Origin of the sequence: Streptomyces sp. KPB2, assembly GCF_003950055.1 — a bacterium.
Classification (GTDB): domain Bacteria; phylum Actinomycetota; class Actinomycetes; order Streptomycetales; family Streptomycetaceae; genus Streptomyces; species Streptomyces salinarius.
Genome location: NZ_CP034353.1, coordinates 2639085 through 2694976, shown reverse-complemented (window position 1 = coordinate 2694976; position 55892 = coordinate 2639085). Strand labels below are relative to the sequence as shown.

Sequence of the window (55892 nt, the reverse complement as noted above, 5' to 3'; positions counted from 1 at the left end):
GCAGCCCCAGCTTCCCCAGCAGCCGGCTGACATGCGTCTTCACCGTCGCCTCGGCCATCTCCAGCCGCTCGGCGATCGCGGCGTTGGACAGGCCCTCGCCGAGGCAGGACAGCACCTCGCGCTCACGCCGGGTCAGATCCCGCAGCACCGCCGGGTCGGCGGCCGGCTCCCGCACCGGCTTCGCGGCGAACTCGGCGATCAGCCGCCGGGTGACGGCCGGCGCCACGATGCCCTCGCCGCCCGCCACCGTGCGCACGGCCGCGATCAGGTCGTTCGCCTCGGTGTTCTTCAGCAGGAACCCGGCGGCCCCCGCCCGCAGCGCCCCGAAGACGTACTCGTCCAGGTCGAAGGTGGTCAGCACCAGCACGTCGGCGAGCTGCTCCCCGACCACGATCCGGGTCGCCGACACCCCGTCCAGGCGCGGCATCTGCACGTCCATCAGCACCAGGTCCGGACGGAGCCGGCGGGCCAGCTCCACCGCCCGCTCCCCGTCCGCGGCCTCCCCGACCACCTCGATGTCCGGTGCGCTGCCCAGGATCAGCACCAGCCCCGCGCGCACGGCGGACTGGTCCTCGGCGACGAGGACGCGGATCATGCGAGGTCTCCTTCGGTCAGGGGGAGGCAGGCGCGTACGGCCCAGATCCTGTCGCCCGGCGAGGCGGGGCCCGCCACCACCCCCGCCTCGAACGTGCCGTGCAGCAGCGCGGCCCGCTCCCGCATCCCGACGAGACCGGCGCCGGAACCGGGGGCGCGCGGGGTGTCCCGCTCGCCGTACGGGCTGGTCACCTCGACCCGCAGGGCGCCCTCGTGCCGGTCGAGGCGGACCCGGACGGCGCCCTTCGAGCCGTGCTTCAGCGCGTTGGTGAGCGACTCCTGCACGATCCGGTACGCGGCCAGCTCGACCGGGGCGGGCAGGTTCTCGCCGGGGCACGCGTCCAGGGTGACGTCCAGCCCGTTGGCGCGGGCGCCGTCGACCAGTGCGCCGAGCCCGTCGAGGGTGGGGGCGGCGGCCGGCTCGGTGTCCCCGCCGTCGTCCCGCAGGATGCCGATCAGGCGTCGCATCTCGGCCAGCCCCTCGACGCTGTTCTCGCGGATCACGCCGAGCGCCTGCCGGGTGGTCGCCGCGTCGTCCAGGGAGAGCGCGGCCGTGGAGTGGATGGCGATCGCGGAGAGGTGATTGGCGACCATGTCGTGCAGCTCGCGGGCCATCCGGGCGCGCTCGGCGGTCACCGCCTGCGTCCGGTCCATCTCCGCGAGCAGCGCGGTCTGTTCGGCCCGCAGCAGGGCGGCGTCGGCGGCCTCGCGGTGGTTGCGCACGATGAGGCCGGTGGAGGCGGGCGTGAACGTCACGGCGCCCGTGACGACCCCGATCAGCAGCGCCTCCGGAACCCGCAGCACCGCGAAGGGCACCAGCGTCGCCGCGATCGACAGCATCCCGGTGATCCACGGCAGCCGGCGTGCCGTGGCGGGCGGTCCGTACAGGACGGCGGCGTACATCAGGTCGGTGTACATCACGATCGTGGCGATGCTGCCCTGGGTCATGAGGTCCGCGGCCAGCGCGAGCGTGCCGGTCAGCAGGGCGGTGCGCGGTGCGGTGCGGCGCAGCAGTTCGCAGCCGGACATCAGGGCGAGCGGCACCAGGAGCGGTCCGCCGCCGTCGAAGAGGACCTGGGGATCGCCCGACTCCCGCAGGCCCAGCCCGGAACCCCACAGCAGCAGTCCGCCGAGGAGTCCGGCGAGCGCGGCCCACACGTCGAAGCGGGGCGGGCGGGGGAGTCGTGCGGCCATGCCACCATCCAACACGGCCCGCGCCCCGCCCGCCTGATCCCGGGGAAGGGTCCCGCACTGCATCTTTCGATGTACCGGAGGTTCGTCACCGCCGACGACGAACCCGGCGGATTCCGACGGGAGCCTGGAAGGGTGAACGAAGGGAGTGCGTCGTGGTCGTCGCGTTGATCATCGCCTGCGAGGTCGGCTTCTGGGTGCTGCTGGCCCTCGGCCTGGGCGCCCGCTACCTGCTGAAGTGGCGGCGAACCAGTGTCGTCCTGCTGCTGTGCGAGCCCGTCCTCGAACTGGTGCTGTTCGCCGTGACGGCCTACGACCTGAAGAACGGCGCCGAGCCCGGCTGGGAGCACGGCCTGGCGGCGCTGTACATCGGCTACACCGTCGCCTACGGCCACTACACGATCCGCTGGCTCGACGGCCACGCCGCCCACCGCCTGGCCGGCGGCCCGCCCCCGGCCAAGCCGCCGCGCTACGGCATGGCACGGGCCGCCCACGAGGGCCGGCTGTGGCTGCGCACCCTGCTGGGCGCGGCCGTGGCCTGCGCGCTGCTCCAAAGCGCGGTCTGGTACGTGGGCGCCGACGGCGACGTCTCGTCGCTGCGCTCCTTCCAGTGGACGGCCCTGCGCGTGGTCGGCATCCACGGCCTGATCGCCCTGACGTACCTGATCCGGCCGAAGCGGGGTCCGGCGGGCAGCGCACCGGTGGGCAGCGCCCCGAAGGGGCGCGGGGAACTGCGCGAGCAGCCACGACGATGTGATTAGGCGACCGACGGCCGGGCCGTCACGCCCCTGCCCGCGGAGCGCTCAGCGTTCCCCGCCCGGCACCCACAGCACGTCGCCGACCTCCTTGTTGGCCACCCGGGCCAGGATGAAGAGCAGGTCGGACAGCCGGTTCAGGTACGTGGCGGTGAGCGGGTTCATCGACTCGCCGTGGGCCTCCAGCGCCGCCCACGTCGAGCGCTCGGCCCGGCGGACCACCGTGCACGCCTGGTGCAGCAGGGCCGCGCCGGGGGTGCCGCCGGGGAGGATGAAGGAGCGGAGCTTCTCCACCTCCGCGAGGTACCGGTCGCAGTCCGCCTCCAGCTTGTCGACGTAGAACTGCTCGACCCGCAGCGGCGGGTACTCCGGGTTCTCCACCACCGGCGTGGACAGGTCCGCGCCCACGTCGAACAGGTCGTTCTGGACGCGGACGAGGACCTTGACGACGTCCTCGGACAGGCCGCCGAGGGCGATCGCGGTGCCGATCACCGCGTTCGCCTCGTTGGCGTCGGCGTACGCGGAGATCCTCAGGTCGGTCTTGGGCACCCGGCTCATGTCGCCGAGGGCGGTGGTGCCCTTGTCGCCGGTGCGGGTGTAGATGCGCGTCAGGTTGACCATGGGGCCAGCGTAGTTACGCTCCGGCGGTCCGGAAGACGCGTGTGCCCACCGTCACGGCCAGCGCGGTGAAGCCGAGGGCGACGAGGACGCCGTAGAGCATGTGCGCCGTGGCGTACGAGCCGACGTAGGCGTCCCGCACCGCGTCCACCAGATAGCGGAACGGCATCAGGTGCGAGAGCACGTCCAGCCACGCCGGACCCAGCGTCATCGGGAGCATCAGGCCGGACAGCAGCATCGACGGCATCGTCAGCGCGTTGATCGTGGGCCCGAACTCCTGCGGGGTACGCACCTTCATCGCCAGCGCGTACGACAGCGAGGCCAGCGAGACCGTGAGCAGCGCGACGAACGCGAAGCCGATCAGCACCCCGGGCAGCGGTGCGCGCAGGCCCATCACCAGCGCCGCCAGGACCAGCAGCACCGCCTGGAAGGCGAAGACGGTGGCATCCCGCAGGACCCGCCCGAGCAGCAGCGCCAGGCGGCTGACGGGCGTGACGCGCATCCGCTCCACCACGCCCTGGCTGTTCTCGATGATGATCGAGAACCCGGCGAAGGACGCGCCGAAGAGGCCCAGTTGCAGCAGCAGGCCGGGGACCAGCACCTGCCAGGAGCTGCCCCGCCCGCCGAGCGGCAGGTCGGTCAGGAGCGGGCCGAAGAAGAGCAGGTACAGCAGCGGCATCAGCACCCCGAACAGCAGCGCGAAGCGGGAGCGCAGGGACTGGCGCAGATAGCGGCCGTAGATCAGGCCGGTGTCGTGGAGCAGCATCGGGAATCCTCGCAGGGTCAGACGGCGACGGGGGCGGCGTCGGCCGGCGCCGCGCTGCGGCCGGTGACGGCCAGGAAGGTGTCCTGGAGGGAGGCGTCGGGCGAGCCGCCGTACTCCCGCTTCAGGGCGTCGGGAGTGCCCTCGGCGACCACCGTGCCGCCGTCCACGACCACCAGGCGGTCGGAGAGGGCGTCGGCCTCGTCCAGGTAGTGGGTGGTCAGGAAGACCGTGGTGCCGTGCTCGTCGCGCAGGCGGCGGACCAGGTTCCACAGGTCGGCGCGGCTGCCCGGGTCCAGGCCGGTCGTCGGCTCGTCCAGGAAGAGCACCTTCGGGCGGTGGGCGAGCGCCATCGCGATGTCCAGCCGGCGCCGCTGCCCGCCGGACAACGCGCCGCACTTCCGGTCGAGCAGCCCGGTCAGGTCCAGGTCGCGGGCCAGCTCCCCGGCGCGTTCGGCCGCCCGCGCCCTGGACAGCCGGTACAGGCGGCCCTGGGTGACCAGCTCCTCCCGGACCGTGATCTGCGTGTCCACCCCGCCCGACTGCGCCACGTACCCGCACGCCGCGCGCACCCCGGCCGGGTCCGTCGCCAGGTCGTGCCCGGCGACGGTGGCCGCGCCGCCGGTGGGGGCGAGCAGGGTCGTGAGCATCCGCAGGGTGGTGGTCTTGCCGGCGCCGTTGGGGCCGAGGAAGCCGAGGATCTCGCCCTCGCGGACGGTGAGGTCGATGCCGCGCACCGCCTCGACCGGACCGCGCTTCGTGGCGAAGGTGCGGGCCAGTCCGGCCGTACTGATGATTGCCATGCGTCCCAGAAAAACAGAGACGCTGAAATTTTGCAATGACACCAAATTTTCAGCGACACCAGTCAGTGCGTCGGCGCGGCTAGGATGCGCAGATGGCCGAGGGACTCAGGGAACGGAAGAAGCGGCAGACCCGGCAGTACATCTCGGATGTCGCCACGGGGCTGTTCCTGGAGCGCGGCTTCGAGGCCGTGACGGTGGCGGAGGTCGCGGACGCCGCGGACGTCTCCGTCAACACCGTGTACAACTACTTTCCGGCCAAGGAGGACCTGTTCCTCGACCGCTCCAAAGGGGTCGTCGACCGGCTGTCGCGCTGGGTGCGCGGGCGGCGCGACGGGGAGTCGGCGGCGTACGCCGTCCTGCGGGAGCTGCGCGAGGAGGTCGAGTCGGTGTCGCCCCGGATCGGCCTCATGGACGGATACGCGCGCTTCATGGGGGTCATCCACTCCTCGCCCGCGCTGCGTTCCCGGCTCTGGGCGATCGGCCAGGAGGTGCAGGACAACCTCGAACACACCCTGCGCGAGGAGACCGGCGCCCCGGACGACGACCCCGTCCCCTCGCTGATGGCCGGCCAGATCAGCTGGCTGCACGGCACGGTGATGGCGACCATCGGGCGCCGCCTGATGGCCGGCGGGAAACCCGCCGAAGTGTCCCGCGACATCCTCGTGCTGCTGGACGAGATGGAGGGCCTGTTGAGCGAGAAGGTGCTCAACTACGCCGTACGAGGCGCCGAGTGACACCCGAATGGCACCCCTCGGTGTGACGTCCGTCATTTGAGACGTGACGCGCGTTACTAACCGGTCACACAGCGCCTCACGCCCGCTAATCTCCGGCCGAGAGACGAGAATCAGCGCGTATCAGGGGAGTCGCACAGTGGCACGGAAGCTCGCCGTCATCGGAGCCGGTCTCATGGGATCGGGCATCGCCCAGGTCTCCGCCCAGGCGGGCTGGGACGTCGTCCTGCGCGACGTCACCGACGAGGCGCTGCGGCGCGGCACCGACGGCATCAAGGCGTCGTACGACAAGTTCGTCGCCAAGGGGAAGCTCACCGCCGAGGACGCCGATGCCGCGCTCGGGCGCATCACCGCGACCACCGACCTGGACGCCGCCGCCGACGCGGACGTCGTCGTCGAGGCCGTCTTCGAGAAGCTGGAAGTCAAGCACGAGATCTTCCGTACCCTGGACAAGCTGGTGAAGGACGGGGCGATCCTCGCGTCCAACACCTCCGCGATCCCGATCACCAAGATCGCGGCCGTGACGGAGCGCCCCGAGCGGGTCGTGGGCACCCACTTCTTCTCGCCGGTCCCGATGATGCAGCTGTGCGAGCTGGTGCGCGGCTACAAGACCAGTGACGAAACGCTCGCCACCGCGCGGGAGTTCGCCGAGTCCACCGGCAAGACCTGCATCGTCGTCAACCGCGACGTCGCGGGCTTCGTGACCACCCGTCTCATCTCCGCCCTCGTCGTCGAGGCCGCGAAGCTGTACGAGTCGGGCGTCGCCACGGCCGAGGACATCGACCTCGCCTGCAAGCTGGGCTTCGGCCACGCCATGGGGCCGCTGGCCACCGCCGACCTCACGGGCGTCGACATCCTGCTGCACGCCACGGGCAACATCTACACCGAGTCCCAGGACGAGAAGTTCGCCCCGCCGGAGCTGATGCGCCGGATGGTGGACGCCGGTGACATCGGCCGCAAGAGCGGGCAGGGCTTCTACAAGCACTGAGGTCACCTCAGCCCCGGCAGACATCACACGCCGGGGTGAATTCGGTATCGGTTCGCTTACAGGCGGCAACCTCCGGTCGTTTCGGCCAGTCAGAGGGTGCAACACCTGATATCGCCGAGAGATCACCACGCACGGACGACGAAGAGAAGACGCACGCCGGGGAGCGCATATGCACATCAGGGGCGACCACGTCGAGCTGGTCGTCGGGGGCCGCCTCGACGTCCGCAGCGCGGCGGACGCCCGTACGGTCCTGCACTCGGCCGTCGACGACGGAGTCGGCGACCTGGTGCTCGACCTGTCCGAACTGGACTCCTGGGACGCCACCGGACTCGGCGTGATCATGGGAGCCCACCGGCGGGCCGGCCGCTGCGGCCGGCGCCTGGTGCTGCGCGGCGTGCCGCCGCAGATGCAGCGCCTGCTGGTGGCCACCCGGCTGCACCGGATCCTGGCCATCGAGGGCGGGATCGGTGTGGAGACCCTGCCCCGGGTGTGAGTGAGGGTTCACACCTCCGACACACGCAATCCTCACGAGACCGTGACCTCTCGGACGGTCCGGCACCCCGGACTGTCGGAGATACTGAGCGAAGGTTTAGGGTCTGGCTGCCCGCTGCCTTTGCAAACCCGCCGGCGGGCCCGGACCAGAAGCGACAGCGCGGTGTGCGGCACAAGGCCGGGAGGGTGGTCCCTGCCGGGGCCCTGCACACGACGCTTTTGGGGGGCTTGAACCAATGGACCCGAACAACCGGGGCCCTGAGGAGTACGGCCAGGACGGCGACCACCAGGCGCCGCGCCCGCGCCCGCACAGGGACCCCATCACCTCCGACTTCGGACAGCACGCGCCCGCGCTCGCCCGCACGGTGCAACTGGTGTCCGGCGACTTCCTGCTCACCGTCAACCCCGTCGACGGCAGCGAGATCGAGGTGTGCCCGCCCGCGGAACGGCCCGCCCGGCCCGAGAAACTCACCGCGGCCGAACGCGCCGAGGCGGAGCGCGCCGCACGGCCGCCCGTCCCCCCGGGACCGGTCCGCACCGTGCTGGGCCTGCTGGCCCGCGAGGACGAACGCGAACGCCTGGTCCGGCTGCTCGCCCGCGGCCGCTCCGTCCGCCTCACCGGCCCCGCCGGCTCCGGCCGCACCAGCCTCCTCGACGTCGTCGCCGAGGACTGCGCGGGCCTCGCACCCGACGGCGTCGTCCGCCTGAGCGGCCACCACCGCACCGCCGACGACCTGCTCCACGACCTGTTCCACGCCGTCCACCGCGCACCCCTGCACCGCCCGGACCGGACGGAACTCCTCGCCCACCTCCGCGAGGTGGGCGCGGTCGTCGTCCTGGACGACGTCGAGTTCGGCGGCAGCGCCCTCGACGAACTCCTCGACGCCACCCCCGAGTGCGCCTTCCTCCTCGGCGCCACCCCGGACGTGCCCGCGCCCTCCGCCGACTCCGCCGTCGAGGAGGTCTTCCTCGCCGGCCTGGAGCGCGCGGACGGCGTGGAGCTCCTGGAGCGCGCCGCCGGCCGGACCCTCACCGAGGAAGAGGCCAACTGGGCCGGCGACCTCTGGTTCGAGTCCGAGGGCCTGCCGCTGCGCTTCGTCCAGGCCGGCGCCCTGCTGCGCCGCCGGGACCGGGAGCGGGCCGGCGCCGACGCCGTCGACGAGTTCGGCGTCTTCGCCGACGCCCGCCCGGACGACGACACCCCCTACGACGCCACCGACGCCGACGACGTGCCGCTGCCGTCCCTCGGCGAGGCCGCCGCGCCGGCACCGCTGCTCGCCTCCCGGCTCAGCGCCTCCGCCCGCGCCACCCTGGAGTTCGCCGTCGCGCTCGGCGGCGAGGTGCCGCACCAGGCCCACCTGCCCGCCCTGGTCGGCGACACCCACGCGGACGCCGCCCTCGGCGAGCTGGCCGACTGCGGACTGGTCTCCCCGGTCGGCTCCCGCTACCGGCTGGCCGCCGGGGTGCTCACCCAGCTGGAGAGCGCCGGGTACACCGACGGCATGCGGGAGCGGGCGCGGTCCGCCGCCCAGCACTACGCCTGGTGGGCCGGGCACCCCTCGGTCACCCCGGAGCGGGTCTGCGCGGAGGCCGACGCCGTATTGGCCGCCCTCGCCGTCCTGGTGCCCGCGACGACCCCGACCGCCGAGGACGAGGACAGCCCGGCCGTCCAGCTGGCCCGCACCGCGGCGCCCGCGTTCGCCGCCGGACTGCACTGGAGCGCCTGGCAGCGGGCGCTGCGCTCCGGCACCGAGGCCTCCCGGCTCGCCGGCGACGTCGCCGAACAGGCCTACTTCCACCACGAACTCGGTGTCCTCGCGCTGTGCGAGGACCAGCTGGACCGGGCCCGCGCCGAACTCGAGGCCTCCATCGGGCTGCGCGGCGCGCTCTCCGACAAGCGCGGCGCCGTCGCGGGCCGCCGCGCCCTCGCACTGGTCGCCGACCGCACCGGGGACACCCCGGGGCTGGGCAGCGGCGGTGCGGGCGTCGCCGGTGCCGTCGCCGGGTTCGGCGTCGTCGGCGCCGGGCTCGGGCCGACGGTGGGGGAGGAGGTGCCCGACGCCCGCAACGAGGAGTCGGTGTCGCCGTCCGCGGGCGTTCCCGCGCCCTTCCCGCCGCTCCAGCCGCCTCCCCAGTCCCCGACGCTCGTCACCCGCCGGGAGCCCGACGACGAGCCCTCCCGCACGGTCGCGGGCGGCATCAAGGGCTTCGCCCGGCGCAACCTGGTGGCCGCCGGAGCGGGCGCGTTGCTCGTCGCCGTGCTGGGCACGGTGGTGACCCTGGGGGCCACCTCCGAGAACGACGCGGGCGACCCCTCCAACGAGGTCGGCGGCACCCCCTCGGCGAGCCAGGGCATCGACGACGGCAGCCTCAACGCGGACCGGCCCTCCGACGACGGCAAGGACCGGGAGACGCCCGGCGCTCCGACCGACTCCGGCCCGGACGGCACCCCCGGCACGTCCGACGACCCGACGCCGACGGAGTCGGGGGAGCCTTCGGACGGGCCGAGCGACTCCGAGCAGCCCGGTGACCCGGGATCGGGCGACCCGAGCACCCCGAGCGATCCGACGACGTCGTCGAAGCCTCCCACGTCGCCCAGCCCGACGAAGTCGACGCCGACCGACCCGCCGTCGTCGCCGTCGCCGTCGCCGGACGAGTCCGAGACCGAGCCGCCGGAGTCCTCGCCCCCCGAGACCACCCCGGAGCCGCCCTCGAACAGCGCCAGTGACACCAACACCCCCACCGCCGCCAGCTCCCCGGTGGGCACCCCCACCGCCTCCCAGAGCAGCACCGGCACCGCAACGGGCACGTCCTCCGGCTCGGACGACCCGGAGGCCGGTCAGATCATCTGACCCCGCCGAGGGGGCGCAGACGCACGAAGGAGGGCCGGGTCCACCCGACGGACCCGGCCCTCCTCGCGTCGTAGGACGTGACGCCGCCTCAGAACAGCCGCAGCTTGTCGTCCTCGATGCCCCGCAGGGCGTCGTAGTCCAGCACCTGGCAGCCGATGCCGCGGTCGGTGGCGAGCACGCGGGCCTGCGGCTTGATCTCCTGGGCGGCGAACACGCCCCGCACCGGCGCGAGATGCGGGTCGCGGTTCAGCAGCTCCAGGTAGCGCGTGAGCTGTTCCACGCCGTCGATCTCGCCGCGCCGCTTGATCTCGACCGCGACGGTCCCGCCCTGGGCGTCCCGGCACAGGATGTCGACGGGGCCGATGGCGGTCATGTACTCGCGGCGGATGAGGGTGTAGCCCTCGCCCAGGGTTTCGATGCGGTCGGCGAGCAGCTCCTGGAGGTGTGCTTCCACGCCGTCCTTGATCAGGCCGGGATCGACGCCCAGTTCGTGCGAGGAGTCGTGCAGGATCTCCTCCATCGTGATGATGAGCTTCTCGCCCGCCTTGTTGACGACGGTCCAGACGCCCTCCTCGTCGCCCGTGCCCTCCTTCAGGGTGCAGGGCGGCGACATCCAGTTGAGGGGCTTGTAGGCCCGGTCGTCGGCGTGGATCGAGACGCTGCCGTCCGCCTTGACCAGGATCAGCCGGGGGGCCGAGGGCAGGTGGGCGGTGAGCCGTCCGGCGTAGTCGACGGAACAGCGGGCAATGACGAGACGCATGGTCGGCAACGCTACTCGACGCGCCCGGCCCGACGCGATTCGCCCGTGCCCGAGCGCCCCGCGGCGCACCCGTGCGCTGTCCCACTTCTCCCAATGGCCCCGTTGTGCGCACTGGCCGATTGTGGGCCTACCGGATGGTGTCCATCTGGGCATTCTCCTGGTGCCGTCACGATCGGTTGCTTACGGTATTGAACGGGAGGTCGCGAACTGTGTACGCAGCGTGTTCGGAATCGCGTACTCCCTTAACTGTCCGGCAACCCCTGCTGTTCGGGGGTGCGAGAGGAGAACCCATGTCGCTCGACGTCTCACCGGCCCTACTCGAACAGGCCGAGCGAGGCGAGGTCGACGAAGCAGACTTCGTCGACTGCGTCCGGACCTCCCTGCCCTACGCATGGGAGATGGTCAGCTCCCTGGTGGCACAGCTGAAGGTCGACGGCGGAGCCTTCGCCGACAACCAGACGCCCCCGCCGGACGAGCAGGCGCGCGGTCAGCTCCTGCGTGCGCTCGCGAGTGACGCCATACGCGGTGCACTGCAGCGGCACTTCGGGGTGCGGCTGGCCTTCCAGAACTGCCACCGGGTGGCGGTGTTCCCGTTGGACTCCTCCGTCGACGAGACGCTGACCAAGTTCACCTCGGTGCGCAGCCAGTTGCTGAACCAGTCGCCCGAACTGCGCGACTGCTGAGGCACCCAGAACGCCCGCTTGCCGCTCCGTACGTGGGAGGTGCAGTCGTCGTACCGGAGCGGCAAGCTCCGCGCCCGCCGGTTCAGCCGAGCTGGGGGAGCACCTCGGCCCCGAGCCGCCGTACGTTCTCCTCGGTCGCCGCGAGGTCTCCCGAGCCCTCGACGAGCAGGGCGAAGCGGGAGACGCCGGTGCGCTCGGCGGTCGCCGCGAGCCGGTCCGCGCACAGCCGGGGCGTGCCCACCGGGTGCAGCCCGCAGAGCAGTTCGGTGTAGGCGTGCGGGTCGCGCATCCGCCGCTCCCGGCCGTCCACCGTGACATGGGCGCCGAGCCCTTGCCGCAGCCAGCCCGGCATCGCCTTGAGCAGGGTCTCCGCCGCGTCCGCGCGCCGGTCCGCGATCTGGCAGACGCCGGCCGACACATGGGCGGCGCCGTGGATCTCCGCGGCCGTCCGCCCGGCCTCGCGGGCGTGGCGCCGCCACAGGGCGACCATCTCCGCCTTCTCCTCGTCGCCGACGTGCATCCCGAGGAGCATCGGCAGCCCCCGCTCGGCCGCCATCCGCACGCTCGACGGCGACGTGCAGGCCACGACGACCTCCGGGCCCGGTTCCTCGGACAGGGCCTCCGACGGCCGCGGCACGACCGGCACTTCGCGGAAGCGGTAGCGGTCCCCCGAGGCGCCGACGGCCGGCTCGCGCAGCCAGCGCAGCAGCAGGTCGAGCGAGTCCGGAAAACCCTTCTCGTACGCCTCCAGGCCCGCGCCGAACACCTCCAGGTCCACCCACGGACCGCCGCGGCCCACGCCCAGCGAGAAGCGGCCGCCGCTCGTGACGTGCAGCAGCGCCGCCTGCTCGCCGAGCGCCACGGGGTGGACGGTGGGCAGCACACTGACCGCGGTGCCCACCCGCAGGCGCCGGGTGCGGCCCAGCAGCAGTGCGGCCAGGGTCACGGCCGACGGACACGTGCCGTACGGCACGAAGTGGTGTTCGGCCAGCCAGACCGAGTCGAGCCCGGCCTCCTCGGCGACCTCGGCCGAGCGGACGGCGCGGTGCAGCGCCTCGCCCTGGCCCTGGCCCGGGAACTGGGCCCCCAACACGAAACTTCCTACGCGCATTGCCTTTTCCTGCTTCCTCGGCCCCGACGCGGAGCTCCCCCACAGGGCATAACCGCCTGACACGTGCCGAGGACACGGCCGGACGAAGGACTTTGCGGATTGTCTGCAGAATCGGCCGTTGTGGGACGGTGCCCCGGCCACGGACGGAACCCCGCGCGGGGGAGTTGCGGTGTTCGACGGCGTATGCGTACCCGTGTCCGTGCCGCGTAGGCTGGATGCCGCCCTGCTTCCTGTATAGCTCCGTGAGGTGTCCTGTGTCCCCGCGTCGCAACCGACCCAAGGGAGCCGGTTCCTCCGGCCGGAGCGCCGAGGAGGACGGCTCCGGCCGCTACGGCGGCTGGCAGTCCTCGGAGAGCTGGCAGGGCGAGGAGTGGAGCGTACGGCACGTGGCGGGCGCGAGCGCGCAGGGGAAGTCGTACCGCTGCCCGGGGTGCGACCAGCTCATTCCGGACGGAGTCCCGCACGTGGTGGCCTGGCCCGCCCACGCGGGCGTCGACGACCGCCGGCACTGGCACAAGGCGTGCTGGAACGCGAAGGACCGCCGCACCACGCGGGTGCAGCGGTCCCGTAACGCGCCGAGGTTCTGAGGGCCGGTCCGGCCGCCCTACACGTCCCGCTTCTCCAGCAGGGTGAAGGCGGCGGCGAACACGACCGCCGTCACGCCGAGCACGATCCACAGCGGGTCCCAGCCCGAGGGCCCGGACTCGGAGAGCGAGTTGGCGTAGAAGATGCTCATCTGGTTCGGGATCGAGTACTCGAACAGGGCCTGCTGCACGTCCTTGAGCGATTCCGAGAACATGAACAGCGCGATCACCAGCGGCGCGAGCAGGACGCCGATCATGATGGTGATGGCGCCCGCCGAGTGCCGGATGATCGAACCGACGGCCAGCGAGAGCAGCCCGAGCAGCGCGACGTAGAGCGAGACGCCGACGGTGCCCTTCAGCCACTCCTCGCCGGTGGGGTCGCCGGCGCCGTGGCCCTCCAGCATGGACACGTGGACGAGGCCGATCAGCGTCGCTGACACCAGGGTCACCACGAAGGCGACCAGGAAGAACACGATGCCCTTGGCCGCCAGCACCCGGCCGCGGCTGGGGCACGCGGTCATCGTCGTGCGGATCATGCCCGTGCCGTACTCGGACGCCGTGGTCAGCACGCCGAGGGTGATCACGCAGATGCTGCCGAGCAGCAGTCCGAAGAAGCCGAGGCTCAGCGCGCTCTCGCCGGCCAGGTCGGAGTCCGAACTCGCCACCACCGCGCCGGTCAGCAGCCCGATGCCGAGGACCAGCAGGACGAACACGCCCAGCGTCCACATCGTCGAGCGCACCGACTTGATCTTCGTCCACTCGGACGCCAGGGCGTGCAGGAGGGTCGTGCGCACCACCGGGATCGGCGAGGTGTAGGTCGGGTACGGCGAGCCGGGCGCCGCGTGCCAGTCGGGCGCGGCCTGCTGCGTCGGGGGCTGGGGGGTGCTCATCGGGCGTCCTCGGGCTTGGTCGGGTCGGTGACGGGCGCGGAGGCGGGCGCCGGGGCGGCAGCGGGGGGTGCGGGGGCCGCGGCGGGCGGCTGGGGCAGCTGCGGGGCGGGCTGGGCCTGCGGCGCCGACTGCGCCGCGTAGGGGTTGGCCGACTGACCGCCCGGCACCGCGTCGGGCGCCTGCGGGGCGCCGTACGGGCCCGCCGGGGCCTGGCCCGGGGCGCCCTGCGGCGCGGCGAAGGGCTGACCGCCCTGCTGGGGCGGCGGCGGGGCGTACCACCCCGGCTGGCCCTGCCCGGGCACCGGCATCGGCGGCTGCGCGCCGGGCGGCAGGGGCTGCTGGAGCCCGGCCTTCTGGTCGGCGGTCGACCGGTAGTCCACGGCGCCCTGCGTCATCCGCATGTACGCCTCCTCCAGCGAGGCCTGGTGCGGCGACAGCTCCCACAGCCGTACGTCGGTGTCGTGCGCGATGTCACTGATCCGGGGGAGGGCGAGGCCGGTCACCCGCAGCGCGCCGTCCTGCTCGGGCAGCACGTGGCCGCCCGCCTCGGTCAGCGCCGAGGTCAGCTTCTCGCGCAGCTGGGGCTCGGTGTCCGGCGTGCGCACGCGCGCGAAGTCCGCGGAGTTGGCCGAGATGAAGTCCGTCACGCTCATGTCGGCGAGCATCTGGCCGCGCCCGATGACGATCAGGTGGTCGGCGGTCAGCGCCATCTCGCTCATCAGGTGCGAGGAGACGAAGACGGTGCGTCCCTCCGCCGCGAGCGCCTTCATCAGGTTGCGCACCCAGTGGATGCCCTCCGGGTCGAGGCCGTTGACCGGCTCGTCGAAGAGCAGCACCTGGGGGTCGCCGAGCAGCGCGGCGGCGATGCCCAGCCGCTGGCCCATGCCGAGCGAGAAGCCCTTGGAACGCCGCTTGGCCACGTCCTGGAGGCCCACCACGCCGAGCACCTCGTCCACCCGGCGGGCGGGGATGCCGGAGAGCTGGGCGAGGCTCAGCAGGTGGTTGCGGGCGGCCCGGCCGCCGTGCACCGCCTTGGCGTCGAGCAGCGCGCCGACGTGCCGCGCGGCGTTCGGCAGCCTGCGGTACGGGTGGCCGCCGATCGTCACGTGCCCCGAGGTGGGGTTGTCCAGGCCCAGGATCATCCGCATCGTCGTCGACTTGCCCGAGCCGTTGGGCCCGAGGAAGCCGGTGACGGCACCGGGCCGCACCTGGAAGGAAAGGTTGTACACAGCGGTCTTGTCGCCGTAGCGCTTGGTCAGGCCGACTGCCTCGATCATGCTCCGCACCCATCGGAAGGTTCAGGGACAGCAGGGCACACGCCCCCGTAAGGGTTAGGAGGATATCCACGCGCTGACGGTTCCGTTCAAGCCCGGGCAAAATCCGACCCGCCGAGGAGCCTCCGCTAGGCGTCCCTGTGCTTCAGCACCGCGTACCCGCCCACGAGCGCCGCGATCACCCACAGTGCCATGATCCCGAGGCCGCCCCACGGCCCGTACGGCACGTCGTCGTCGATCGGCGTGACCACCTGCATGATCTTGCTGCCGGCCTGGTCGGGCAGGAACCGGCCGACCTTCTCCGTCGCGGGGACGTTGCCCAGGATGTTGGAGATCAGAAAGAAGAACGGCATCAGGATGCCCAGCGACAGCATGGGGGAGCGCAGCATCGCGGCGACGCCCATCGAGAACATCGCGATGAGGGTCATGTAGAGGCCGCCGCCGAACACCGCGCGGAGCACGCCCGGGTCGCCGATCGACGCCTTCAGGTCGCCGAGCATCGCCTGACCGAGGAAGAACGTGGCGAAGCTGGTGACCATGCCCACGACCAGGGCCAGGGCGGTCGCCACCGCGATCTTGCTGAACAGGAAGGTGCCGCGTCTCGGCACGGCGGCGAGCGAGGTGCGGATCATGCCGGTGCTGTACTCGTTGCCCACCACCAGCACCCCGAACACGATCATCGCCAGCTGGCCGAGGCTCGTGCCGGCGAAGCTGATGAAGGTCGGGTCGAAGGAGAGCTGGTCCCGCCGGCTCATGTCGCCGAACTCGTTCTTCGACAGCGCCGAGATCAGCATGCCGAGGGCGATGGTGACGACCACGGCGAGGCCCAGCGTCCACACCGTGGACGCGACCGACCTGATCTTGGTCCACTCGGACCGGAGGACCTGTGTCGCCGCCATGCTCAACCCCTCTTCCAGTCGCTGCCCCACTGCTGCCGCGGCGGCTGCCCGGGCGGCTGTTGCTGCTGCGGCACCGCGCCGGGCGGCTGCCCGTCGTGGGCGTGGTACTCCACCGACTCCGCGGTGAGCTGCATGAACGCCTCCTCCAGCGAGGCGCGCTGCGGGCTCAGCTCGTGCAGCACGATCTGCTGCCGCGCCGCCAGCTCGCCGACGGCCTCCGACTTGTCGCCGTCCACCTCCAGCACCCCGTCGCCCGCCTCGACGACCGGGACCCCGGCGTCGTGCAGCGCGTCGAGCAGCTGCTCGCGCTGCGGGGTGCGGATCCGGACGTAGCTGCGGGAGTTCTCCGCGATGAACTCGGCCATCGAGGTGTCCGCGAGGAGCCGGCCCTGGCCGATGACCACCAGGTGGTCGGCGGTCAGCGCCATCTCGCTCATCAGATGGGAGGAGACGAAGACCGTACGGCCCTGGGAGGCCAGGGTCTTCATCAGGTTGCGGATCCAGTGGATGCCCTCGGGGTCGAGCCCGTTGACCGGCTCGTCGAACATCAGGATCCGCGGGTCGCCCAGAAGCGCGCCGGCGATGCCGAGCCGCTGCCCCATGCCGAGGGAGAAGCCCTTGGTCTTCTTCCGGGCGACCGCCGACAGCCCGACCGTGTCCAGGACCTCGCGCACCCGCTTCTCCGGAATGCCGTTGCTCTGCGCGAGGCACAGCAGGTGGTTGTAGGCGCTGCGCCCGCCGTGCCACGCCTTGGCCTCGAGGAGCGCGCCGATGTACGTCAGCGGGTCCGCGAGCTCGTCGTAGTGCTTGCCGTCGATCCGCACGTCCCCGGCGGTGGGCCGGTCCAGGCCCAGCACCATCCGCATGGTGGTCGACTTGCCCGCGCCGTTGGGGCCGAGGAAGCCCGTGATGATGCCGGGTCTGACGGTGAAGGAGAGGTTGTTGACCGCCACCTTCTCGCCGTACCGCTTGGTCAGCCCCTCGAGCTCGATCATGGCGCCCACGCTAGAACGGGACGAGGCCCGCTGCCACCCCAGTGACAGAAGGCCTCGTCCTTCTTCGTACGTATGCGGCAGGCGCGCGCCCCGCGTGGGCCGGGCCGCCTCAGCGGGACTGCTGGGCCGGCACCCCGCGGGAGACGGACTCGTCCTCGACCGCCGGAGCGGCGGCCACCGCGGCGCCCGTGAGGGACGCCAGCATCTCGCGCACGTTGGTCAGCTGCGCGTTGATGGAGTCGCGGCGGTTGGTGAGGGCGGCCAGCTCGCGCTCGGACTCCGAACGGATCCGGTCGGCCTTGGCGTTGGCGTCGGCCACGATGTCCTCGGACTGGCGCTGTGCCGTCTCCACGGTCTGGCGGGCCCGGCGCTCGGCGTCCGTGCGCAGCTTCTCCGCCTCCAGGCGCAGCTGCTCCGCGCGGTGCTCGATCTCCGCGAGCCGCTTCTCGGCCTTGGCCTGACGGGAGGCCAGGTCCCGCTCGGACTGCTCGCGGCGCTTGGCGAGGTTCGTCTCGAAGTCGGCGGCGGCCTGCGCGGCCTTGGCCCGGGTCTCCTCGAAGAGCGCGTCGGCCTCGTCGCGCTTGGACTGCGCGTCCTTCTGCGCCTCGGAACGCAGCTGGGAGGCGTCGCCCTTGGCCTTCTCGACGATCCGGACGCCCTCGTCCTCGGCCTTGGCCTTGCGCTCGGCGGCGTACGACTCCGCGTCGTTGCGCACCTGCTGGGCGGCCGACTCGGCCAGCTCGCGGTGCTGCTCGGCCGCGCGCCGGGCCTCCTCGCGCAGGTCCTTCGCCTCTTCCTCGGCGAGCCGCAGGATCTTCTCGACCCGGGCACCGAGACCGGCGTACGACGGCTCGGCGTCGTTGACCTGGGCCTGGGCGTTCTGAGTCTCGAGGTGGAGCTCCTCGATGCGCTTTTCCAGAGCGGTGATGCGGGTGAGAGCGCTGTCACGGTCGGAGACGAGCTTGGAGATACGTTCGTCCACCTGAGCGCGGTCGTACCCACGCCGCACAAGCTCGAAGCCGTAGGGGGAAGTGTCGCTCATGGGGTTCCTGTCGAAAGAGACCGGGTGAGGTGATAGAGGGAATCCTAGGCGCCAATGCGGTGTGTCATCGAGCGGATGCACGTTTGATACGGAGAATGACACCTCTTTTGAGTGGCTGACCCTCGGATGGCTTGCCAAAGCTCTGGGCAACGGTCCCGTCGGGACTCGGCCAAAGATCTCCAGCAGACACCCAAATCACCCCGAATGCTAGCCGTCTGACGACTTGCCACCCGAACGTGGGGCGCCCACCGTGGCTCCGGCCTTCACGCCGTTGTCCTTCGCGCCCCCGGGCGCCTCGAACGACTCCAGTGCCTCCAGCACGTCCTGCACCCGGGAGATCTCCGCGTTGATGTCCTCGCGGCGCCGGACCAGGACCTCCAGCTCGCGCTTGCCCTCGTCGACCGTGGCCCGGGCCTCGCGGATGGCCTCCGCCTTCAGCTCCTCGGCCTCGCGGACCAGGGTGGCCTTCTTCTGCTCGGCCTCCTTGAGCAGCCCCTCGGCCTTCTTGACGGCGGCGATGCGCACCTTGCCGGCCTCGGAGTTGGCCTCCGACACCAGCTCCTTGGCTTTCGCCTCGGCCTTGGCCAACTGCTCCTCGGCCGCCTTGATGAGCGCGTCGCAGCGGTCGCCGGCCGACTTCATCGTCTCGGCGGCCTCGCGGCGGGCCCGCTCGTGCAGCTCCTCGATCTCGGAGGTGAGCCGCTCGCGCAGCTCCTCCGCGCGCTCCCTTATGGCGGTCGCGTCCCGGCGCGCGCCGACCAGCAGCTCGTCCGCGTCCGTACGGGCCTTCTCCACCCGGGTGTTGCCCTCGACCGTCGCCTCCTGGACGATCCGGTCGGCCTCCGCACGGGCCGCGCCGACCATCGTGTCGGCCTGCGACTCGGCGTCCGCGGTGGTCTTCTGGGCCTGCTTCTGCGCCTCGGTGAGCAGCTTGTCGGCCTCGGCGGTGGTCTCCGTGATGAGCGTGTCGACCTGCTCGGCCGCCTCCGAGCGCCGCTTGTTGGCGTCCTTGCGGGCCTCGTCGAGGGTCCGCTCGGCCTCCTCGCGGGCGGCCGTGGTGACCCGCTCGGCCTCCGCCGCCGCCTCGGTCCGCACCCGCTCGGCCTCGGCCCGGATCCGCTCCGCGTGCTGCTGTGCGGAGCCCACCGTGTCGGCGGCCTCGGCGCGCAGCCGCTCCGCCTCCCCGGTGGCGTCCGAGACCAGCTGCTCGGCCCGGGCGCTCGCCTCGGCGCGCACCCGCTCGGCCTCGGCGGTCGACTCGGTGCGCAGCCGCTCGGCCTCGGTGGCCGCCTCGGTCCGTACCCGCTCGGCCTCGCTCGCCGCCTCGGTGGTGACGCGCTCCGCCTCCGCGAGGGTCTCCGTGCGCAGCCGGTCGGTCTCGGCGACCGTCTCGGTGGTGAGCCGCTCCGCCTCGGAGCGCGCCTCGGTGATCAGGGTGTCCGCCTGCGTCGCCGCGTCGGACCGGATGCGGTTGGCGTCCTCGCGGGCGTCCGCCCGGGTGCGCGACGCGGACTGCTCGGCCTCGGCGATCGCGTCGGAGGCCTCGGTGCGCACCCGCTGGGCGTGCTCGGAGACGTCCGCGCGGATCCGGTCGGCCTCGGCGATGGCCTCGGAGACCGTCCGCTCGGCCAGCGTCTTGGCGGCCTCGGTCTCCTCCTGCGCCTCGCGCCTGAGGCGTCCGGCGTCCTCGCTCGCCCGCTCGCGCTCCGCGTAGGCGTCCGCGCGGACCCGGTCGGCCTCCTCCTGCGCCTCGGTCCGGGTGCGCTCCGCCGCGTGCTCGGCGGCGCTGCGCAGTCCGGTGATCTCCTCCTGGGCCTGCTCGTGCAGCCCGGCGACCGACTCGCGGACCTGCTGCGCGTGCTGCTCGGCGGCCGACACCATCTCGGTCGCGCGCCGGTCGGCCTCCTCGACCAGCCGCACCGCCTCGGCCTGCGCCTCCTCCACCCGGTTGCGCGCCGAGGCCAGCAGCTCCTCGCTCTGCTCGCGGGCCTGCGTGCGCTCCTGGTCGGCCTCCTGCCGCGCCGAGCCGAGCAGTTCCTCCGCCTCGCGGCGGCGCCGGGCGGCCTCCTCCTGGGCGGCGGCCAGCGCCTCCGAGGCCTCGGCGGCGATGCGCTCGGCGGCGGCCTGCGCCTCCGCCCGCACCCGGTCGGCGCTCTCCTGCGCCTCCGACTTCAGCCGCTCCGCCTCGCTCGCCGCCTCCGAGCGCAGCCGTACGGCGACGGCCTCGCCCTCCGCGCGGGAGGCGGACGCGTCCGCGGCGGCCTCGGTGCGCAGCCGTTCGGCCTCCGTCTCGGCCTGCTGCTGGAGCGTACGGACCCGCTCCGCGGCCTCGGTGCGCAGCCGCTCGCTCTCCTCGGCGGCCTCGCGGCGGATCCGCTCGCCCTCCTCGCGGGCCTCGGACAGCGCCTCCTCGGCGGCGGTGCGGCGCTCCTCGGCCTCGGTGTGCAGCCGGGTCAGCTCCTCGGCGGCCTCCGCCTGCCGGGCCTCGACGGCGCGCTCGGTCTCCTCGCGCAGCTCACGGGCGGCCCGCTCCGCCTCCGCCTGCAGCTCCTCGACGCGCTCGGCGGCCTCCGTGCGGTGCCGCTCGGCCTCCGCACGGGTGCGCTCCAGGGTCTCCTCGGCCTGCCGGCGCAGGGTCGTCGCCCGCTCGATGGCCTCGGCGCGGACCTTCTCGCCGTCCGCCGTCGCGGTCTGCCGCAGCTCGTCCGCGTCCGCCTTGGCCTTGGCGAGCAGCTCCTCCGCTGACTTCGCCGCCTCCTCGATCTGCGCCACGGCCTCCTTGCGGGCCTCGGCGCGGATCTTCTCGCCCTCTTCGACCGCGTCGGCCCGCAGCTGCTCGGCCTCGCCGCGCAGCCGGCGCGCCTCCTCCTGCAGCTCGACCGTCTTGGCGCGGTACTCCTTGGTGTCGTCCTTCGCCGCGCCCTTGAGCTGCTCGGCGATGTCGTGCGCCTCGCCGCGCAGCCGGTCCGCCTCGGCCTCGGCCTCGGAGCGGATCCGCTCGGCCTCCTCGGTGGCGGCCTTCGTGGTGCGCTTGGCGTCCTCCGACGCCTTGTTCAGCACGTCCTCGGCGGTCTTGGCCGCCTTGGACAGCTGGGTGGCCGACTCCTCGGCCGTGATCGTGCGGGCCCTCTCGGCGGCCTCGGCGACGATCCGCTCGGCCTCGGCACGGGCGTCCGCGACCACCTGCTCGGCCTCGGACCTGGTGGTCTCGGCGTCCTTGGTGGCCTCGCCGACCAGCCGGGCGACCTGCTCCTTGGCGGTGCGGGTGCGCTGCTCGTTGGTCGCCTCGGCGCTCGACAGCGCCTTGGCCGCGGCCTCCTCGGCCTCCGCGACCACCTTCTCGGCCTCGGCCTGCGCCTTGCGCAGCGCCTCCTCGGCCTCGGACATGCGCTGCTCGGCGGCCCGGCTCAGCTCCTGGGCCTCGCGGCGGGCGGACTCCGACTCGGTGGCGGTGGAGCTGCGCAGCTGCTCCGCGTGGTCGGTGGCCTCCTGGGCCTGGGTGGAGGCGGCGTTCAGCAGCCGCTCCGCGTCGGTGCGGGCCCGGCGCAGGATCTGCTCGGCCTCCGTGCGGGCGCTCTCCGCCTCGCTGCGCAGCCGCTGACGGGCCTCGGCGGTCAGCCGCTCGGCCTCCGCGCGGGCCGCGCTCATGGCCTGCTCGGCCTCCGCGCGGGACTCGTCGAGCAGCCGGCGGGCCTGCTGCTCGGTGCGGGCGCGCAGCTGCTCGGCCCACGCCACGTTCTCGTTGACGTGCGACTCGACGGTCTGCCGGCGCTCGGCCAGCTCCTGGTCCAGCTGCTGGCGGCGGGTCACCGCCTCCTGGTGCAGCTCCGCCTGGAGCCGGGCGGCCTGCTCGGCGTGCTCCTGGAGGATCCGCTGGGTCTGCGCCCGGGCCTGGCTCAGCTCCCGCTCCGCGTCGGCGCGCAGCTGGTCGGCCTGCGTCTGCGCGTTGCGCAGCAACTGCTCGGCCTGGTACCCGATGTCGCCGCCGTCGAAGGCGGGCCGGGACATGATGGTGCGCCGCGCCTCGTGCAGCTTGGCGCGCAGCACCTCGACCTGGTAGCCGAGGTCCTCGGCGTGCTGGATCGCCTTTTCCCGCTCGGTCTTCAGCCGCTTCATCTCGGCCTCGAACCGAGAGAGGTGGTCGACGTCAGCCGCCGGCTCTCGCTCCTGGCTCTCGTAGCCCCGCACTGCGCGGTCCCATCCGTCCCCTGGTCGCAAATCTTCCCGAACGAGCTCCGTCCGTACGCCGGACGGTGCCCCCGGGGAATGGTGTCAGATCAACGGCGGAGCATGTGCTGCTGCCCCGTCGCCGACCCCCCGAAACACGACCCCGGCGGTCCCGGCGCCCAGGGCGACAGGACCGGGTCACCCTGGACTGAGCGGCGACCGCACCCAACCCTACCGGCCCTTATGTACGAGGGTCAGTGCTCAGGTGACTCAACGGCCGCCGATGTGACCAGTTCTGTCAGTACGCCATGGCAGTCCTTGGGGTGCAGGAAGGTGATCCGCGATCCCATCGAACCGCGCCGCGGCTCGTCGTACAGAACGCGTACGCCCTTCTCCCGGATGTCCGCGGCGTCCGCGTCCACGTCCGCCGTACCGAAGGCGATGTGGTGGACGCCCTCGCCGTTCTTCGCGAGCCACTTGCCGACCGCGGAGTCCTCCCGGGTCGGTTCCAGGAGCTGGAGGTACGAGGCGCCGCCGTCCGAGGTCTCGTTGATTTTGAGCATGGCCTCGCGGACACCCTGCTCCTCGTTGACCTCGGTGTGGAACACCTCGAAGCCGTAAGTGGCACGGTAGAACTCGACGGTCGTGTCGAGGTCGTGGCAGGCGATTCCGATGTGGTCGATTCGCGTCAGCATGGATTCAGTGCAGCGCTCCGGAGGTGGTTACGCAACGTGCGCGCGATCACACCGACCGCCGGGTGACGGGCGGCATACCGCTCAGTACATTCAAGTAAACCCTCGTTCACTCCGCGGCCTGTGCGGGCCGGAAAAGGGGATGGCAGCCCATGACCTCTGCAGCTTCTGGAACGTCCGGAACCTCCGGCACCAACGGCACGACGTCCGTCATCGTCGCGGGTGCGCGCACCCCGATGGGGCGGCTGCTCGGCTCCCTGAAGTCCTTCTCCGGGGCCGACCTCGGCGGCTTCGCGATCAAGGCCGCCCTCGACCGCGCGGGGATCGGCGGCGACCAGGTCCAGTACGTGATCATGGGGCAGGTGCTCCAGGCCGGCGCCGGGCAGATCCCCGCCCGCCAGGCCGCCGTCAAGGCCGGCATCCCCATGAGCGTCCCGGCGCTCACGATCAACAAGGTCTGCCTCTCCGGCCTCGACGCCATCGCACTCGCCGACCAGCTCATTCGCGCGGGTGAATTCGACGTGGTGGTCGCCGGCGGCCAGGAGTCCATGACCAACGCCCCGCACCTGCTCCCCAAGTCCCGCGAGGGCTACAAGTACGGCGCGGTCCAGATGATCGACGCCATGGCCTACGACGGCCTGACCGACTCCTTCGAGAACGTCGCCATGGGCGAGTCCACGGAGAAGCACAACACCCGGCTCGGCATCGACCGCGCCGCCCAGGACGAGATCGCCGCCCTGTCCCACCAGCGCGCCGCGGCCGCCCAGAAGAACGGTGTCTTCGACGCCGAGATCACCCCGGTCGAGGTCCCGCAGCGCAAGGGCGACCCGGTGCTGTTCAGCAAGGACGAGGGCATCCGCGGCGACACCACCGTCGAGTCGCTGGCCAAGTTGCGTCCGGCCTTCGCCAAGGACGGCACGATCACCGCGGGCTCCTCCTCGCAGATCTCCGACGGCGCGGCGGCCGTGGTGGTCATGAGCCGGGCCAAGGCGGAGGAGCTGGGCCTGGAGTGGATCGCGGAGATCGGCGCCCACGGCAACGTCGCGGGTCCGGACAACTCTTTGCAGTCGCAGCCGTCGAACGCCATCCAGCACGCCCTGAAGAAGGAGGGGCTGGAGGTCGGCGACCTCGACCTCGTCGAGATCAACGAGGCGTTCGCGGCCGTCGCCGTCCAGTCAATGAAGGACCTCGGTGTTTCCACCGAAAAGGTGAACGTCAACGGCGGTGCCATCGCCCTGGGCCACCCCATCGGCATGTCCGGCGCCCGCCTGGTGCTGCACCTGGCGCTGGAGCTGAAGCGGCGCGGCGGCGGGGTCGGCGCGGCGGCGCTGTGCGGTGGCGGCGGCCAGGGCGACGCGCTGATCGTGCGGGTGCCCGGGGCCTGACCCCCGAGCCCCGACTTCTCACGGAACAGAGCTGAACAGAGCTGAACGGAGCTGTGATGCAGGACGTCTCCTCACTGGTGGCCCAGGCCCGAGAAGGCAGGCCGCGGGCCGTGGCCCGGCTGATCTCCCTGGTGGAGGGGGCGTCCCCGCAGCTCAGGGAGGTCATGGAGGCCCTCGCGCCGCTCACCGGCAACGCGTACGTCGTCGGTCTGACCGGCTCGCCCGGCGTCGGCAAGTCGACCTCCACCTCGGCGCTGGTGACGGCCTACCGCAAGCAGGGCAAGCGGGTCGGCGTCCTCGCCGTCGACCCGTCCTCGCCCTTCTCCGGCGGCGCGCTGCTCGGCGACCGGGTGCGGATGTCGGAGCACGCCTCCGACCCGGGCGTCTACATCCGCTCGATGGCGACCCGCGGCCACCTCGGCGGCCTCGCCTGGGCCGCGCCGCAGGCGATCCGCGTCCTGGACGCGGCCGGCTGCGACGTGGTCCTCGTCGAGACGGTGGGCGTGGGCCAGTCGGAGGTCGAGATCGCTTCCCAGGCCGACACCTCCGTCGTCCTCCTCGCCCCCGGCATGGGCGACGGCATCCAGGCCGCCAAGGCCGGAATCCTGGAGATCGGCGACGTCTACGTCGTCAACAAGGCCGACCGGGACGGCGCCGACGCCACCGCCCGCGAGCTGAACCACATGCTGGGCCTCGGCGAGGCCCGCGCCGCCGGCGACTGGCGCCCGCCCATCGTCAAGACGGTCGCCGCGCGCGGCGAGGGCGTCGACGAGGTCGTCGAGGCGCTGGAGAAGCACCGGGCGTGGATGGAGGAGCGGGACGTGCTGGCGGAGCGTCGCCGGGCCCGCGCGGCGCGCGAGGTCGAGACGATCGCCGTCACCACGCTGCGGGAACGCATCGGCGACCTGCACGGCGACCGGCGGCTGGGCGCGCTGGCGGAGCGGATCGTCGCGGGGGAGCTGGATCCCTACCGGGCGGCGGACGAGTTGGTGGCGGGGCTGACGGAGGGATGAGCGGCTCGGGGCGGCTGTCCGGGGTGGGATTTCCTTCGCCCCCGCCGCCCCTTCCCATCCCGACCCTGGGGGCTGCGCCCCCGGCCCCCCTTCGGCCTGAACGGCCTCGTCCTCAAACGCCGGACGGGCTTGGACAAACGGCCTCGTCCTCAAGCGCCCCACGGGCTAAAGTGACGCGCATGTTCCTCCTCTTGGCATAGGGCCCGCCCCGCACGCGACCGCCGGATCCGGCCGTCGCGCGCATCGGCGTCCCCTTGTTGCCTTCTCGTGAGGAACTTCCGCGTGTCCACGCGCTCTCCGCGGCCCTCCTATGCCGCCGTGCTCCGTGTCCCCCATGCCCGCCGTACGTTCGCGGCCGCCCTCGTCGGGCGGCTGTCGTACGGCACGGTCTCCCTCGCCCTGATGCTCTCCCTGACCCGGTCCACCGGGTCGTACGCCGTGGCCGGGCTGGTCATGGCGCTCTTCGGCGCCACGGGCGTCTTCCTGTCGCCCTACCGCGCCTCCCTCGTCGACCGGCACGGTGCGCGCCGGGCCCTGCTGCCCATGGCCCTGCTGTACGCCGCCCTGCTCTGCGCGCTGGCGGCGGCCTGCCGGCGTCCCGGCACGTCCGAGGCCGTCCTCGCGGTGATCGCCGCGTTCGCGGGTGCCTGCGCGCCGCCGCTCGGCCCCACGATGCGCGCGGTGTGGGCGGAGCTGCTGCCCGACCGGGCCCTGCTCCAGCGGGCCTACGGCCTGGACGGCGTCGCCGAGGAACTGCTCTTCGTCTCCGGCCCGCTCCTGGTCGGCGGCATCGTCGCCGTGGCCCCGCCGACCTTCGGCGTCGTGCTCAGCGCGGTGCTGGTGGCGGTCGGCACCCTCGCCTTCGTCACCTCGCCGGCGGCCGCCGCGCTGCGTCCGGCGGGGCGGGAGAAGAACGACGGCCCCGCTCCCGAGGGCCGTGCCGACGGGCAGGCCCGGGCGCTGTTGCAGCCCGTCCTCGTCGCGGCCGGCGTCGGCGTCTCGGTGAGCGCCGTCGATCTCCTCGTCGTCGCCTACGCGGGGGAGCGCGGCCTCGGGGACGGCGCCGCCGCCTGCGTGCTCGCGGCGCTGTCGGTGGGCAGCGCGGTCGGCGGTCTCGTCAACGGCGCCGTCGCCTGGACCTCGCCCACCCGCGCCCGGCTCCCCTACTTCGCCGCCGGACTCGGCCTCTGCCTCGCCGCCGCGGGCCTCGCGCCCGGCCTGGGCACGCTGCTCCCGGCCGTGATGTGCGCGGGCCTGTTCGTGGCCCCGGCCCTGACCACGGCGTACCTGGTCGCCGACGAGAGCGCGGCGCCCGGTTTCCGGGTCCGGGCGGGCACCTGGTGCAACACCGCGGTGAACGCCGGAGGTTCCGCCGGGGCCGCCGCCGTGGGGCTGCTGGTGGAACGGCTGCCCCTGCCGGTGTGCTTCGCGGTGTCCGGCGCGGTCGCCGCGGCGGCGGCACTGGTGCCGGGGCGCCGCCGCGGGGGTTCCGCCCGGCGGGCGGGGCTGATCAGTCGTCGTCGGAGTCATGAGAGTCGTCGGAGTCGTCCGAGTCCCGAGAAGCACCCGAGTCGTGTGAGCGGTCGGCCGTGACCTTGCCGGTCTTCGGGTCGACCCGCCAGTCCCGCTCGCCCTTGCCGGAGGTGTGCGTCTCGACCTCCCAGGCGGGCTTCCCGTCGCCGTAGTGGCCGTCCTCGTCCAGTTCGACGGACGTGACGGTCCCGTGTCCGGCCGTCGCCTTCGCGGCCTCGGCGGCGTCGACGGAGGCGCCCTTCAGGGCCGCCCGGACCTCGGCGGTGTCGTCCTCGTCGTCGTCCCGCTCCGAGCCGAGGACCTTGCCGCCGGCCGGGTCGACCCGGACGGTGTGCCAGGTGCCGTCGCCGGCGAGGATGTCGACCTCCCAGGCCGCGCGCTCCCGGCGGTCGTCGCCGTCGTCGTCCTCGTCGTCCTCGTCGTCCAGTTCGGCGGAGACGGCGGTGCCCGGCGTGTCCGCCAGCGCGGCGGCGATCGCGTCGGCCGCCGTCACCTTCGCGGAGGCGGCACGGGCGGCGTCGTCGTCACGGTCGTCGGCCTCGTCCCGTACGCCGCCGTCGTCCGACACGCTCACGTCCGACCTGCTCACGTCCGTGCGGGGCGTGGCGTCCCCGTCGTCGTCCCCCGTCGTCGCCAGAGCCGTCGCCGTACCGCCTCCGATCAGTGCGGCGGCGGTGACGGCGGCGATCACGATGTTGCGCTTCATGCGTTTTCCTCCGAGTCGTCGGGCCTCGTCCACAGTCCAGTGGCTTTCGGTGACTTCACTGTCGCGGACCGACGCTGAGGCCAGGCTGAAGCCGCCTGAAGGGATCTTCAGCTCCGCTTTGGGACCCTCTACACATGCGCCTGTTGATCGTGGAGGACGAGAAGCGCCTCGCCGTGTCGCTCGCCAAGGGCCTCACCGCGGAGGGCTACGCCGTGGACGTCGTCCACGACGGCCTGGAGGGACTGCACAGGGCCGGCGAGGGCGTGTACGACCTCGTCATCCTCGACATCATGCTGCCCGGCCTCAACGGCTACCGGGTCTGCGCCGCCCTGCGCGCCGCCGGGCACGACGTGCCGATCCTGATGCTCACCGCCAAGGACGGCGAGTACGACGAGGCCGAGGGCCTGGACACGGGCGCCGACGACTACCTCACCAAACCCTTCTCGTACGTCGTCCTCGTCGCCCGCGTGAAGGCCCTGCTGCGACGGCGGGGGCAGGGCGCCGGGGCCTCGCCCGTCCACGTCCACGGCGACCTCAGGGTCGACACCGCCGCCCGCCGGGTGTTCCTGGGCGAGGACGAGGTCACCCTCACCGCCAAGGAGTTCGCCGTCCTGGAGCAACTCGTGGTGCGGGCCGGACAGGTCGTGTCCAAGGCGGAGATCCTGGAGCACGTCTGGGACTTCGCCTACGACGGCGACCCCAACATCGTCGAGGTGTACGTCAGCGCCCTGCGGCGCAAGCTGCGCGCCGGGCTCATCCGGACCGTGCGCGGCGCCGGCTACCGGCTGGAGACCGGGCGATGAGCCGCCTGTTCGCCTCGGTGCGGGCCCGCGCCACGCTCGCCGCGACCCTCGTGGTCGCCGTCGCCCTCGTCGCGGCCGGCACCGCCGTCCTGCTGTCCCTGCGTTCCAACCTGCTCGGCGAGGCGGGCACCCAGGCGGAGCGCTCGGCGCGGGACGTGGCGACCTCGCTGGCCGTCGGGACGCGGTACGCCGAGCTGAACCTGGACGACGACGACCGCCCCGTGCAGGTCGTCGACGAGGAGGGCACGCTCGTCGCCGCCAGCGAGGACCTGGAGCGGATCACCGGTACCGGCGTCGACGCGGTGCACCCGCGGCCGTCCGCCTCCCCGAAGGACGACGACGGCGACGACGATGACGACTCCGGCGAGGCGCTCGAAGCCGGGGAGATCGGCGAGCCCGCCACCGTCGGCGACGGCACCGCGACCGTCGACGGCGACACGGAGGACTACCGCTTCGTCGCCGTCCCCGTGGAGACCCGGCGCGGAGACCGGCTCACCGTCTACGCCGGTGCGCCGCTCTCCGCCGAACACGGCGCCGTGAACACCGCGCTGACGGTCATGCTGATCGGCTTCCCGCTGCTGCTCGCGGTCGTCGCGTGGGTGACCTGGCTGGTCACCCGGCGTGCGCTGCGCCCGGTGGAGGGCATCCGGCGGGAGATGGCCGCGATCACCGCCAGCGAGGACCTGGCCCGCCGCGTCCCGGTGCCGGGCACCCACGACGAGGTGGCCAGGCTCGCCTCGACCACCAACGAGACGCTGGCCGCGCTGGAGTCCTCGGTGGAGCGGCAGCGCCGGTTCGTCGCCGACGCCTCGCACGAGCTGCGCAGCCCGATCGCCTCGCTGCGCACCCAGCTGGAGGTGGCCGCCGCCCACCCCGAGCTGCTGGACCTCGAAGGCGCCGTGGAGGACACCGTACGGCTCCAGCGGCTCGCCGCCGACCTGCTGCTGCTGGCCAGGCTGGACGCGGGGGAGCGGCCCGCCGACGCCCGGGTCGACCTCGCGGCGCTCGCGCGGGAGGCGGCCGAGGGCCGTACGGGGGTGAGCGTGCGCGGGGACGCCGCCGTGCGGGTGGCCGGGTCGCGGGGGCAGCTGGGGCGGGTGCTGGCCAATCTGCTGGACAACGCCCAGCGGCACGCCCGCTCGGCGGTGGAGGTCTCGGTGCGCCGGGACGGGGAGGCGGCGGTGGTCGCCGTGGCCGACGACGGCGAGGGCGTGCCGGCGGCCGACCGGGAGCGGATCTTCGAGCGGTTCGTCCGGCTCGACGCCGCCCGCAGCCGCGACGACGGCGGGGCCGGCCTTGGGCTGGCCATCGCGCGGGACGTCGCCGTACGGCACGGCGGCACGCTCACGGTGCACGACGCACCGGCAGGCGGCGCCCTGTTCGAGCTCCGCCTGCCGGGTGCCTAGACCTGTACGGTCCGCGGGGACGTGATCAGGGACGTCCCCGCTGTCCGCGCAGGTGCTCCGCGATCGGCTTGAGCGCCTTGTCCAGCTCCGTCAGGTCCTCCGGGGCCAGCAGGTCGATGAAGTGCCGGCGGACGGAGGCCACGTGGTGCGGGGCGACCTTCCGCATCGTCTCCAGGCCGTGCTCGGTGAGGACGGCGAAGAGCCCGCGGCGGTCGGACTCGCAGTTCTCCCGCCGGACCAGGTTCGCGTTCTCCATGCGGGTGATCTGGTGGGAGAGGCGGCTCTTGGACTGCATCGTGGCGGTGGCCAGATCGCTCATCCGCATTCTGTCGCCCTCCGACTCGGAGAGGTTCACCAGAATCTCGTAGTCGTTCATCGTCAGGCCGAACGGCTGCAGGTCCTTCTCGAGCTGGTGCGTCAACAGCCTGTTGACCTCCAGGTGGGTGCGCCAAGCACACTGCTCCGTATCGGTCAGCCAGCGAGTGGCCGTCTCGGTCTCCATGAATGAAGTCTACCTAAAATGTTGAAAGGCGAACTAGTGAGGGGTTTTCCGTGACGGTGACGGTGCGCACGCGTTCGATGTCACACTCCGCAGATTACCGCTCACAGCCCGAAGCGGCGCTGGAGGTCCCCCAGCTGTCCGGGAAGCCCCGGTACCCCCGAGCGGCCTCCCGACGCTCCGGAGGGCCCGCCGCCGGGCACCCCCGCCTGCTGCGGCGGAGCCCCCACGGCCTGCTCCGCCATGAGCGCCTCGCTCGACTGCAGCAGCACCGTCCCCGCCCCCACGAACTCGAACTGGTGCTCCTCCCCGGAGGCGCCGCCGAGCCCCGTCATCGCACGTAGACCGCCCAGTAGGCCGGTCATGTACCCATGGTCGTAGTGGTGGCACGGGGACGGGCAGTCCGCCCAGCCGACCAGGGCCTGGGGGTCGACCCGGAGCGGCGGTTCCATGAACACCACCGGACCGTTGGACGCGGCCACGAACTTCCCGGTTCCGATCAGCGTCAGAAAGCCCGGCACGATCGACTGCTTGAGTGCGAGGCTTGGCTGAAAAGCGAGCAGGTTGCCGGAGCGAATGGTCAGGTTGCCCTCTTCGAGGTCGTACGAATTCACGTCGAAGGCCCGGTCGGCGAGGAGCATCTTGCCCGAGCCCTCCGCCACGACCCAGTCGCTCGCGTGCAGAGGCGAATGGAACGACGTGCGCACCAGACGGTCCAGCCGGCCGTGCCCGATGCCGTTGAAATCGATCGTCCCGTAGTAGGCGATCATCTTCCCCTTCTGGAGGAACCACTGGCTCCCCTTGAGCTCCACGCAGAAGGTGTACGCGTTGACGTTGTCGTCGGCCGGCAGCGTCGCCGGGTCGTGGTGGACCGTGCTCACAGCTTCTCCTCGGACGCCTGGACGAACACCGTGCCGCTGCCGCTCAGCTCCAGCTGGAACGCCTCGCCGGAGCCGCGTCCCACCATGTCCCGCCAGCCCAGCGCCGTGGACAGCTTGTTGCGCACGTCCCCGTGGTGGGCGACGTAGGCCTGCGGGTCGACGTGCACCGGGCGCTGCGGGGTGATGGGCACCTCGAAGACGCCGCCGTGGGCCATCACCGCCACCGAGCCGTGCCCCTTGAGGGAGGTGGTGAACAGCCCCTGCCCGCTCACCTGGCCCCGCACCATGCCCATGACGCCGCCCTGCGAGCCCAGGAACACGGTGCTCTGCTCCAGGGTGCCCTCGAAGGCGAGGAGACGGTCCGCCTCCACGTACAGGGTGTCGCCCGACAGGTTGATCACCTGGACGTGGTGGCCGCCGTGCCCGAAGAAGACGGTGCCGCTGCCCTCCACGGTCATCAGCGGCGTGTCCTCGTTCGCCACCCGGCGGCCGATCATCGACATGACCCCGCCCTGCCCGCCGCGCAGATTGGGGGTGAAGGACACCTCGCCCTGGTAGGCGAGCATGGCCCCGCGCTGGCTGAACAGCCGCTGCCCGGGCGCGACGGTCGCCCGGACCATCTTGGAATTGATCTCCTCGAAGGCCATCTCACACATCCCCCGCGATCGTGTTCCGCTCGCTCGGCTGCACGTACACCAGTCCGTCGCCCTCGAAGCGGATCTGGAAGGCCTCCCCGCCGCCCTCCCCGAACAGGGTGCGGAAGGTCACACCCGACTGGAAGGACTGCCGCAGGTTCCCCTGGTGCGCGACGTACGCCCCCGGGTCGACGGTCAGCGGGTACTGCGCGCTGACCCGCAGCACCACCGCGGGACCGTCGGACATGATCGCGGCCTGTCCGTGTCCCTCGATCGTCGTGGTGAACAGCCCGTTGCCCTGGGAGGCGCCGCGCGTGCCCGTGAAACTGGTGCCGGTCCGCAGTCCGGCGTCGGCCGCCAGGAAGTTGCTCGACTCGACGTACAGCTTGTCGCCCTGGAGACCCACGAGGTTGATCTCCGAGGCCCGGTCCGCGAACCAGCAGGTCCCGTGCCCCTTCACCTCCATCACCGTCATCTGCTCGCCGGTGATCCGCCGGGTCACCATCCCCCGGATGCCCTCACCGCCGCCGCTCAGCTTCTTGAAGGCCATCTCCCCGTCGTACGCGACCATCGAGCCGTTCTTCGCCTTGACGGCGTCTCCGGTCATGTCGACGGCGAGGACCTTGCTGCCTTGAAGTCGGAACATCGCCACGTGGTGAAAGTAGCCCCGCCAAGGGTGGACAGAACAGGTCCCACGGGTGGAGAACGACCCTGAGTCCATCCCTTGGGGCGTTGTTTGCCACAATGGGGCGACGATTGTGCTTCCGTTCACAAGGCGGATCGCACGCCGCCCGCGCCGACGGCGCATCCCTCCCTCCCGAAGGTGACCCGTGGACCTCAAGACCGCCACCGCCCTCCGCCGCCTCCGCCTGGTCTCGGCCCCCGAGGCGATCTCGTTCCTCCTCCTGCTCGTCTGCTCCGTACTGAAGCGGACCACCGACTTCAACGCGGTGCCGGCGATGGGCATGATCCACGGTGTCCTCTTCGTGCTGTACGTGATCTTCTGGGCGGACGCCTGGAACCGCGCCAAGTGGCCGCTGAAGACCGCCGCGCTCTACTTCGTCCTCTCGGTCCTGCCGACCGGCGGCTTCTTCGCCGAGCGCAAGCTCAAGCGCGAGGCCGAGAGCGCGGTCATCGCCTCCCGCGCCCGCCAGGAAGGGATCGTCAACGCATGATCGTCGCCTTCTCCGTGACGCCCCTCGGCGTCGGCGAGGACGTGGGGGAGTACGTCGCCGACGCCGTCCGGGTGGTCCGCGAGTCGGGGCTGCCGAACCGCACCGACGCGATGTTCACGTCCGTCGAGGGCGAGTGGGACGAGGTCATGGACGTCGTCCGGCGGGCCGTCGCCGCCGTCGAGGCCCGCGCGCCGCGGGTCTCCCTGGTCCTCAAGGCCGACATCCGTCCCGGTGTGACGGACGGCCTCACGTCCAAGGTCGAGACGGTCGAACGCCACCTCGCTCCCTGACCGCGTCGGTGGGCGGTGGTATCGAAAGGCGAGATGGGGCTGACCGGCATGTGACCGGCCGGTAAGGTCTGTTGGCGTGCCGAAGCCCCTCAGTCTCTCCTTCGATCCCATCGCCCGAGCCGACGAACTCTGGGCACAGCGCTGGGGCGGTGTGCCCTCCATGGCCGCGATCACCTCGATCATGCGGGCCCAGCAGATCCTCCTGGCCGAGGTCGACGCCGTGGTCAAGCCGTACGGGCTGACCTTCGCGCGGTACGAGGCGCTGGTGCTGCTCACCTTCTCCAAGTCGGGCGAGCTGCCGATGTCCAAGATCGGCGAGCGCCTCATGGTGCACCCCACCTCCGTGACGAACACCGTCGACCGCCTGGTGCGCTCCGGTCTGGTCGCCAAGCGCCCCAACCCCAACGACGGCCGCGGCACCCTGGCCACCATCACCGACAAGGGCCGCGAGGTCGTCGAGGCGGCCACCCACGAGCTGATGGCGATGGACTTCGGCCTGGGCGCGTACGACGCCGAGGAGTGCGGCGAGATCTTCGCGATGCTCAGGCCGCTGCGGGTCGCCGCGGGGGACTTCAAGGAGGACTGAGCGGCGGGTCCGGGGGCCGGGCGACGGCCACCGGGCGGGCCCGGCGGGTCGCCCGACCCGGTCGAAGATCGCGCGAAACGGGCGGTTACGCTCGTAGCCATGAAAAAGAGCGTGCTGACCCGCTACCGGGTCATGGCGTACGTCACCGGTGTGCTGCTGATCGCGCTGTGCCTTGGCATGATCGCCAAGTACGTGCTGGATCTGGGCGGCGCCGCCGACTTCACCCAGGTCGTCAGCATCGCCCACGGCTGGCTGTACGTGATCTACCTGGTCTTCGCCTTCGACCTGGGCTCCAAGGCGAAGTGGCCGGTGAAGAAGCAGCTCTGGGTGCTGCTCGCCGGGACCGTTCCGACCGCCGCGTTCTTCGTGGAGCGGCGGATCAGCCGGGAGCTGGACGCCAAGGTCGCCGCCACCGAGGCGCCCGCGCCCGTCAAGGCGTAACCGGCCCCTCGGGAGCCTTCCCACCGCCGTGCGGACACCCGTACGGCGGTAGCCCATCGACATTTACTTGGACGTCCTAGTAAATTCGAGGGTATGGACGCTCACGCCATAGAAGAGGGCCGCCTTCGCTGGCAGGCCCGGTACGACGCGGCGCGCAAGCGCGACGCGGACTTCACCACGCTCTCCGGAGACCCCGTGGAGCCGGTGTACGGGCCACGGCCCGGGGACGAGTACGAGGGCTTCGAGCGGATCGGCTGGCCGGGCGAGTACCCCTTCACCCGCGGCCTGTATCCGACCGGGTACCGGGGGCGTACGTGGACCATCCGGCAGTTCGCCGGGTTCGGCAACGCCGAGCAGACCAACGAGCGCTACAAGATGATCCTCCGGAACGGGGGAGGCGGCCTGTCCGTCGCGTTCGACATGCCGACGCTCATGGGCCGTGACTCCGACGACCCCCGCTCGCTCGGCGAGGTCGGGCACTGCGGGGTGGCCATCGACTCGGCCGCCGACATGGAAGTGCTGTTCAAGGACATCCCGCTCGGCGACGTCACGACCTCCATGACGATCAGCGGGCCCGCCGTGCCCATGTTCTGCATGTACCTGGTCGCCGCCGAGCGGCAGGGTGTCGACGCGTCCGTGCTCAACGGCACGCTGCAGACCGACATCTTCAAGGAGTACATCGCCCAGAAGGAGTGGCTCTTCCAGCCCGAGCCCCACCTGCGGCTCATCGGCGACCTCATGGAGTACTGCGCGGTCGGCATCCCCGCCTACAAGCCGCTCTCCGTCTCCGGGTACCACATCCGCGAGGCGGGCGCGACGGCCGCGCAGGAGCTGGCGTACACGCTGGCGGACGGCTTCGGGTACGTGGAGCTGGGGCTCTCGCGCGGTCTCGACGTGGACGTCTTCGCGCCCGGCCTCTCCTTCTTCTTCGACGCGCACGTCGACTTCTTCGAGGAGATCGCCAAGTTCCGCGCGGCGCGCAGGATCTGGGCGCGGTGGATGCGCGACGTGTACGGGGCCAAGAGCGAGAAGGCGCAGTGGCTGCGGTTCCACACGCAGACCGCCGGTGTCTCGCTGACCGCGCAGCAGCCGTACAACAACGTGGTGCGTACGGCGGTGGAGGCGCTGGCCGCGGTGCTCGGCGGGACCAACTCCCTGCACACCAACGCGCTCGACGAGACGCTCGCGCTGCCCAGCGAGCAGGCCGCGGAGATCGCCCTGCGCACCCAGCAGGTGCTGATGGAGGAGACCGGCGTCGCCAACGTCGCCGACCCGCTGGGCGGTTCCTGGTTCATCGAGCAGTTGACGGACCGGATCGAGGCCGACGCGGAGAAGATCTTCGAGCAGATCAAGGAGCGGGGGCTGCGCGCCCACCCCGACGGGCAGCACCCCGTCGGGCCGATCACCTCCGGTCTGCTGCGGGGCATCGAGGACGGCTGGTTCACCGGCGAGATCGCCGAGTCCGCGTTCCGCTACCAGCAGGCCCTGGAGAAGGACGACAAGAAGGTCGTCGGCGTCAACGTCCACACCGGCTCCGTCACCGGCGACCTGGAGATCCTGCGGGTCAGCCACGAGGTCGAGCGTGAGCAGGTGCGGGTGCTGGGCGAGCGGAAGGCCGCGCGTGACGACGCGGCGGTGCGGGGTGCGCTGGACGCGATGCTGGCGGCGGCGCGGTCGGGCGGGAACATGATCGAGCCGATGCTGGACGCGGTGCGGGCGGAGGCGACGCTGGGGGAGATCTGTGGGGTGCTGCGGGACGAGTGGGGGGTGTACACGGAGCCTGCGGGGTTCTAGGCGCCGCGTGTCCCGGTGGACGTCACCAGGGGGCTCCGCCCCCTGGACCCCCGGGCCTATGCCCACCCACCACCCGACTCGGTCGGTCGAGAAGTCACCCGTCGCCGGGCTCGGTCGGCCGAGAGGTCACCCGTTACCCGTCGGTCGGCTCGGTCGGCTGTGTGGTCAGGCCCCACAGGAGGACCTGCGTCAGGCCGCGTACCCATTCCTCGTTCGCCGCCTCCGCGCTGACCAGGGTGCGGTGCACCACCGCTCCCGCGACCATGTCGAAGATCAGGTCCGCCGTGCGGGCCGCCTCCGCCGCGTCCGGCTCCGGCGGCAGCTCGCCCCGGGCCTGGGCCCGTGCCCTGCCCTCCAGGACCAGACGCTTCTGCCGCTCGACGATCGACGTGCGGATGCGCTCGCGCAGCGCGTCGTCGCGCGTGGACTCCGCGACCACCGCCATCAGGCCGCTCCTGGCCTCCGGACGGGCCAGGATCGCCGCGAACTGGAGCACCACGCCCTCGATGTCGTCGGCGAGGGAGCCGCGGTCGGGCAGTTCCAGCTCGTCGAAGAGCTCCGCCACCGCGTCCACGACCAGCTCGTTCTTGCCCGCCCAGCGGCGATAGAGCGTCGTCTTGGCAACCCCGGCCCGCGTGGCGACGTCTCCCAGGGTGAGCTTCGACCAGCCGAGGTCGACCAGGGCGGCCCGCGTCGCGGCCAGGATCGCGGTGTCCGCCGCTGCGCTGCGCGGGCGTCCGGCACGGCCGGCGGGGGTGCTGCTCTGCATCCCCCGACCTTAACCGGCGGGTAACACGGGGTCCGCCGTGAGACAGATCACCGGGGCGGGGTGTTCCGAGGGGCCCTCATGGCATTACGCTACGACGCGTAGCGAAAGCGCGGGTCCGCCCGCGCCCCAGCGACGACCACGGGCGTGGGGTGGGGACCCGGCGCCGAGCAGCACACACGCCGAACAGCACACATCCGGGCGGGCTTTCGACCCGGTTTTCACACGCGCGCGCCGTACGGGGGAGGATAGACCCATGCAGCCACGGAACATGTCCATGAGCGGGGTCGTCGACCTCGCCGCGGTGAAGCAGGCCCAGGAGGCCAAGGCGAAGGCGGAGCAGGCGCGCGCCGAGGCGGCCCGTCAGGGCGGCGGGACGGGTGCCGTCTCCCCGGCCGACCTCGTGATCGACGTCGACGAGGCCGGCTTCGAGAGCGACGTCCTGCAGCGGTCCACCGAGGTCCCGGTCGTCATCGACTTCTGGGCCGAGTGGTGCGAGCCCTGCAAGCAGTTGAGCCCGGTCCTGGAGCGGCTCGCCGTCGAGTACAACGGACGCTTCCTCCTCGCCAAGATCGACGTCGACGCCAACCAGATGCTGATGCAGCAGTTCGGCGTCCAGGGCATCCCGGCCGTGTTCGCGGTCGTCGCCGGACAGGCGCTGCCCCTCTTCCAGGGGGCCGCGAGCGAGGCGCAGATCCGCCAGACCCTGGACCAGCTGGTGCAGGTCGGCGAGGAGCGCTTCGGCCTGACCGGTCTCGTCGTCGACCCCGAGGCGGAGCCGGGTGCCGAGCGCCCCGCCGCCCCCGAGCGCCCCGCCGGGCCGCACGACGCGGCCCTCGACGCCGCCGTGCAGGCGATGGACGCGGGCGACCTGGGCGGCGCCGTCCAGGCGTACAAGAACGTGCTGGCCGAGGAGCCGGGCAACACCGAGGCCAAACTGGGCCTGGCCCAGGCCGAGTTGCTCCAGCGGGTGCAGAACGCCGATCCGCAGAAGGTCCGTCGGGAAGCGGCCGACAGGCCGGGCGACGCCCAGGCGCAGATCGCCGCCGCCGACCTGGACCTGGTGGGCGGTCACGTCGAGGACGCCTTCGGGCGGCTCATCGACACGGTGCGCGTCACGGCGGGCGACGACCGCGACGCCGTACGGGTGCGGCTGCTCGAACTCTTCGAGGTGGTCGGCGCCGACGACCCGCGGGTCACCGCGGCGCGCCGAGCGCTCGCCCGCGCCCTGTTCTAGGCGGCTCCGGGATCGGCGCTCCGGGATCGGCGGTTCAAACGCCATCGACGTGTGGCGCGTGTGAAGGAGCTGTCGAAGTGGCGTCACTGCGGCCGCGCTTTACCAAAACTTGGTAATCGCGGCCGCTGTTACTGCCAGTAAGTCGAGGGCGTCGATCTGTCGGACTCTGTCCATCGATCAATAGTTTTGTTCCGCCCTCATGGCACACCCAGCGTCGCCGTTCGGGCCCGGTGCGTCGCCCCGCGGTCACACGGCCGCTACTAGCCAGTAACGAACCCCCTTGTGTCGGCGGCGAGAATGCACCACGATCGGCGACGCTCGGTCCATTCCCGTACCCCGACAGCCGGTCGGGTCGCGGGGGTTCCTGGGTCCCCACCGAGCAGGGTCGGCGGCAGTGATGCCGGCCCTTTGGGCAGGGGGGTCTTCGCTCATCCGGCGAAGCCTGTCCAGCAGGGTTGTGCGTGATGCGTGTCAGGCGCGACCAGTGGTTGTCGCTCGGGGGTGATCGCCGGTTATTCGGGCGCGTTGTACGTGCCGCCGAGTGCGGGCGCTCTCCTTCCCGAGGACGTAGCACTTCTCCCATCCCTGCCAGACCGGGCCGTCGAACCGGCGGCCGGCCGAGGCCAGGAGATGTACGTCCGAGAAGGAGGAAATATGGAGTCCCAGGTGCGTGGCGGGACCAGATGGAAGCGGTTCGCTGTGGTGATGGTGCCCAGCGTCGCCGCCACGGCTGCGATAGGCGTCGCGCTCGCGCAGGGCGCTCTCGCCGCGTCGTTCAGCGTGTCGGGTCAGTCGTTCAAGGTGACGGCGGACCGGCTCGACGGCACGGGCTTTATGCAGTACGGCGCGATCGACTCGGGTTACACGCTGAAGGGCGAGAAGACGGCTCACCCCGTCGCGGTCTCGGCGTTCGACTCGGCGCAGATCAAGAACATGTGCCAGTCCGTGGTCACCCCGGACATCCCGCTGATCGGTTCGGTCAGCCTCATGCTGAAGGCCGGCGGTGGCGACACCCCGGTCAAGGCGGAGAACCTGTACATCGACGTCGAGGACCTCGAGGCCGATGCCACGTTCCGCGGCATCGACATCGGTGTGGCCGCCAAGGACGCCAACAAGGGTCCGGGCATCAAGAAGGGCGACACCACCAACCCCTACGGGTTCTCGCAGCAGGCCGACTCGGCCACGCTGACCAACGTGAAGCAGACGGCGTGGGCGACCACCGCCGGAACCTTCAAGCTCAGCGGTCTGAAGATGTCGCTGTCCAAGGGTGTCAAGGAGTGCTACTAAGCACCCGTTGACGGGCGGGGGAGCCGGTGGCGCCCCCGCCCGTCCACTCTCCGGCCGCGCCTTCACGCGCGTACCGCATCTCCACCACAGCAAAGCCGTACCAGGGAGCTGTTTTCCATGAGCGCCGAGACTCCTGCCGCAGCCGGCCAGTTCACCCGCCGGAGGCTGCAGTTCCGTGCCTGGCGAGGCGCGCGGCCGTTCTGGGCCGGCCTGTTCGTCGCCCTCGGCGGACTCCCCATCGCCTACTTCCCGTACGCGAACCTCCAGATCGGTCACCTGACGCTGGCGATGTCCACCACCGCCGGAGCCGGGTCCCTGATCATCGGCGTGCTGCTGGTCGTCCTGGGCATCAGCCTGTGGTTCCAGAAGCACGTCAGGGTCTTCGCGGGTGTCGCGGCGATCCTGCTGGCGCTGGTGTCCATCCCCGTCTCCAACCTCGGCGGCTTCCTCATCGGCTTCCTCTTCGCACTGGTCGGCGGGGCCATGGCCGTGTCGTGGGTGCCGGGCGAGCCGCCGCAGGCCGAGCCGCCGCTGGAGGGCAAGGGCACGGACGACGCGCCCGAGGGCGTGGTCCCCGCCGCCGGCGACACCGCCTTCCCCGGCTTCCCGGAGCCCGGGACCCAGGCGTCCGGCCCCGCGGTGCCGGGCCCGCGGGGCGGGCTGGACGACGGGGAGCCCTCCCAGGCCCTCACGGCACCGGGGGCGCACGATCTGTCAGGAACGAGCCCGGCCAACGGGGCGAACGGGAGGCACAGTGCCGGCTGACGAGGTGACCCGCGGGACTGACGTGGAGTCGTCCCGTGTGAGAACCGGGCCGCGCCACGCGGCACCCAAGAAGCCGTTGTTCACCAGGTTCCACATGCCGGCCGGCAAGGCGATAGCCATCGCGGCGATGCCGACGGCCGTGCTCATGGGGATGGGGTTCACGCCGACGCTCGCCCTCGCCGACGGCAACGACGCGTCGCCGCCCTCCAACAGCCTGACGGCCGACGAGTACAAGGACTGCGTGGCGGCCATCGAGGACGCCGAGAAGGACCCGTCCGAGTCGCCCACCCCCTCGCCCTCGGCGACCGACGGGGCCGAGGACGGCAAGGACGACGCGAAGGAGCCCGACCCCTCGGCCTCCACCGGGGACTCGGGCAAGGACGCGGACACGGACGCCGGCACGGACCAGGGCGGCTCCTCTTCGTCGGATTCAGGTTCCGACGACAAGGGCGCCAAGGACGAGCAGGCCGCACCGAGCCCCTCCCCGTCGCAGAGTCAGGAGGCGTCCGGCTCGACCGCCGCGCCGTCCCCCTCCGAGTCGGAGTCCAAGGGCGGCCTGCTGGAGGGCCTCGGCAACACGCTCGAGGACATCTTCACCGGCGGCACGAAGGCCGACGAGAGTCCGAGCCCCACGCCGACCCCCTCGGCGTCCGAGAGCGCGTCCGGAGCGACCGGCGCGCTGAAGGACACCACCGACGAGGTCACCGGCGCCGCGAAGGACACCGTCGAGGGCGCCGGCGACACGGCGTCGAAGGCGGCCGAGGACACCGGGAAGTCGGTGGACAAGGCGGCCGAGGCGGCCAAGGAGGCGGCCGAGAAGGCGAAGGAGGACGCGGCGAAGGCCAAGGAGGACGCCGCCACCGCCACGCCCACCCCCAGCGCCTCCGAGAGCACCGGCACGAACGTCGACGACTGCCCGGTCGCCACCGACGACGAGGGCGGCGTCGACAACAAGGTGCCGCTGCCCGACGACCCCTGGTACCTCAACGCCAGTTCGCTGCTGCTGAAGGGCGCCTCCTACGAGGGGGTCGTCCAGGTGAAGACGGCCAACGGCACCACCAAGAAGGTGCTGAAGTACGTCATCTCGGACGGCACCGACATCGGCGACCTGCACCAGACGGTCAAGGACAAGCAGGCCGGCAAGACCTACCACGTGCAGGCGGCCAAGGGCTCGACGTCCACGATCCGCGACGGCGACACGGTGATGTACACCGAGAGCATCTCGGGCAACCTGCTCGGGCTGATCCCGATCACCTTCGACCCCGACAACCCGCCGCCGCTGGACATCCCGCTCATCTACTTCACCAAGGTGACGGTCGTCCAGGCCGGCCAGTTCGGCGGCACGCTCCACATCCCGGGGCTGCACCAGTACGTGACCGACTGACGCGCCCGCGCGCCCCGTCGGGCGCCGCACGCGCCGTACAACGCCCGAGGGCGCCCCCTGCGACAGGGGGCGCCCTCAGCGCCGTACAAGGGCCCCACGGGGCCGCGGGGTGACGTCAGCCGCGCCGGGTCTCGCCCAGGTGGTGCACGCGGACCATGTTGGTGGTGCCGGGCACGCCGGGGGGCGAACCGGCGGTGATCACGACGATGTCGCCGTCGTTGAACCGGCCCAGGCGCATCGTCTCCTGGTCCACCAGGTCGACCATCTCGTCCGTGCTGTTCACGAACGGCACCACGTGCGGCTCCACGCCCCAGCTGAGCGCCAGCTGGTTGCGGGTGGACTCGTCGGTGGTGAAGGCCAGGATCGGCTGGCAGGCGCGGTAGCGGGAGAGCCGGCGGGCGGTGTCACCGGACTGGGTGAAGGCCACCAGGCCCTTGCCGCCCAGGAAGTCGGCGATCTCCGCGGCGGCACGGGCCACCGAACCGCCCTGCGTGCGCGGCTTCTTGCCCGGCACCAGCGGCTGGAGGCCCTTGGAGAGCAGCTCCTGCTCGGCGGCGGTGACGATCTTCGACATCGTCTTGACCGTCTCGATCGGGTACGCGCCCACGCTCGACTCGGCGGAGAGCATGACCGCGTCGGCGCCGTCCAGGATCGCGTTGGCCACGTCGGAGGCCTCGGCGCGGGTCGGACGGGAGTTGGTGATCATCGACTCCATCATCTGGGTCGCCACGATCACCGGCTTGGCGTTGCGCCGGCACAGCTCGATCAGGCGCTTCTGCACCATGGGGACCTTCTCGAGCGGGTACTCGACGGCCAGGTCGCCACGGGCGACCATGACGGCGTCGAAGGCCGCGACGACGCCCTCCATGTTCTCCACCGCCTGCGGCTTCTCCACCTTGGCGATGACGGGGACGCGGCGGCCCTCCTCGTCCATGACGCGGTGCACGTCGGCGACGTCCTTGGCGTCCCGGACGAAGGAGAGGGCGACCAGGTCGCAGCCCATGCGCAGCGCGAACCGCAGGTCCTCGACGTCCTTCTCGGACAGCGCGGGGACGTTCACCGCGGCGCCGGGCAGGTTGATGCCCTTGTGGTCGGAGATGACGCCGCCCTCGATGACGATCGTCTTCACCCGGGGGCCCTCGACCTCGGTGACCTTCAGCTCGACGTTGCCGTCGTTGATGAGCACCTGGTCGCCCTTGGTGACGTCACCGGGCAGGCCCTTGTACGTCGTGCCGCAGATCGTCCGGTCGCCCGGGACGTCCTCCGTGGTGATGGTGAACTCGTCACCGCGCACCAGCTCGACGGGACCCTCCGCGAAGGTCTCCAGGCGGATCTTCGGGCCCTGCAGGTCGGCGAGGACACCGATGGCCCGGCCGGTCTCCTTGGCGGCGGACCGCACCCGGTCGTAACGACCCTGGTGCTCGGCGTGGGTGCCGTGGCTGAAGTTGAAGCGGGCCACGTTCATGCCGGCTTCGATCAGCGTGACGAGCTGCTCGTGGGAGTCGACCGCGGGGCCGAGAGTACAGACGATTTTCGAACGGCGCATGGGTGCCATCCTATCGGTTTGTTTCGGCGCGGAATATTCCGTCTGGCGGAAAATACAAAAGGGCGGGATGCCGCTCAGGTGAGATTCTGATTCCCCGACTCATTCACAAGTGCGTAGCTCTGCGTCGCGATCTCCATTTCCTCGTCCGTCGGCACCACCGCCACCGCCACCCGCGCGTCAGCGGGCGAGATCAGCCGCGCCTCGTCGCCGCGTACGGCGTTCAGTTCGCCGTCCACCGCGAGGCCCAGTCCCTCCAGGCCCGCCACGGCAGCCTCCCGCACCGGTGCCGCGTTCTCACCGACCCCGGCCGTGAAGGCCACCGCGTCCACCCGTCCGAGAACGGCGTAATAGGCGCCGATGTACTTCTTCAACCGGTGAATGTAGATGTCGAAGGCCAGCCCCGCCTGCTCGTCGCCCTCGTCCACCCGGCGGCGGATCTCCCGCATGTCGTTGTCCCCGCACAGACCGAACAGGCCGCTCCTCTTGTTGAGAAGAGTGTCGATCTCGTCGGCGGACATTCCGCCAACACGCATCAAATGGAAGATGACGGCCGGGTCCATGTCTCCCGAGCGCGTACCCATCACGAGCCCCTCCAAAGGCGTCAGCCCCATGGAGGTGTCCACGCACCGCCCGCCCCGCACGGCCGAGGCGGAGGCCCCGTTGCCCAGGTGCAGCACGATCACGTTCACGTCCTCGGGCGCCCGGCCGAGTAGCCGCGCGGTCTCCCGGGAGACGTACGCGTGCGAGGTGCCGTGGAAGCCGTAGCGGCGGATGCGGTACCGGTCGGCGATCTTCGGGTCGATCGCGTAGCGCGCCGCGGACTCGGGCATCGTCGTGTGGAACGCGGTGTCGAAGACCGCCACCTGGGGCAGGTCGGGACGGAGCGCCTGCGCGGTGCGGATGCCGGTGAGGTTGGCCGGGTTGTGCAGCGGTGCGACCGGGATCAGCCGCTCGATCTCGGTCAGCACGTTCTCGTCGACGAGGGTGGGCTCGCTGAAGAACTCGCCGCCGTGCACCACCCGGTGCCCGATCGCGGCCAGCTCCGGGGAGTCCAGGCCCAGACCGTCCCGGCCCAGCTCGGCGGCGACCGCCTTCAGGGCGGCCTCGTGGTCGGCGATCGGGCCGTTCTGCTCCCGGGTGTCGCCGGCGGCCACGTGGGTGTGGATCAGCCGCGACGTCCGCTCGCCGATGCGCTCGACCAGGCCGACCGCCAGCCGCTCGCCCCCGCGCATGTCGATCAGCTGGTACTTCACCGACGAGGAGCCGGAGTTGAGGACGAGGACACGTGTGGGGCTCACTGGGCGGACGCCTTCTCGGTCGGGGACTGCTGGGCCTGGATCGCCGTGATGGCGACGGTGTTGACGATGTCCTGCACGAGCGCGCCCCGCGACAGGTCGTTGACCGGCTTGCGCAGGCCCTGGAGCACCGGGCCCACCGCGATGGCTCCGGCCGAGCGCTGCACCGCCTTGTACGTGTTGTTGCCGGTGTTCAGGTCGGGGAAGATCAGCACGCTGGCCTGCCCGGCGACCGCCGAGCCCGGGAGCTTGGTCGCGGCCACCGACGGCTCGACCGCCGCGTCGTACTGGATCGGCCCCTCGATGCTGAGGTCCGGGCGGCGCGAGCGGACCAGCTCGGTGGCCTCGCGCACCTTGTCGACGTCCGCGCCGGAACCGGACGTGCCCGTCGAGTACGACAGCATCGCGATCCGCGGCTCCACCCCGAACTGCGCCGCCGTCGACGCCGACTGCGCGGCGATGTCGGCGAGCTGCTCCGCGTCCGGGTCCGGGTTGACCGCGCAGTCGCCGTAGACCAGCACCTTGTCGGCCAGGCACATGAAGAAGACGGAGGAGACGATCGCCGCGTCCGGCTTGGTCTTGATGATCTCGAAGGCCGGGCGGATGGTCGCCGCAGTCGAGTGCACCGACCCCGACACCATGCCGTCGGCAAACCCTTCCTGCACCATCAGCGTGCCGAAGTAGTTCACGTCGGAGACCACGTCGTACGCCAGCTCCACCGTCACGCCCTTGTGGGCGCGCAGGGCCGCGTACTTCTCGGCGAAGGAGTCGCGCAGCTCGCTGGCGGCCGGGTCGATCAGCTCGGCACCGGCCAGGTCGATACCGAGGTCGGCGGCCTTCTTGCGGATCTGCTCGACCGGGCCGAGCAGCGTCAGCTCGCACACGCCCCGGCGCAGCAGCACCTCCGCCGCGTGCAGCACCCGCTCCTCGGTGCCCTCGGGCAGGACGACCCGGCGCAGGTCGGAGCGGGCCTGTTCGAGCAGCTTGTGCTCGAACATCATCGGCGTGACGCGGTCGCTGCTGGGCGCGGAGACCCGCTTGTTCAGCTCGGCGGTGTCGATGTACCGCTCGAAGACGCCGAGGGCGGTCTCCGCCTTGCGCGGGGTGGCTGCGTTGAGCTTGCCCTCCAGGGAGAACAGCTGCTCGGCGGTGGGGAAGCTGGTGCCCGTCACCGACAGCACCGGCGTGCCCGGGGCCAGCCGGTTGGCGAGGGTGAGGATGCCCTCGCCGGGCACCTCGTCCAGGGTCAGCAGCACGCCGGCTATCGGCGGGGTGCCGGCGCTGTGCGCGGCCAGCGTGCCGATCACCAGGTCGGCCCGGTCGCCCGGCGTGATCACCAGGCAGCCCGGGGTCAGCGCGGCCAGCAGGTTGGGCAGCATGGCCCCGCCGAAGACGAAGTCCAGCGCGTCGCGGGCCAGCCCGGAGTCGTCCCCGAGCACCACCCGGGCGCCCAGCGTGTGCGCGATCTGCGAGACCGTCGGCGCGGACAGGGCGGGCTCGTCCGGCACCACCCAGCACGGCACCGGCAGCCGGTGCGCGAGCCGCTCGGCGATCTCGTCCCGGTCCTCGCGGGCGACCCGGTTGGTCACCATGGCCAGCACGTCGCAGCCCAGGCCGTCGTACGCACGGAAGGCGTTGTGGGTCTCGGCCAGCACCGACTCCGCGGTCTGCCGGCGGCCCCCGACGACGGGCAGCACCGAGGCGCCGAACTCGTTCGCCAGCCGCGCGTTCAGCGACAGCTCGTCCGGGAACTGCGTGTCGGCGTAGTCGGTGCCCAGGACGAGGACGACGTCGTAGTCCCGCGCCACCAGGTGGAACCGGTCGACCAGCGCGGACACCAGCTCGTCCACGCCCTGCTCGGCCTGGAGGAGGGAGGCCTCCTGGTAGTCCATGCCGTACACCGTCGCCGGGTCCTGCGCGAGCCGGTAGCGGGCGCGCAGCAGCTCGAAGAGCCGGTCGGGCCCGTCGTGGACCAGGGGACGGAACACGCCGACCCGGTCGACCTGCCGGGTGAGCAGCTCCATCACCCCCAGCTCGACGACCTGGCGGCCGTCGCCGCGGTCGATACCGGTCACGTACACGCTGCGCGTCACGCGGGCTCTCCGTTTCCTCGGGGTGAGCGTTGCCTCGGGCTGTTTCGTCGGGCCGTCTCGTCGGGCTGATTCGGCTGGCTGAGCGGGTGGCCGGAACCCTCTTGACAGTACCTCCGGCGACGGTTACGGCGCCCGTCAGCGTCCGTCGCCGCCCCTCCGTCGTCCGCCGGTCGTCCGTCGCCGCCCGGGCCGTGAAAGAATTGGATCGGCTCACCGGTGTCAACAGCGAGCAGGAGACACAGCACGATGCGTATCGGCGTACTCACCGCAGGCGGCGACTGCCCCGGCCTGAACGCAGTGATCCGGTCGGTCGTGCACCGAGCGGTCGACAACTACGGCGACGAGGTCATCGGCTTCGAGGACGGCTACGCGGGCCTGCTGGACGGCCGGTACCGCACCCTCGACCTCAACGCCGTCAGCGGCATCCTCGCCCGCGGCGGCACCATCCTCGGCTCTTCCCGCCTGGAGCGCGACCGGCTCCGCGAGGCCTGCGAGAACGCCGGCGACATGATCCAGAACTTCGGCATCGACGCCCTGATCCCGATCGGCGGCGAGGGCACCCTCACGGCCGCCCGGATGCTGTCGGACGCAGGCCTCCCGGTCGTCGGCGTGCCGAAGACCATCGACAACGACATCTCCTCCACCGACCGCACCTTCGGCTTCGACACCGCCGTCGGCGTCGCGACCGAGGCGATGGACCGCCTGAAGACCACCGCCGAGTCCCACCAGCGCGTGATGGTCGTCGAGGTCATGGGCCGGCACGCCGGCTGGATCGCCCTGGAGTCCGGCATGGCCGCCGGCGCCCACGGCATCTGCCTGCCCGAGCGCCCCTTCGACCCCGCCGACCTGGTCAAGATGGTCGAGGAGCGCTTCTCCCGCGGCAAGAAGTTCGCCGTCGTCTGCGTCGCCGAGGGCGCCCACCCCGCCGAGGGCACCATGGACTACGGCAAGGGCGCCATCGACAAGTTCGGCCACGAGCGCTTCCAGGGCATCGGCACCGCGCTCGCCTTCGAGCTGGAGCGCCGCCTCGGCAAGGAGGCCAAGCCGGTCATCCTCGGCCACGTCCAGCGCGGCGGCACCCCGACCGCGTACGACCGCGTCCTCGCCACCCGCTTCGGCTGGCACGCGGTGGAGGCCGCACACCGGGGCGACTTCGGCCGGATGACGGCGCTGCGCGGCACGGACGTCGTGATGGTGCCGCTGGCCGAGGCCGTCACCGAACTGAAGACGGTCCCGAAGGACCGGATGGACGAGGCGGAGTCGGTCTTCTGAGTGGTCGGCTCCGTAAGTCCTTCGGGGGTTGACGTGTGCTCAGGCGGAGGCGGCTTGGAGAAGGGTCTCGGCTGCGGCGGTGCGGGCGTAGAGGACGGAGCGGCCGGCGCGGTGGGCGCTCACCAGGCCCGCGTTGCGGAGTGCGGTGAGGTATTGGGATACCCCTGCGGGGGAGAGTCCGGTGCGGTGGGCCAGCTGTGTGGTGGAGGCCGGGATCTCCAACTCGGTGAGCAGCAGGGTTCTCGAGCGGCCGAGTACGGTGGCGAGGGTGTCGGTCTGGGTGACGGGGCGCTTCGTCCATAGTGAGCCGACACCGCGCGGCGGGTAGGCGAGTTGGGGCGGGTCCGGCGGTGTCGTGCGGGTGCGCAAGCCTGGTCCGGTGAAGGCCGAGGGGATCAGCAGCAGTCCCGTGCCTGCCGTTGTGCGGGTTAGCGGCTGCTTTCGGCGGGACATCCGGAGCGCGTCGTTGTCCCAGCTCAGGGACGTGTGCAGGTCGTTGAGGAGGTGGCCGGTGCCGTGCTCGGCGGCCAGGCGGGCCCGGTAGAGGATGTCTGCTTCCAGGACTGCCCGGATGCGTGCCCAGTAGGGGGCGAGTGCTAGGTCCCAGTACGTTTCGAGCTCTTCTGTGACTTTGGCCAGGAGGCCCTCTGGGTTGTTGTGCAGGGCTCGTAGTCGGGGGCCGAGTGTCCCCTGGTGGCGGGCGAGGTGGTCGAGGTCCTGGCGTACCCGGGCGGTGGGCGATTTCCGGATCGCGTCCCACTCTGCCGACGGAGTGGGGGCCGCTCCGGCGGGCGCCGGGTTGAGGAAGTCGGGGACATAGCCGCCGGTGGGCGGGATCAGCTCGTAGAGCCAGCCCCGGTCCAGCCCGGCCGCCACCATACGTGGGCGTACCTGGTCGACCCAGGCCCGGTGGAGCGGATGCGCGGCGGCGGACGTCAGCAGCCGGAAGCTGGGTGCGACCTCCCACATCGGTGAGACGGCGAACCGCACCTGCGCCAGATCATTCGCCGAGAACGCCAACTCTGCCAGGACAACCACTCCTCAATAGATTCAGGCATGTGTGAATCAATGGTGGGTCAGCCTACCGTGCGGAGATCATCCCTCCATGAACCCACAAACGGTCACCGCGACGGCATCGGACACCTGGAACCTCGGCGACCTGACGGTCAACCGGATCGGTTTCGGCGCGATGCGCCTGCCCCAGCACGGCGAGGCATTCGCCGCCGATGCCGTCCCACGCGACCGCGACCAGGCGATCCGTGTGCTGCGCCGCGCGGTCGAACTCGGCGTGAACCACATCGACACCGCTGCGTTCTACTTCTCGCCGCTGCGCTCCGCCAACGAGCTGATCAACCGCGCCTTGGCCCCCTACGAGGAGGGTCTCGTCATCACCACCAAGGTCGGACCGGGCCGCGATCCCTCGGGCCGGTGGCTGCCGCATGCCACCCCCGAGCAACTCCGCGGCCAGGTCGAGGAGAACCTGCGCCAGCTCGGCCGCGACCACCTCGACGTGGTGAACCTGCGCATCGTCGGCACCGATTCCATCGCCGAACGCTTCGGCGCACTCGCCGAACTGTGCGATGCCGGACTCATCCGTCACCTGGGCTTGTCCAACATCCGCCCCCACCACCTCGCCGAGGCTCAGGCCATCGCTCCGGTGGTCTGCGTCCAGAACATGTACGGCATCGGCGCATCACCCGAGCAGAAGGAGTTCCTGAACCTCTGCGGCGAGCAGCGCATCGCGTTCGTGCCGTTCTACTCGATCGCCGGCACCGGACGCACCGCCGGCGCGACCACCGACCACAGCCCGGAGGTGCACGCCATCGCGCGCGCCCACGGCGTGAGCACGGCCCAGATCCGGCTGGCGTGGACCCTGCATCAGGGCTCCCACGTTCTGGCCATCCCCGGCACCGGCGACCTCGACCACCTCGCCCAGAACGTCGCCGTCGGCTCCCTGCGCCTGTCTGAGGACGAACTGACCACCCTGGACACACTCCACCACGAAGCTGCATGAGCAAGATCCGCATGGCGTTGTGATCCACTTCTGCTGATCGGCCTGTATGCCTTGCCAGTTCTTGCAGCCCGCCCCCATCACCCTGACTACCGCCGAGCGGCAACGGTTGAAGAAGGCGGCCTCCGGTCACAAAACTCCGCACCAGAGCAGGGGCCGGTTCGCCGACGGCGGCCTGCCGGCCCTGACCGACCTCAGACGCAGCGGGCGCCCGGCCCGCTTCACGCCCGTACAGGTCGCCGAGGCAAAGGCCCTGGCCTGCCGGCTCCCGGCCGAGACCGGGGGTGCCGCTGGCACGCTGGTCGTGCCCGGAACTGGCCGCCGAACTGACCGCGCGCGCGTCACCGAAACCGTCTCGGCGTCCACCGTGCGCCGCTGGCTACACCAGGACACGCTCAAACCCTGGCAGCACCAGTCCTGGATCTTCATCCGGGAACCCGGACTTCCGCGCCAAGGCCCAGCGCATCCTAGACCTGTACGCCCGAACCTACGAAGGCGAACCGCTCGGCCCGAACGAGTACGTGATCTCCAGCGACGAGAAAACCTCGGTCCAAGCCCGCTGCCGCTGCCACCCGACCCTCGCCCCAGGCCGGTCCAGGGCGATGCGCGTCAACCACGAGTACGGCCGCGGCGGCGCCGTGGCCCACCTGGGCGCCTACGACGTCCAGCGGGCGAGAGTCTTCGGCCGCTGCGAGGCCACCACCGGCATCGTGCCGTTCGTGAACCTTGTCGAGCAGGTCATGGTACGCGCATGATCAACCCCGAAGGACTTACGGAGCCGACCACTAAGCCCTGAAGACCTTTACGGGTGCTTCTCCACCGCCGACCAGAAGTGGTCCACGATCCGGTCGAGGAAGTCCCGGCCCCCGGCGCTGGAGTCGGGGGCGCCGCCGCCCCAGCTGAGGGTGGCGGCCATCCGTCCCTGGTAGTCCTGGTGCAGCACCTGGAGCACGTTCTCCAGCACCCGCCGGTCCAGCGGCGCCAGCTTGGCGATCGGGCGCACACACCCCTGCCAGCGGGTGGTCACCGCGCTCGTCAGCAGCTCGGCCAGCTTCTCCTCGCGCCCGGTGACGGTCACGAAGTCGGGCAGCGTGAGGCCGAGCACGTCGGCGAGCTGGGCCGACTGCCGGTCGGTGCCGCGCCAGTCGTCCGCCTCCTCCATCCGCTGGTAGGCGGAGAGCCCGAGCCCGACCGCCCGGGCCACGTCCTCCGGCGCCAGACCGCGGGCGACGCGGTGCTCGCGCAGGGACTGCGGCCGTCCGATCAGCTCGCCCGGCGAGCACCACAGCACCCCCGCGAGCGCGGTCAGCTCCGGGCCCTCGGGGGAGGCCGTCCCCCGTTCCCAGGCGATGACGAGGTCGGGGGTGACGTACGGCAGGCCGTACGAGACCCGTATGCCGTGGGCGACGTGCTCGGGCCCCATGTTGAGGGCGGCACGCAGCCGGCGGGCGGCGAGGGCGTTGAACGGAGGGCCCGAGTGGCTCGGGTGAGGTGAGGGTCGGCGCACGCGCCACACCGTAGGGGTCCGGGGCGATGCTGACTACGGGCTGTTCGGCCAGCGATACGGATTGTAGGAACGTACGGGGGACGTACGAGGAACCTACGGGCGCGAGCGGACTCGCGCGCGCCCCCTCCTCGGTGTTCCCCGCGCCCTACCCCTTCACCGCCCCGCCCAGCGCGAACCCGCCGCCCAGCCGCCGGGAGATCAGCACGTACAGCAGCACGACCGGCGTGGAGTAGACGATCGAGAACGCCGCCAGCTGCCCGTACGCCACCATGCCCCGGTTGCCGAAGAAGTCGTTGATGCTGACCGAGGCGGGCATCTGGTCCGGGGAGAGCAGCAGCATGAAGGGGACGAAGAAGTTCCCCCACATCATCACGAACGAGAAGACGGTCACCACCGCCACGCCCGGTCCCATCAGCGGGAGCACGATCCGCAGCAGTGACTGGAACGACGACGCCCCGTCCGTCCACGCCGCCTCCTCCAGCTCCTTCGGCACCCCGTCCATGAAGTTCTTCATCAGCCAGATCGCGAAGGGCAGCTGCGAGGCGGCGAAGAAGAAGATCGTCCCCTGCATGGTGTCGATCATGTTCACCCGCACGAACAGCGCGTAGACCGGCACCATGATCGCCGTGATCGGCAGGCTGGTCGCGAACAGGATCGTCAGCAGGAACGGCCGGTTCAGCCGAGACCGGAAGCGGGAGAGCGGATACGCCGCGAGCGCCGCGCACACAACCGTCAGCAGCGTCGCCCCGCCGCACAGGATCAGGCTGTTGAGCAGCGGGGTGAAGGTGATCTCCGGGGTGAGGATCGCGTCGAAGTTCTCCAGCGTGACCCCGTCGGGGACCTTGACGCGGAGGCTCGCGTGCGGGTCGAGGGCGGACAGCACCACCCAGGCCAACGGCAGCACGAAGGCCGCGGCGGCCACCAGCAGCCCGGCGTCGGCGGCCGTACGGCGCCGGTTGCGCCGGGAGGCGGGGGTGCGGCGGGGCTTGAGCGTGTCCGTCATCTCAGACCTCCGTCCGCAGCAGACGCAGGTACACGACCGAGAACAGCGAGCCGATCAGCAACAGCAGCAGCGCCACCGCCGTGCCGTACCCGATCAGGCTGTTCTGGAAGGCCTGCTCGTACATGAACAGCGGCAGCGTCTGGCTCTTGCCGCTCGGCCCGCCCCGCGTCATCACCCAGATCAGCCCGAAGACCGAGAGGGTCTGGAGGGTGTTCAGCATGAGGTTGGTGCCGATGGAGCGCCGGATCATCGGCAGCGTGATGTGCCACATCCGACGCCAGCCGCTCGCGCCGTCCACCTCGGCGGCCTCGGTGATCTCCTTGGGGATCTCGTTCAGCGCGGCGGAGTACACCAGCATCGAGAACGCCGTGCCCCGCCACACGTTGGCGAAGGACACCGCCAGGATCGGCAGCGTGAACAGCCAGTTCTGGGAGGGGAGATGGAGCCAGTCCAGGATGGCGTTCAGGGTGCCCTCGCGCCGGAAGAAGGCGTAGAGCAGGAAGCCCGCCACCACCTCCGGCAGCACCCAGGCCGTGACAACGATGCCACCGGTGAGCGTACGGACCGGCTTCGACGCCCGCCGCATCAGCGAGGCCAGCGCCAGCCCCAGGGTGTTCTGCCCGATCAGCGAGGACAGCACGGTGAACACCAGGGTCAGCCATACGGCGTTGAGGAACGCCTCGTCCCGGAAGGCGCGGGTGAAGTTGTCGAAGCCGACGAAGGACTCCTGGGCCTGCCCGGTGAGCTGGAGGTCGGTGAAGGCGATGACGACGCAGTAGACGATCGGACCGGCGAGGAAGAGCAGCAGCAGGACGAGGGCGGGGGAGACGGGCAGGGCACGGAACAGGGACCGGCGGACGGTACCGGACCGCCCGCCGGAACCGGCGGCCGGGGACGCCGGGGTCTTCCGCACCCCCCGCCCCGCGTGCTGCGGCGCGGTCGCCGTCACTTGCTCACCACCTGGTTGTCGGTCGCCTCCTTGAGCGCCTCGTCGTAGTCGCGCGCCGCCTCCTCGACCGACTTGTCACCGGTCGTGACGCCCTCCATCGCCTCCTGGATGGCGACGGACACCTTCGGGTACGCCGGGTAGGCGGGCCGGTAGTGGGTGTCGGCGACGAGGTCGGTGAAGAACTTGATGCCGGGCTGGGCCGCGACGTAGGCGGGGTCGGCGGCGACGTCCTTGCGGACCGCGATGCCGGAGTTGGCGATGTACCACTTCTGGGCGTTGGCCTTGGTCTGCATCGTCTTGACGAACTCGAAGGCGAGGTCGGGGTTGCCCGCCTTGGCCGGAATGGCCCAGGTCCACCCACCGGACATGCTCACGCGCCCCGGTGCCTGGCCGTTCTGCGTCGGCATGGCGGCCAGCCCCAGCTCCTTCGACCACTCCGGCCACTCGTGCCCGCTGCCCTCCAGCCAGTCCTGCGGCAGCCAGGAGCCGTCGAGCGCGATCCCGAGCTTGCCCTGCGGCAGCAGCTCACCGCGCACCTTGGTGCCGAAGTTGGGGTCGAGCGCGTCGGAGACCTCCGGACCGAGCTTCTCCTTGTACACGGTCTCGACGAAGGCGAGGGAGTCCTTGAACCCCTGCCCCGCCGTGATCCACTTCTTGCTGCCCTTGTCGTACAGCGGATCGGCGCCGCCGTCCCCCGTCCCGTACAGCAGCATCTCGAAGCCCTGCATGGTGGCGGCCTCGCCGGCGGGCTTGCCGGTGTAGACGTTGATCGGGGTGACGCCGGGCACCTTCTCCTTGATCGTGCGGGCGGCGTCGAGCACCTCGTCCCAGGTCTTCGGCTGCCAGTCGGCGGGCAGCCCCGCCTTGGCGAACACGTCCTTGCTGAACCACAGCCCCCGCGTGTCCGTCCCGTCCGGCACGCCGTACGTCTTGCCGTCCTCGCCCTGCGCGGCCGCCTTCGCCGTGTCGACGAACTGGTCCCAGTCCTTCCAGTCGGCCAGGTACTCGTCGAGCGGCTTCAGATACCCGCTGGTGATGTCGGAGTTGATGAGGAACGTGTCCTCGTAGACCAGGTCGGGCGCGGTCTTGGGGGAGCGGAGCATCTGCTGGAGCTTGGTGTAGTACTCCGAGTCCGGCGCCTTGATGGGGACGAGTTCGACCTTCTTCCCCGGGTTGGCCTTCTCGAACTGCTTCTTGATGTCGGCCAGGTACTCGTCCATCACCTTGATGGAGTTGTCCGTCGACTGCTTGAAGGAGACCTTCACCGTGTCCGGATCACTGCCGGAGCCGCTCCCGCAGGCGGCGAGCGAGGTGGAGGCGAGCGCGGTGAGGGCGAACAGGGCGGTGAACCGGACGGTGGGGCGCACGGGCATGACCTCCTACGGGCGCACGACACTGTGGCCTGGATGGCTGCTCGGCGAACGTAAGAGGAGTGGTCTAGTCAGGTCAATGCGTGTGCGCGGGATTACCCCTGGAGGAGGTGAATGGGGGTTCGGGGAGGCCCGGGAGCCCGGGGGCGGGACGCAGATGTGGGCGGTGGTGCCTCGGGGTGGGGCTGGGCGGTACGTGAGGTGTCGGGCATAGTCGTCAGCCACCACCTGAGAGAAGGGAACGACGTGCCGGAACAGGACGTCACCGTAGGCCAGTTGCTGCTCGCCGAGTACGAGAGTGTGAAGGGTGAGCAGAGGGCGAGGATCGGGTTCCGGGACAATCTCCTCTACGTGACGCTGGCCGTCGTGGCCGCCGTCATCGCCGCCGCGGCGCAGGCCGAGCAGCCCTCGATGCTGCTGGCGTTGCCGCCGGTGTGCGTCGTGCTCGGGTGGACGTACCTCGTCAACGACGAGAAAATCTCGGCGATCGGGCTCTACGTCCGGGACGACCTTGGGCCCCGGCTTGCCGAACTCGCCGCGCACGGAGGTCGTTTCGCGACCTTCGGGTGGGAGGCGTACCACCGGACCGACACCCGGCGCCGGTCCCGCAAGGTGATACAGACGGTGATCGACCTGACGGCGTTCTGCGCGGTGCCGTTGGCGGCGCTGGTCGTCTTCTGGTCGAACGGCGATGCCGGTGGGCTGCTCGTTGCGCTTTCGGTCCTGGAGGCGCTGGCCGTCGTGGGGCTCGCCTCGCTAGTCGTGTGGTACACGCAGGGCGCGTGACCGGCCAGCCGGCGCGGCTCACCGCCCCCGCGCCCACCGGTACACCAACTCCGGCCGCCCCACCTGACCGTACTGCGGGCTGCGCCCCGCCCGGCCCGCGTCGACCAGGTGTTCCAGGTAACGCCGGGCCGTGATGCGGGAGATGCCCACCGCCTCGGCGACCCCGGCGGCCGTGAGGCCCTCCTCCGAGCCGCGCAGGGCGCCCGTGACCCGCTCCAGCGTCGGGCCGCTGAGGCCCTTGGGCAGGGCCGCCGGGCCGGGGGCGCGGAGGGTGGCGAGGGCGCGGTCGACCTCGTCCTGGCCGCTGGCCTCCCCGGCGGCGTTCCGGAACTCCGCGTAGCGCACCAGGCGGTCGCGGAGGGTGGCGAAGGTGAAGGGTTTCAGGACGTACTGGACGACGCCCAGGGAGACCCCCTCCCGTACGACCGTCAGGTCCCGTGCCGACGTCACCGCTATCACGTCGGTGTGGTGGCCCGCCGCCCGCAGCGAGCGGGCCAGCTGGAGTCCGTGCACGTCCGGCAGGTGCAGGTCGAGCAGGAGCAGGTCGACCGGCGTGCGGTCCAGCATTCGGCGGGCCTCCGCGCCCGTGT

General features: G+C 71.6%; 54 protein-coding genes (2 of these 54 cut by a window edge). 25 read left to right on the top strand and 29 right to left on the bottom strand.

Annotated elements, in window-relative coordinates; genetic code table 11:
- Nucleotides 1-595, bottom strand: partial view of a response regulator transcription factor gene (locus D1J63_RS11545; RefSeq protein WP_102929175.1) — the 5' portion only. Its footprint begins 47 nt before the window's first position; only the first 595 of its 642 coding nucleotides appear in the window; its start codon is at nt 593-595; the stop codon falls past the left edge of the window.
- On the bottom strand, nt 592-1788 hold the full coding sequence (locus tag D1J63_RS11540) for a histidine kinase (RefSeq protein ID WP_125628828.1): 1197 nt from the start codon (nt 1786-1788) through the stop codon (nt 592-594). Before D1J63_RS11540 ends, D1J63_RS11545 begins: the two co-directional genes overlap by 4 nt.
- A gap of 152 nt (nt 1789-1940) precedes the next feature.
- Between D1J63_RS11540 and D1J63_RS11535 the strand changes: the two genes are divergently transcribed.
- Complete coding sequence (locus D1J63_RS11535; RefSeq protein ID WP_125628827.1) at nt 1941-2546, top strand: hypothetical protein; 606 nt, start codon at nt 1941-1943, stop codon at nt 2544-2546.
- 42 nt (nt 2547-2588) lie between these two features.
- On the opposite strand, the gene D1J63_RS11530 is transcribed toward D1J63_RS11535, so the two are convergent.
- The 3 genes from D1J63_RS11530 to D1J63_RS11520 are packed head-to-tail and all read right to left on the bottom strand — an operon-like array spanning nt 2589 to nt 4724.
- Entirely contained in the window at nt 2589-3161 is a 573-nt protein-coding gene (locus tag D1J63_RS11530; RefSeq protein ID WP_125628826.1) for a cob(I)yrinic acid a,c-diamide adenosyltransferase, read from the bottom strand.
- Nucleotides 3162-3174: 13 nt separating this feature from the next.
- Complete coding sequence (locus tag D1J63_RS11525; RefSeq protein WP_102929180.1) at nt 3175-3924, bottom strand: ABC transporter permease; 750 nt, start codon at nt 3922-3924, stop codon at nt 3175-3177.
- Between the two features lie 17 nt (nt 3925-3941).
- The gene (locus tag D1J63_RS11520) at nt 3942-4724 is read right to left on the bottom strand and encodes an ATP-binding cassette domain-containing protein (protein WP_125628825.1); all 783 of its coding nucleotides are present in this window, start codon (nt 4722-4724) and stop codon (nt 3942-3944) included.
- 92 nt (nt 4725-4816) lie between these two features.
- On the opposite strand from D1J63_RS11520, the gene D1J63_RS11515 reads away from it, so the two are divergent.
- The 4 genes from D1J63_RS11515 (at nt 4817) to D1J63_RS11500 (ending at nt 9787) form a co-directional block, all read left to right on the top strand.
- Nucleotides 4817-5458, top strand: coding sequence for a TetR/AcrR family transcriptional regulator (locus D1J63_RS11515; protein WP_125628824.1), 642 nt, complete (start codon nt 4817-4819; stop codon nt 5456-5458).
- A 136-nt stretch (nt 5459-5594) separates the two neighbouring features.
- A complete protein-coding gene (locus D1J63_RS11510) occupies nt 5595-6443 on the top strand; it encodes a 3-hydroxyacyl-CoA dehydrogenase family protein (protein ID WP_125628823.1) in 849 nt (282 codons plus the stop codon).
- 169 nt (nt 6444-6612) lie between these two features.
- Nucleotides 6613-6936, top strand: coding sequence for an STAS domain-containing protein (locus D1J63_RS11505; protein ID WP_003973611.1), 324 nt, complete (start codon nt 6613-6615; stop codon nt 6934-6936).
- A 235-nt stretch (nt 6937-7171) separates the two neighbouring features.
- The gene (locus D1J63_RS11500; RefSeq protein ID WP_125628822.1) at nt 7172-9787 is read left to right on the top strand and encodes an ATP-binding protein; all 2616 of its coding nucleotides are present in this window, start codon (nt 7172-7174) and stop codon (nt 9785-9787) included.
- 88 nt (nt 9788-9875) lie between these two features.
- Here the strand turns inward: D1J63_RS11500 and nucS are convergent, their stop codons facing one another.
- Nucleotides 9876-10547 carry an endonuclease NucS gene (gene nucS, locus D1J63_RS11495; RefSeq protein WP_125628821.1) on the bottom strand — a complete coding sequence of 224 codons (672 nt, stop codon included), beginning with the start codon at nt 10545-10547 and terminating at the stop codon, nt 9876-9878.
- 290 nt (nt 10548-10837) lie between these two features.
- Between nucS and D1J63_RS11490 the strand changes: the two genes are divergently transcribed.
- Nucleotides 10838-11230, top strand: a complete 393-nt coding sequence (locus tag D1J63_RS11490) for an SCO5389 family protein (RefSeq protein WP_003973607.1) — start codon at nt 10838-10840, stop codon at nt 11228-11230.
- Between the two features lie 82 nt (nt 11231-11312).
- Here the strand turns inward: D1J63_RS11490 and D1J63_RS11485 are convergent, their stop codons facing one another.
- The gene (locus D1J63_RS11485) at nt 11313-12341 is read right to left on the bottom strand and encodes an LLM class flavin-dependent oxidoreductase (protein ID WP_125628820.1); all 1029 of its coding nucleotides are present in this window, start codon (nt 12339-12341) and stop codon (nt 11313-11315) included.
- A gap of 254 nt (nt 12342-12595) precedes the next feature.
- On the opposite strand from D1J63_RS11485, the gene D1J63_RS11480 reads away from it, so the two are divergent.
- The gene (locus D1J63_RS11480) at nt 12596-12928 is read left to right on the top strand and encodes a hypothetical protein (RefSeq protein WP_061442504.1); all 333 of its coding nucleotides are present in this window, start codon (nt 12596-12598) and stop codon (nt 12926-12928) included.
- Nucleotides 12929-12945: 17 nt separating this feature from the next.
- Here the strand turns inward: D1J63_RS11480 and D1J63_RS11475 are convergent, their stop codons facing one another.
- The 7 genes from D1J63_RS11475 to mce all read right to left on the bottom strand — a co-directional run bounded on the left by D1J63_RS11475 (nt 12946) and on the right by mce (nt 22887).
- A complete protein-coding gene (locus tag D1J63_RS11475) occupies nt 12946-13815 on the bottom strand; it encodes an ABC transporter permease subunit (RefSeq protein WP_125628819.1) in 870 nt (289 codons plus the stop codon).
- On the bottom strand, nt 13812-15092 hold the full coding sequence (locus D1J63_RS11470) for an ABC transporter ATP-binding protein (protein WP_125628818.1): 1281 nt from the start codon (nt 15090-15092) through the stop codon (nt 13812-13814). Before D1J63_RS11470 ends, D1J63_RS11475 begins: the two co-directional genes overlap by 4 nt.
- 125 nt (nt 15093-15217) lie before the next feature.
- Nucleotides 15218-15988 (bottom strand): ABC transporter permease, encoded by a 771-nt coding sequence (locus D1J63_RS11465; RefSeq protein ID WP_176153741.1) that lies wholly within the window; start codon nt 15986-15988, stop codon nt 15218-15220.
- A gap of 2 nt (nt 15989-15990) precedes the next feature.
- On the bottom strand, nt 15991-16983 hold the full coding sequence (locus D1J63_RS11460; RefSeq protein ID WP_164712802.1) for an ABC transporter ATP-binding protein: 993 nt from the start codon (nt 16981-16983) through the stop codon (nt 15991-15993).
- A 109-nt stretch (nt 16984-17092) separates the two neighbouring features.
- Nucleotides 17093-18025 (bottom strand): hypothetical protein, encoded by a 933-nt coding sequence (locus D1J63_RS11455; protein ID WP_061442499.1) that lies wholly within the window; start codon nt 18023-18025, stop codon nt 17093-17095.
- 207 nt (nt 18026-18232) lie between these two features.
- Nucleotides 18233-22213, bottom strand: coding sequence for a polarized growth protein Scy (gene scy / locus D1J63_RS11450; RefSeq protein WP_125628815.1), 3981 nt, complete (start codon nt 22211-22213; stop codon nt 18233-18235).
- A 233-nt stretch (nt 22214-22446) separates the two neighbouring features.
- A complete protein-coding gene (gene mce / locus D1J63_RS11445; RefSeq protein WP_061442497.1) occupies nt 22447-22887 on the bottom strand; it encodes a methylmalonyl-CoA epimerase in 441 nt (146 codons plus the stop codon).
- Nucleotides 22888-23036: 149 nt separating this feature from the next.
- On the opposite strand from mce, the gene D1J63_RS11440 reads away from it, so the two are divergent.
- The 3 genes from D1J63_RS11440 (at nt 23037) to D1J63_RS11430 (ending at nt 26875) form a co-directional block, all read left to right on the top strand.
- Nucleotides 23037-24269 carry an acetyl-CoA C-acetyltransferase gene (locus D1J63_RS11440; protein ID WP_125628814.1) on the top strand — a complete coding sequence of 411 codons (1233 nt, stop codon included), beginning with the start codon at nt 23037-23039 and terminating at the stop codon, nt 24267-24269.
- Nucleotides 24270-24325: 56 nt separating this feature from the next.
- Nucleotides 24326-25282, top strand: a complete 957-nt coding sequence (gene meaB / locus D1J63_RS11435; protein WP_061442495.1) for a methylmalonyl Co-A mutase-associated GTPase MeaB — start codon at nt 24326-24328, stop codon at nt 25280-25282.
- A gap of 282 nt (nt 25283-25564) precedes the next feature.
- On the top strand, nt 25565-26875 hold the full coding sequence (locus D1J63_RS11430; RefSeq protein WP_125628813.1) for an MFS transporter: 1311 nt from the start codon (nt 25565-25567) through the stop codon (nt 26873-26875).
- Here the strand turns inward: D1J63_RS11430 and D1J63_RS11425 are convergent.
- Nucleotides 26793-27521 carry a PepSY domain-containing protein gene (locus D1J63_RS11425; protein ID WP_125628812.1) on the bottom strand — a complete coding sequence of 243 codons (729 nt, stop codon included), beginning with the start codon at nt 27519-27521 and terminating at the stop codon, nt 26793-26795. The genes D1J63_RS11430 and D1J63_RS11425 overlap by 83 nt on opposite strands.
- Before the next feature lie 134 nt (nt 27522-27655).
- Between D1J63_RS11425 and D1J63_RS11420 the strand changes: the two genes are divergently transcribed.
- Complete coding sequence (locus D1J63_RS11420) at nt 27656-28324, top strand: response regulator transcription factor (protein WP_102932268.1); 669 nt, start codon at nt 27656-27658, stop codon at nt 28322-28324.
- The gene (locus D1J63_RS11415) at nt 28321-29730 is read left to right on the top strand and encodes a HAMP domain-containing sensor histidine kinase (RefSeq protein WP_125628811.1); all 1410 of its coding nucleotides are present in this window, start codon (nt 28321-28323) and stop codon (nt 29728-29730) included. Before D1J63_RS11420 ends, D1J63_RS11415 begins: the two co-directional genes overlap by 4 nt.
- A 25-nt stretch (nt 29731-29755) precedes the next feature.
- Here the strand turns inward: D1J63_RS11415 and D1J63_RS11410 are convergent, their stop codons facing one another.
- The 4 genes from D1J63_RS11410 to D1J63_RS11395 all read right to left on the bottom strand — a co-directional run bounded on the left by D1J63_RS11410 (nt 29756) and on the right by D1J63_RS11395 (nt 32391).
- On the bottom strand, nt 29756-30232 hold the full coding sequence (locus tag D1J63_RS11410) for a MarR family transcriptional regulator (protein WP_003973592.1): 477 nt from the start codon (nt 30230-30232) through the stop codon (nt 29756-29758).
- Nucleotides 30233-30333: 101 nt separating this feature from the next.
- Nucleotides 30334-31110, bottom strand: coding sequence for an AIM24 family protein (locus tag D1J63_RS11405; protein WP_102932266.1), 777 nt, complete (start codon nt 31108-31110; stop codon nt 30334-30336).
- Nucleotides 31107-31757 carry an AIM24 family protein gene (locus tag D1J63_RS11400; RefSeq protein ID WP_102932265.1) on the bottom strand — a complete coding sequence of 217 codons (651 nt, stop codon included), beginning with the start codon at nt 31755-31757 and terminating at the stop codon, nt 31107-31109. The genes D1J63_RS11405 and D1J63_RS11400 overlap by 4 nt, the downstream gene beginning before the upstream one ends.
- A gap of 1 nt (nt 31758) precedes the next feature.
- Complete coding sequence (locus tag D1J63_RS11395) at nt 31759-32391, bottom strand: AIM24 family protein (RefSeq protein ID WP_061442488.1); 633 nt, start codon at nt 32389-32391, stop codon at nt 31759-31761.
- Nucleotides 32392-32575: 184 nt separating this feature from the next.
- Between D1J63_RS11395 and D1J63_RS11390 the strand changes: the two genes are divergently transcribed.
- The 5 genes from D1J63_RS11390 (at nt 32576) to D1J63_RS11370 (ending at nt 36031) form a co-directional block, all read left to right on the top strand.
- Entirely contained in the window at nt 32576-32920 is a 345-nt protein-coding gene (locus D1J63_RS11390; RefSeq protein WP_003973588.1) for a DUF3817 domain-containing protein, read from the top strand.
- Nucleotides 32917-33210, top strand: coding sequence for an MTH1187 family thiamine-binding protein (locus D1J63_RS11385; RefSeq protein ID WP_003973587.1), 294 nt, complete (start codon nt 32917-32919; stop codon nt 33208-33210). The genes D1J63_RS11390 and D1J63_RS11385 overlap by 4 nt, the downstream gene beginning before the upstream one ends.
- Before the next feature lie 76 nt (nt 33211-33286).
- Nucleotides 33287-33796 carry a MarR family transcriptional regulator gene (locus D1J63_RS11380; protein ID WP_125628810.1) on the top strand — a complete coding sequence of 170 codons (510 nt, stop codon included), beginning with the start codon at nt 33287-33289 and terminating at the stop codon, nt 33794-33796.
- Between the two features lie 99 nt (nt 33797-33895).
- The gene (locus D1J63_RS11375; protein WP_059301499.1) at nt 33896-34237 is read left to right on the top strand and encodes a DUF3817 domain-containing protein; all 342 of its coding nucleotides are present in this window, start codon (nt 33896-33898) and stop codon (nt 34235-34237) included.
- Between the two features lie 93 nt (nt 34238-34330).
- On the top strand, nt 34331-36031 hold the full coding sequence (locus D1J63_RS11370; RefSeq protein WP_125628809.1) for a methylmalonyl-CoA mutase family protein: 1701 nt from the start codon (nt 34331-34333) through the stop codon (nt 36029-36031).
- A 133-nt stretch (nt 36032-36164) separates the two neighbouring features.
- On the opposite strand, the gene D1J63_RS11365 is transcribed toward D1J63_RS11370, so the two are convergent.
- Nucleotides 36165-36800, bottom strand: a complete 636-nt coding sequence (locus tag D1J63_RS11365; RefSeq protein ID WP_102929955.1) for a TetR/AcrR family transcriptional regulator — start codon at nt 36798-36800, stop codon at nt 36165-36167.
- Between the two features lie 253 nt (nt 36801-37053).
- Here D1J63_RS11365 and D1J63_RS11360 point away from each other — a divergent pair, with 253 nt between their 5' ends.
- The 4 genes from D1J63_RS11360 to D1J63_RS11340 all read left to right on the top strand — a co-directional run bounded on the left by D1J63_RS11360 (nt 37054) and on the right by D1J63_RS11340 (nt 41470).
- Nucleotides 37054-38034, top strand: a complete 981-nt coding sequence (locus D1J63_RS11360; protein WP_164712801.1) for a tetratricopeptide repeat protein — start codon at nt 37054-37056, stop codon at nt 38032-38034.
- Nucleotides 38035-38688: 654 nt separating this feature from the next.
- Entirely contained in the window at nt 38689-39321 is a 633-nt protein-coding gene (locus tag D1J63_RS11350) for a DUF6230 family protein (protein ID WP_125628808.1), read from the top strand.
- Nucleotides 39322-39438: 117 nt separating this feature from the next.
- Nucleotides 39439-40086: a DUF6114 domain-containing protein gene (locus tag D1J63_RS11345; protein ID WP_125628807.1), complete on the top strand. Its 648-nt coding sequence runs from the start codon at nt 39439-39441 to the stop codon at nt 40084-40086.
- Entirely contained in the window at nt 40076-41470 is a 1395-nt protein-coding gene (locus D1J63_RS11340) for a hypothetical protein (RefSeq protein ID WP_125628806.1), read from the top strand. The genes D1J63_RS11345 and D1J63_RS11340 overlap by 11 nt, the downstream gene beginning before the upstream one ends.
- A gap of 115 nt (nt 41471-41585) precedes the next feature.
- On the opposite strand, the gene pyk is transcribed toward D1J63_RS11340, so the two are convergent.
- The 3 genes from pyk to pta all read right to left on the bottom strand — a co-directional run bounded on the left by pyk (nt 41586) and on the right by pta (nt 46404).
- Nucleotides 41586-43016, bottom strand: coding sequence for a pyruvate kinase (gene pyk / locus D1J63_RS11335; protein WP_125628805.1), 1431 nt, complete (start codon nt 43014-43016; stop codon nt 41586-41588).
- A 74-nt stretch (nt 43017-43090) separates the two neighbouring features.
- Nucleotides 43091-44314, bottom strand: a complete 1224-nt coding sequence (locus D1J63_RS11330; protein WP_102929961.1) for an acetate kinase — start codon at nt 44312-44314, stop codon at nt 43091-43093.
- Nucleotides 44311-46404, bottom strand: coding sequence for a phosphate acetyltransferase (gene pta, locus D1J63_RS11325; RefSeq protein ID WP_125628804.1), 2094 nt, complete (start codon nt 46402-46404; stop codon nt 44311-44313). Before pta ends, D1J63_RS11330 begins: the two co-directional genes overlap by 4 nt.
- A gap of 246 nt (nt 46405-46650) precedes the next feature.
- On the opposite strand from pta, the gene D1J63_RS11320 reads away from it, so the two are divergent.
- A complete protein-coding gene (locus D1J63_RS11320; protein WP_030402682.1) occupies nt 46651-47676 on the top strand; it encodes an ATP-dependent 6-phosphofructokinase in 1026 nt (341 codons plus the stop codon).
- A 39-nt stretch (nt 47677-47715) separates the two neighbouring features.
- On the opposite strand, the gene D1J63_RS11315 is transcribed toward D1J63_RS11320, so the two are convergent.
- Nucleotides 47716-48714, bottom strand: coding sequence for a DUF5937 family protein (locus D1J63_RS11315; protein WP_240798669.1), 999 nt, complete (start codon nt 48712-48714; stop codon nt 47716-47718).
- Between the two features lie 67 nt (nt 48715-48781).
- Here D1J63_RS11315 and D1J63_RS11310 point away from each other — a divergent pair, with 67 nt between their 5' ends.
- Both D1J63_RS11310 and D1J63_RS37120 read left to right on the top strand, forming a co-directional pair.
- Entirely contained in the window at nt 48782-49690 is a 909-nt protein-coding gene (locus D1J63_RS11310) for an aldo/keto reductase (protein WP_125628803.1), read from the top strand.
- Between the two features lie 599 nt (nt 49691-50289).
- A complete protein-coding gene (locus D1J63_RS37120; protein ID WP_232249915.1) occupies nt 50290-50442 on the top strand; it encodes a hypothetical protein in 153 nt (50 codons plus the stop codon).
- Nucleotides 50443-50489: 47 nt separating this feature from the next.
- On the opposite strand, the gene D1J63_RS11300 is transcribed toward D1J63_RS37120, so the two are convergent.
- The 4 genes from D1J63_RS11300 to D1J63_RS11285 form a co-directional block, all read right to left on the bottom strand.
- Complete coding sequence (locus D1J63_RS11300) at nt 50490-51203, bottom strand: helix-turn-helix transcriptional regulator (protein ID WP_125628802.1); 714 nt, start codon at nt 51201-51203, stop codon at nt 50490-50492.
- A gap of 136 nt (nt 51204-51339) precedes the next feature.
- Nucleotides 51340-52197 carry a carbohydrate ABC transporter permease gene (locus D1J63_RS11295; protein WP_125628801.1) on the bottom strand — a complete coding sequence of 286 codons (858 nt, stop codon included), beginning with the start codon at nt 52195-52197 and terminating at the stop codon, nt 51340-51342.
- A gap of 1 nt (nt 52198) precedes the next feature.
- Complete coding sequence (locus D1J63_RS11290) at nt 52199-53146, bottom strand: sugar ABC transporter permease (RefSeq protein ID WP_125628800.1); 948 nt, start codon at nt 53144-53146, stop codon at nt 52199-52201.
- Entirely contained in the window at nt 53143-54519 is a 1377-nt protein-coding gene (locus D1J63_RS11285) for an ABC transporter substrate-binding protein (protein WP_176153733.1), read from the bottom strand. Before D1J63_RS11285 ends, D1J63_RS11290 begins: the two co-directional genes overlap by 4 nt.
- A gap of 243 nt (nt 54520-54762) precedes the next feature.
- Here D1J63_RS11285 and D1J63_RS11280 point away from each other — a divergent pair, with 243 nt between their 5' ends.
- The gene (locus D1J63_RS11280) at nt 54763-55302 is read left to right on the top strand and encodes a hypothetical protein (protein ID WP_125628798.1); all 540 of its coding nucleotides are present in this window, start codon (nt 54763-54765) and stop codon (nt 55300-55302) included.
- Between the two features lie 18 nt (nt 55303-55320).
- Here D1J63_RS11280 and D1J63_RS11275 read toward each other — a convergent pair whose 3' ends face one another.
- A protein-coding gene (locus tag D1J63_RS11275; protein ID WP_125628797.1) for a response regulator crosses the window boundary here: on the bottom strand, nt 55321-55892 show its 3' portion. It continues 121 nt past the right edge of the window; 572 of the gene's 693 nt are visible here — the last part of the coding sequence; the start codon falls outside the window, past its right edge; the stop codon is at nt 55321-55323.

Excerpts from the sequence above, each read along its gene's own strand:
- D1J63_RS11540 (WP_125628828.1), bottom strand. The coding sequence starts at position 1,788 with ATGGCCGCACGACTCCCCCGCCCGCCCCGCTTCGACGTGTGGGCCGCG.
- D1J63_RS11530 (WP_125628826.1), bottom strand. The coding sequence starts at position 3,161 with ATGGTCAACCTGACGCGCATCTACACCCGCACCGGCGACAAGGGCACC.
- D1J63_RS11525 (WP_102929180.1), bottom strand. The coding sequence starts at position 3,924 with ATGCTGCTCCACGACACCGGCCTGATCTACGGCCGCTATCTGCGCCAG.
- D1J63_RS11520 (WP_125628825.1), bottom strand. The coding sequence starts at position 4,724 with ATGGCAATCATCAGTACGGCCGGACTGGCCCGCACCTTCGCCACGAAG.
- D1J63_RS11515 (WP_125628824.1), top strand. The coding sequence starts at position 4,817 with ATGGCCGAGGGACTCAGGGAACGGAAGAAGCGGCAGACCCGGCAGTAC.
- D1J63_RS11505 (WP_003973611.1), top strand. The coding sequence starts at position 6,613 with ATGCACATCAGGGGCGACCACGTCGAGCTGGTCGTCGGGGGCCGCCTC.
- D1J63_RS11500 (WP_125628822.1), top strand. The coding sequence starts at position 7,172 with ATGGACCCGAACAACCGGGGCCCTGAGGAGTACGGCCAGGACGGCGAC.
- nucS (WP_125628821.1), bottom strand. The coding sequence starts at position 10,547 with ATGCGTCTCGTCATTGCCCGCTGTTCCGTCGACTACGCCGGACGGCTC.
- D1J63_RS11490 (WP_003973607.1), top strand. The coding sequence starts at position 10,838 with ATGTCGCTCGACGTCTCACCGGCCCTACTCGAACAGGCCGAGCGAGGC.
- D1J63_RS11485 (WP_125628820.1), bottom strand. The coding sequence starts at position 12,341 with ATGCGCGTAGGAAGTTTCGTGTTGGGGGCCCAGTTCCCGGGCCAGGGC.
- D1J63_RS11475 (WP_125628819.1), bottom strand. The coding sequence starts at position 13,815 with ATGAGCACCCCCCAGCCCCCGACGCAGCAGGCCGCGCCCGACTGGCAC.
- D1J63_RS11470 (WP_125628818.1), bottom strand. The coding sequence starts at position 15,092 with ATGATCGAGGCAGTCGGCCTGACCAAGCGCTACGGCGACAAGACCGCT.
- D1J63_RS11465 (WP_176153741.1), bottom strand. The coding sequence starts at position 15,988 with ATGGCGGCGACACAGGTCCTCCGGTCCGAGTGGACCAAGATCAGGTCG.
- D1J63_RS11460 (WP_164712802.1), bottom strand. The coding sequence starts at position 16,983 with ATGATCGAGCTCGAGGGGCTGACCAAGCGGTACGGCGAGAAGGTGGCG.
- D1J63_RS11455 (WP_061442499.1), bottom strand. The coding sequence starts at position 18,025 with ATGAGCGACACTTCCCCCTACGGCTTCGAGCTTGTGCGGCGTGGGTAC.
- mce (WP_061442497.1), bottom strand. The coding sequence starts at position 22,887 with ATGCTGACGCGAATCGACCACATCGGAATCGCCTGCCACGACCTCGAC.
- D1J63_RS11440 (WP_125628814.1), top strand. The coding sequence starts at position 23,037 with ATGACCTCTGCAGCTTCTGGAACGTCCGGAACCTCCGGCACCAACGGC.
- meaB (WP_061442495.1), top strand. The coding sequence starts at position 24,326 with ATGCAGGACGTCTCCTCACTGGTGGCCCAGGCCCGAGAAGGCAGGCCG.
- D1J63_RS11425 (WP_125628812.1), bottom strand. The coding sequence starts at position 27,521 with ATGAAGCGCAACATCGTGATCGCCGCCGTCACCGCCGCCGCACTGATC.
- D1J63_RS11420 (WP_102932268.1), top strand. The coding sequence starts at position 27,656 with ATGCGCCTGTTGATCGTGGAGGACGAGAAGCGCCTCGCCGTGTCGCTC.
- D1J63_RS11415 (WP_125628811.1), top strand. The coding sequence starts at position 28,321 with ATGAGCCGCCTGTTCGCCTCGGTGCGGGCCCGCGCCACGCTCGCCGCG.
- D1J63_RS11410 (WP_003973592.1), bottom strand. The coding sequence starts at position 30,232 with ATGGAGACCGAGACGGCCACTCGCTGGCTGACCGATACGGAGCAGTGT.
- D1J63_RS11400 (WP_102932265.1), bottom strand. The coding sequence starts at position 31,757 with ATGGCCTTCGAGGAGATCAATTCCAAGATGGTCCGGGCGACCGTCGCG.
- D1J63_RS11395 (WP_061442488.1), bottom strand. The coding sequence starts at position 32,391 with ATGTTCCGACTTCAAGGCAGCAAGGTCCTCGCCGTCGACATGACCGGA.
- D1J63_RS11385 (WP_003973587.1), top strand. The coding sequence starts at position 32,917 with ATGATCGTCGCCTTCTCCGTGACGCCCCTCGGCGTCGGCGAGGACGTG.
- D1J63_RS11375 (WP_059301499.1), top strand. The coding sequence starts at position 33,896 with ATGAAAAAGAGCGTGCTGACCCGCTACCGGGTCATGGCGTACGTCACC.
- D1J63_RS11370 (WP_125628809.1), top strand. The coding sequence starts at position 34,331 with ATGGACGCTCACGCCATAGAAGAGGGCCGCCTTCGCTGGCAGGCCCGG.
- D1J63_RS11365 (WP_102929955.1), bottom strand. The coding sequence starts at position 36,800 with ATGCAGAGCAGCACCCCCGCCGGCCGTGCCGGACGCCCGCGCAGCGCA.
- D1J63_RS11360 (WP_164712801.1), top strand. The coding sequence starts at position 37,054 with ATGCAGCCACGGAACATGTCCATGAGCGGGGTCGTCGACCTCGCCGCG.
- D1J63_RS11350 (WP_125628808.1), top strand. The coding sequence starts at position 38,689 with ATGGAGTCCCAGGTGCGTGGCGGGACCAGATGGAAGCGGTTCGCTGTG.
- D1J63_RS11345 (WP_125628807.1), top strand. The coding sequence starts at position 39,439 with ATGAGCGCCGAGACTCCTGCCGCAGCCGGCCAGTTCACCCGCCGGAGG.
- pyk (WP_125628805.1), bottom strand. The coding sequence starts at position 43,016 with ATGCGCCGTTCGAAAATCGTCTGTACTCTCGGCCCCGCGGTCGACTCC.
- D1J63_RS11320 (WP_030402682.1), top strand. The coding sequence starts at position 46,651 with ATGCGTATCGGCGTACTCACCGCAGGCGGCGACTGCCCCGGCCTGAAC.
- D1J63_RS11310 (WP_125628803.1), top strand. The coding sequence starts at position 48,782 with ATGAACCCACAAACGGTCACCGCGACGGCATCGGACACCTGGAACCTC.
- D1J63_RS37120 (WP_232249915.1), top strand. The coding sequence starts at position 50,290 with ATGCGCGTCAACCACGAGTACGGCCGCGGCGGCGCCGTGGCCCACCTG.
- D1J63_RS11295 (WP_125628801.1), bottom strand. The coding sequence starts at position 52,197 with ATGACGGACACGCTCAAGCCCCGCCGCACCCCCGCCTCCCGGCGCAAC.
- D1J63_RS11285 (WP_176153733.1), bottom strand. The coding sequence starts at position 54,519 with ATGCCCGTGCGCCCCACCGTCCGGTTCACCGCCCTGTTCGCCCTCACC.